This is a genomic window from Akkermansiaceae bacterium, assembly GCA_024233115.1.
Classification (GTDB): Bacteria; Verrucomicrobiota; Verrucomicrobiia; order Verrucomicrobiales; family Akkermansiaceae; genus Oceaniferula.
This window is the reverse complement of sequence record JACKQB010000005.1, coordinates 519,042-574,716: the sequence shown is the minus strand read 5'-3', so window position 1 is coordinate 574,716 and position 55,675 is coordinate 519,042. Positions and strand designations below refer to the sequence as shown.

Below are 55,675 nucleotides of genomic sequence, written 5' to 3'. Positions count from 1 at the left end.
CTCCTTCGTCGTCAGCGGCCACAACCGGGTGAGAAGCGTCAGCCTCGGCCTTTATGGCACCGGGGAGGAGTCGGACGCCCTCCTGCCGACGGGAAACGTCACGATCCCACCGAACCGCCGGGTGCCGCGAATTGGAGCCGTCGTGGAGGTCCGCTACCTCCACGCCTTCCCGGAAAGCGGCTCCATCTACCAGCCCGTCTACCTCCACGAGCGCAACGACATCCCCGCCGCCGACTGCACCACCGAGCAGTTGAAATACAAACCCGGGACAGCGCCCGCCTGACCCAAACGGCGGACAAGGGACAAACGCAAAAACACACCGCCACGGAACCCGGAAACGGGTTCCGTGGCGGTATTTTTTACCCGGTTCACAAACGGGGCATTCCATCAGCCAAAACCCCGCTCATCCCCGGTGGGCGACAAGAGCGGCCTCAATGCGCTCAAGTATGTGGCGCAAATCTTCCGCCTCCATTTTCCGCATACCGGCAAGCATGTGCAGCTCCACTCCGGGAGCGATCCCGATCCTGTTCCATCTCTCTTCCACGCCGGGGGCCGCCGCCCCGTTTTCATGCCACATCGGTTGGATGCCGCCCGCATCACCGGACCTCGCCACCATTTCCACACCTCCCCGAAGCATCTCCTCCAACTCACCCGTGCCGCGCCCGGCCATCAGCCCGGCTATCCGTTCGGATGGAACCCGTTCCAACAGGAGCCTGCGCACGAGCACCGCCTGGACGAGGTGGCGAAAGTGATAGCATGCCTGACGCCCCTTCTTCTGCGGCGGGTCAATGCAGCCAAGCGTCTGGTAGTGGCGAAAGCTCCGCTCCGTGAACTTACGCCTCACCCGTCCCGCCCCCGGTCCCGGGGCACCGTGCAGGGGGGGAAGAGCATCAGTCACACGGTTGACGCGGTCGAGCACCTCGGTCATCGGAACCCCACCCCGCCAGTCGGCGTTTTTAGCTTTCTCGAACTCGCCCATCTTTGTGACGGCAAGCCTAGTGAACAAACCGGTCTCGTCCATGCGAATAATATTACATTGTTATTTGCAACTTTGCAATATTACTTGCATTAGTCGTCCGCCGGGTGTATGGTGCGAGTGTCCCGGGATTTGATGGAATCCCTGGGCCTCAACCATATCACAAAGGAAAAATGACCCAGAAAAAGAACACCACACCGCAGAAGACGAAGACGAAAACGAAACAAGCCAGGAATACGTCGGCGACCCAAGCGGAGCAAATCGAAGCTGCATTAGAGCTTTTGAAGCCGCAAATTAACTTTCACAAAGCCCTGGAGGACGCCAGTCAGCACGATGTTAGAATGCTCTGGGACGTGAGAGTCGTCCAGGGGAAGGATACACCATTCAGCCACGTGCATGGCTCGACCAGTTTCCCGGCAATGCTCGCACCCAACATGCTGGCCACGGCGCCAGAAAAAATTCAGCAGGCGGTCATCGAAAAAATCGTCCTGCCGCTTACAGCAGTCGTTATGGCAGCGTCGGATAAAGCAACCTTTGAGGGCATTGCAAGACGTGAGGCGGCCAAAGGCCATACAAGCGAGGAGGAATGCTACGCTGCGGCGGACGGTGAGACCCCCTGATCGGGCACCCCATGTGCGGAGAGCGGTCACCAGCATTACCGGACGGCGGCGCGGAGCTCTCCCGCCTCCTCGGCGCTTTCCGGGTGGACAGCCTGGGCGACGGCGACAGCGTCGCCGGCGTCAATCAACTGGCCTCCATGGCGATCGCGCTGGCGGATCTGGCGCGTCCCGGGAGTGGCATCGTCACCCCACAGCAACGGAGGCTTAAAATCGGCTGCAGCATACTCGCCGCGGGACCGGGCACTGCGAGCGGAATCCTCGACGAGGTGCTGCCGCCTGTCCGCAAGTGCCAGGACAACTTGCTCGCCCAACTGAACCGCCTGATCAAAAACGACAAGGAGGAGGAAAGCCGGACGAATGGCCGCCGATGGGTCTTAAACGTCAACCCAAGACCGTGCGCCGGGGAGACCGCCCTGTTTGACATTACGACAGGCGACCCGGAACTCGGGCCCCTGTTCGGAACACGGGCGGACCAGTGGGTGGAGGTCGTGGCGGCATACCCGACAGAAGGCATGGCGGATCTTGCGAGTAGGTCGAGGGTCTTCATCGCCGCCGCCACTCCCAGGCTATTGGAGCAACAACTGCCCGAGGCACACCTCGGCAGTCCACTCGTGGCGGCCAGCCTCAACCACGCGCCGGACGCCTCGAAATTTTCCACACTGTGCCCGGCGCTCATGGACGGCCTCATACCTGCGGGGCCATCGGGGGAAACCGTCACCGGCAGGCTGATTGTCACCGATGCGCGGGGGCTGCTTCGGGAGGTGGCCACGTCGGGTGACGACAAGACCGCGTGGCTGGGACGTCTGCTGTGGCTTGTGGAGGGCGGTGCGGGTCCGGTGCCGCCGCCTGAATGTGACTCCGCCGTCGGCATTGCCAACCTCGCTCCACGGTTCGAGCTTGCCGTCCAGAGAGCGTTCGCCGGCAGGCTGGACAACCACAAGCCCGCTCCGGTTCTCTACAAACATGATTTGGCCAAAATCCAGTCGCGGTGGATGCGATTTCTAAGTGACGTGGAGAAAAGTTGCCCCGGGATCACCCTGGTCGCGCGCAGGTTGCCCGCCACCCTCACCTACGGGCTGCGGCGGCTTGTCACGGCGGATGGCATTCCGGAAGGCTTCCGCTACACGAACGAAGGTGTTGAGGCCCTCGCCCGTCTGCTTGTCCAACGCATGGCCAACCACCGGGCCGCACTTCTTTTTTCCGCCGCCGACGGGCGCAGGCAGGAGGACAAGCTGAGGATTTTCAACAAGCTGGTCGAGGGTGCCGCCGACACCCGTTCGATATACCACCCTCTCCATCTTCCGGCCGACTACTGCAGGGAGCTGCTGCACGAGTTGGCCTCCGAAAACTTCGTGGAACGTAACGGCCGCCTCTGGAGTTGTGTCGAGGGCAGGGAGGTCACGGCGGGTTCCAGCCACCGACTGCAGTTGGATGTTTGATCGAGGGCTGGTGTGAGGTCTGTACAGGACAGGAAGTCCGGACAAAGGGGGGGAGTGTTTGTGTAAGCCCCGGAATATGCCCGCCATACGTGCGCGAGGGACACACCGGGCCGCTGATCAAAAAACGCTTGTGACAAGGGCGACAGCAGTGCAACCGGGCGACACGCTGCGATACTGTCGCGACTTGTCGCTGAAAAGAGGGACAACCGGGACAACTGGGACGTGAAGGACACGCTAAAAAAACAGTATGAGGACTCCACCCAGCCCATTACGCCACAAGTTGCGATTGTAGTTCATTCTTCCGTCGTCGTCCGAAACATCAGCCAGGTCCTCGTGCATCCGGTCTCTCCGAGCGATTGACAAGCCGACCTCATTACCAAATGGGGGCAGTGGCTAACCCGCTTCATGCATACGCTATACCAAGTTAAAAATCTGCATTACCTTCCGAAATTTCCCGCAGTGTCGCAGCCACGTCTCGGTCGATGTCGACGGGCAGCATAGTCGCCCCCCGAGTAACCACATCCTTGTCAATAACGACCAATTCCTCGTCGCTGCCGTCACTGCTCGCCTGCCTGTTGGCCATATCACCGCCCCCCGTCTCCCGATCTTCCCATTCAGGAGTCAGACGGACGTGACGAAACTTGCCCTTTCTGGAGCCAGATGTATCGGTAATCTGGCCTTCCAACTTTTTAAACGCCCAGTTGAGATCGCGTGGAGTCAGGTGGTAGAGCTCCGCAATATGAGGCGGAACGAAAAACTCTTTCTTACCTGAAGAACGTCGTGCTGTGAAGATGGCCAATATCGCTCTCGCCTTCCTGTCACCAAATTCCTTGAGTGCATCTCTCTCAACCACCCACGAACCGGAAGAGGGTTTTCGCTTGCTTTTCTGGCTAGTAGTATGGGTATGTTTTACCTTAGACATTAATAAGTTATAGAAGAGAAGGGGAATGACCATATGTGAGATTCTGAATCCCACATATGGTCTAACGCAGCTAGCCAGTGATTGGGGCACGACCAATAATGGGTGCCACGAGTTCCCAGAATTTGGCACCACGCTTATCCATGTAGTTCTGGCCTGGCATGACAAGTTCTACGTCAGTGGGGATCTCGATGCTAGGTGCCACAGCGGCGGCAGCACGAGACATCAACTGGCGAACTTCAGCCAGTTCTTCCTCCCAGCCATCCTCGTCCAGCTCCACCAGCACGGCATCGTGGACAGGAGCCACGACCCGGTGACCGGCTTCTTCCAGCGCGATGATTGCCACGCGTAGAATTTCGGCACCCGTGGCCTGCACTGGGAAGTTCGCAATAGAGGTTCCTGAGTCCTTGGATCGACCCTTACGTTGCCAGCCGAAGGATGTGGAGACGCTTCCTCCGCAGATGACGGTATCTATGACAGCCTGCCGCCAGCACCAGTAAGCAGGGTAGGAAGCCTGATGCTGTGTGATCAGTCGACGAGCAGCCGAGATCGAGATCCCGAGTTTCTTTGCCAGCGACTCCTCCCGCATACCGTATTGGACTGCGAGAGCAGCTACTTTGTAGGTGGCCCTCTCATTAGGGTGTGTTTCTTTGGTTGCACCATCGGGTACTGCTCCTGCACGGACAGCGAACGCCATATAGGGGTCCCCGCTGCGGTAATCATCCATCATAGCTGTATCGCTTGAGAGATAACCCGCTATTGCCGGCTCTTGCGCTGAGTAATCAACATAAGCGAGAACCTTACCCGCAGGTGCCGCGACCACTGAACGCAGCCACGCGCTGGCACCAAAGATGAACTTTGAGTTGGAAGGTTGATTCCGACCGGTATCGGAGCCAAAGGGGGCCAACATGCAGCGAAGTCTCCCATCTTCACCCACCGGGAACTCATGTTCCCGGACCTGGCCTCTCAACTTTTTGGCATAAGCCATCGTCTGAACTTCAGGGTAACGTGTTCCCATTTCTTTGAAAGTGTCCGCATCCAGTTTTGCCTGTCCCGAGGGCAATAGAGGCCATGGGATGTTGGCGCCACTGCACCACTCAAGCCAACCGGCATTCACGAAGTTGCCCGCTTCGTTAATAACGCCAGGATAAGCTTCGCGAGCATGTGCCCATATGGTTTCCTTTATTTCATCGGTCGACACCTGAAGCTTCCTGACCAGGTCAGTGTCAGCAGGGATGCCACGACTTTCGACCCGAGCGAGCGCCTTGAGATACCGCCCCCTGAGGATGGCTTCAGGCATGTTCATCTGCGGACTTAGACATTCCCAGATGGCCAAGCAGGCCTTCACATCGTCGAGACAGTATTCCATGAGTTCTTCACGCTTGTCGGGAGGAACCTCATCCAGCATAGCGAGGGTCCTCATGTCGTCCTTGTGTTCACAACACATCGTCTGCGCACCGCACATTTGGGCTACCGGCAGCAAGCCCCACCCCCCGCCGGGAGGTTTGACTTGTCCACGAATTCCTCGGGCCTCCGCAAGGGTATCGATGACCTCATCGGGTAATGGCCAGCCTAATGTGAGGAAGCAGGCAAGCTCGGCCATGGCGTAGTGGGCAACCATACGAAACTTCTCCGGAAACGGGCTTGGCGCGTTATGTCCAGCCAGCCAGAGCTTTCCAGACTCGCCAGTGTCCACATTATGCCAAGCTACACACTTGGGGCGAGGCTGTTCTCCTGGCGGGTGATCGTATTCAAAATCACCAATTATGGTATTCATAATCTATGGAAAACAGGTCCACCCACACGAAGCGGGTGGACCTGTAATGAGGTTGAATTAGTCGAGACCCAAATGGTGTTTAATGACAGGATGGTCCATGCTGTTGATAATCTCGAAAGCACCCGACTTGGAAGCGAAACGTAGCATTTCGCTCGCATTGGAGATTTCCTGAGGCCAAACTGGCTCATTACCCGCAGTGCGACGGCGGAAGACCTCCCAGTCCCCGCTGCCCCAAGAGATCCGAACCCATTCTTTCATCGCTTGCTCTGCGGCCGCGAAGGCCGAAACATACGAGTGGTGTGACTGTCGTGTCGTTGGCACCGGGACTGGCCACAAAAACGGAACCCCCGCATAATTCACTGCCAGCATTAACTGTACGTGCCGTACCATATCCCTGAGGGGTTCGATGAACTCGGGCAATACAAGGTAGTATTCGCGAGCGTCTTTGTTCTCGTAGATGTTAATGCTGGTTACGAGTTCCGGATGGCAGCGCACCCACTCATCCCCTTTGGGCTTCCTCATAGGGAGCGAGGTCAGCAATTTCTCCGACGGCACGACCTCATCGAGCGAGCGACCAAGGGCCGTCAAATCATCGAAGATATCTCCACCTTTAGGGGTGACTTCTGTCGGGTTTTTGCTAGTATCTTCGGTGGAAAGAGGCTCGGTATTGTCGCTTGGGCTCCCTTCCTCAGACTGCATCGTTAGCTCGGTGCAGTCGTCTTTTTCTGCATCGCCTGGTGGCTTGGTATAATCATTGTCCATAGGTTCTTTTGGGTTCGTATTGTTTTGGTCATGTTCTCCGTCCGGCGGAGTGGGCTTGTTATTATTGGGGTTCACTTTACTATCTGGGTTGGTGTTGTTGGTGTCGGGGGTTTCTTTTTTGGGTTCCTCCTCTGGAGGATTAATTGTAGTCATGGTATTTGTATTGTTCGTTTTATGGGACTTAGGCGGCTGCCCGGGTGCCCAGAGATTCCCGGCCAGAAATTTGCACATGTATCTTCAGTCTTCTCCCTCAAGAGCGAGTGCCACCGCATCGAGATCAAAGCGGACACACTTCTTTCCTAGGCGCAGGCTGGGGATAGTTCCCGCAGCAGCGAGCTGGAGAATGTAACGCGAAGTGACGCCGTAGAGCCGGGCTACGTCGGATGCTCTGACGTATGCGCTCTCTTCGAGTTGAATTTTCGGAATATGATGTTTATGCTTCACAGCCCTCCTTTTACCTCGGAGGGCGCGGGCGTCAGTAGCATGACCTGCTACTTAAAAAATACTTAGCGTCAGAGTTTAGGCTTGACCGTAGCAAGTTGGAAACCCGGTGAGTTGGGGGCTCTATGCCTAATGGTTTACCAGAGTTTCGAACCCTTCTTGGAGGAATTTTTTAACTCCTGCACGTGCAGATTCTGCGCTAGCTATACGTTTCGAGATTCCCTCAGGCCATTTGTAGTTAGCGAACTTACCTTCACATTTTGAGGCGACCAAACAAAATGCGGCCTCAACCCAGAGAACCATATTTGATTCTGTTAATGGCTCAAGTAATGCGGCTTTTCTAATCCAAATGTTTTCCAAGTTCCACGGCGCAGCTGGGGTAAGTCTTGGAGCTGCGTATTTAGGGTGTTCCGCTAAATCTATTAGCTTAGAGATAGGGTAGGGGTCTTCTTTCGCGTCGCCGTCTCTCAACTCCTCTAGATGTTTCTGCGATCTTGGTTTTGTTCTCTCGTGCTCCAAGATCCGAAAAATTTCTAAGCAGATGGGTAAGGGCGTAGTGTTCCCTCTAGGAGATTTACTCAGGCAAGCTGCGATGGAGCCTCCAAGATTTATAGGAGGCATAATCTCTTGTAGCTTTCTGTTGCGCTGGTAGTCCGTAGCTGAAGCAGATATGGGCCAATACCATGAGTAATTTATAAACTTCTTTACCTTAGGGGCTATTCGGTTTGTTAGTTTTTGCTGGATCAGACTATCGGCTATTTCCGTGATCAGACGAACTCGATCTGTTGGAGGGCGCCCGTCATTCTCGACCAATATGCGAAAGGGGAACGAAAATTTTGAAGGAGGCAGTTCTCCAAAGGCGGGGCCTATTGCCTGTTTTATGGTGTTCACAGGAACCGTGGCTAAAGCGCTAACAGCGTCTTCAAGCTCCTCTCTCCACGAATTAGCCTGCGGCGAATCGGTCGTTACAGATTCAGCTGGCGGATGTCCGTTGTGCTGCTGCGCGCTAACAGCTTCCTGAGCTAAAAACATAGCAATCTGATTCCCGAGAAATGCCAACTCCTTAACAGCTTTCTCGTAGCCGAGCCCAGCACAGAGCATTAGATCCTCTACCCATTCTCGTGCGGATTGGAGGGAGCGCGTTAGATCTAATTCCGATTCTTCTTCAATCGGTTTTCTAAGGTGCTCTATCGGTGCCGCCTTAACGGATGCTTTTAGTTTTATGCACGCAGCTAGTATCTCGTCATTATTCATGGTTTAGCCTGATGTTTGTAGGTTGCCAGTCAGGAGTTTGGGTCCAATGGACGTAGAGTAAAAAATTCTTTGGCCTGAGCTTTAGTAGCTCTGCCAAGGTAGTGTTTCCTGAGGGTCTCCACACCGCCTACATGCCCGAACTCGAAAAGCATCGATTCAAGCGAAACCCCTGATGCAATGGCATAACTTGCATGGGTATGCCGAAGCGCGTTCTGTGGCCACTTGCCGCGTGTAGGCTCTGGTGGAGACCCTAGGAGAGGGGACGACACATCCCAGCCCGCCAGCCTTCGGACGGCACAGTCGATTTGACGCCAGTTTGGACAGTGCTTGAACGGATACACTGAGAGCCAGGATCGGAGCGTATCACTTAAAGCGATATGCCTCCTGCGACCTTTTTTAGTAATCTCACCGGGTAGATCGATGCCCTCGTCATTGACGTGTTTTTCTTCCAAGCGGTGTAACTCCTCGGCCCGTACGCCGGCGAATAAAGCAACAGCGTACATGGGGACAGCAAGAGGATAGGCTTCTTCTGCTACTTGCAGTAGAGTGGCGGCTTCTTCGGGAGAGAGATACTCGATCTCCTTATCAGAACCCTTGCGTGGAGATTCTACATTGGAAAATACATTCTTGTCGCACCAGTCGTGCTTGTCACACCAGTTCCAGAATGCGCGAGCATTTCTTCTATGCAGTGCGTAGGTAGCAGAGCTTATTCCGGTGGTCTTAATAGCACCGGTTATCTCTTCAGCGGTGATAGTAGAAAGCAGTCTTCCAGGCATCGCGGCCATCATACGAGTTAAGGTCAGCCGGTAACTTTTGATGCTACGAGGGCGAAGGCCATCTAAGCTCTTAAACCACGCTTCGTAGGCATCCTCTATGGCTACGCTAGCCTCTTGCAGTTTAAGCTCTTTGGCTACTCGCTGGGCCGCTTCCGTTAGCGATAGACCCCAAGGCTTCAATATGGCTGAGGCCTTGGCCGCGTCTTCAGCTAGTGCGGGTCGGATAGCTGAAGCGCCAGCTCCGTGTTTGTTGAACTCATCCCTGAGCTTGATGGTATGCTCCTTGGCTAGATCGCGTGTCTTATGAAAATGACGCTCACGTTTCCCGGATTCAGTCATCGACGCCGGGACGTTAACCATCCATCCTGATGGCGTCTTCTGGATCTGGAATTTAGGGGTCCGAGGCATAATCTGTCGGTGTAATATTACTGCCCGTATTGCCTCTAAAAGTCGAGAATATACCGAACATGGGTGTTGTTGAAGAATATTAAGAACTAAGCATCAAAGGGTTACGAAAACACCGTCCGACTGTAAATCTGCTCTCGTATGAGTACGCTGGTTCGAATCCAGCCCTGCCCACCACTTTATAATGAAGGAGTTACGAGAAATCGTAGCTCCTTTTTTGATGCTAGAGAATTCCGTGATGGGCAGATGATGGGCAGTTTCATTAGCCCTGATATGTCGCCATCCGTCCTTATTTGGCATTCACAAAAAACGTGTATTTCCGTGATTGAATTTACTACGGCAATTCTAATCAAATGCCATTGACCACGATTTGATCGATATCGTGTTCACGAAAACGAACGGTGTCCCTCAAATAGACCTTCTTCAAAATGCCTTCCTTAGCCAGCCTGTCGACCGTGCGAGTGGAGACAGATAGACGCTTCGCCACCATTTGTTTGGTGATAAGCCTCTCGCTGCTTGTCTGTGGAAGTTCGTGCATCGTCACTATGGGGTTGTTCCCTGATGAAAAGAGTCCAATCCCTTCGATTTTAAACCGTAAATCTTCCCTAAATCGTTTTACCCGCAAGGGCGAGCTTGTTTTCCTTTCCAAGTCGTTGCCTAGCGGTTTCCCTGAATATCAGATTCCAACCTCGCAAAGCGATTAGATAAGCGCCAAACTAACACCGCAGATATCCAAGAAGTAGCAATCGCCTATCTTTATGTAGGTAGAGATTTCACATCGTATTTATATTCAAACAACACGAGCCAAAGAAAAAAGAAAAAAACCATCCCTACCCAGCAATAATTACGAGGTAGATGGTGGAGGTATGATGCCTCGAAGATTTAGACCGACGATTTATGAAGGAAAATACGATTGATGATGAGGATATAAGAATCCTCTTAATGGAGGATGATCCAGGCATTCACCAAAGCGCATTATTAATGCTCTATGATCGAATAGCCGAACCCGTGATCGGCTTTTTAAGAAAAAAATTCATTGTTTTCAGTGACCACGATTTGGAGGAAGTTTTTGGGAATACTATTATTGAGCTTTCTGAGGGGATTAAAGCAGGCCTAGTCGATCTGGAAAAACCGTTAAAAAACCTGGTAATAAAAATAGCCTGTAGACGAGGCATAGATCTTCTTAGGAAAAAAAACCCTAAGCGCAAAGTTGATCCAGACTATCATGGAGATATAGCAAGTATCTTAATATCATCTGGGGTATCGTCTGACTGGGCGGTGCTAGCTTCCCAAGGCGTGGCAGCAGATATCATTGAGGAATTTAGAACTTTAATTCCAACTCTGCCACGAATGCAGCGCATTGTTGCAGATGCCATGGAAGGGGCCTTTCCAATTAGCCTCTCCGTGGACGAATTATGTCAGGAAATCGAGAAAAACACAGGAGAGCGCCCTACATTGGCAAGTGCAAAAGCCGCAAGGTTGGCTCTTCGCAAAAAATTCAGCGATGTGCTATATTGTAAGAACTGAAATCGAAGCAACTCAAATTATACCAAATAATGATGAATCCAAAATATGATGATAAGGCACTGGATGCTCTCATTGCAGCATCTCTTCTTCCCGTCAGGGATGAACCCACTGATATGGATGTGGAGACGTGTTTTCAGGACGCTTCAAATGAGAACCGGGGAGATGACAGCAAACTCATACTCTCAATCAGAGAGAGTTTAGTTTCAAAACTATCTGGAGAATATACGCCCCAATCTGACGAAATTGAAGTAGCAGAATCGCAATATGAAATAGCAGCTATGAATCGTGACAATGCTGATGATGATTTTGACGAGGATACCCGCTCTTCGATTGAGGAAGTAAGAAATAAAATATTGGAGGAGCTACGTAACAAGCGCAAAGAGCAGGATGATCAGTAAAAATGAAACACTCGCTGACGAGGTGCTTGACGCTCATGAAATAGAGCAAGCACCTGTTGATGTCTTTGGTATTGCCACAAGAGAAAACATTAGCCTTTGCCCAGTCACGAAATGTAGTTCTGATTTTTTTGGGCGCATTGAGTATCATACTGAAGTAAATCGGTTTCTCTTGTATTACCCTGACAATTTAGATGCGGCAGAAACGCGTGTTAGATTTTCAGTCGCTCACGAACTTGGGCATTTTTTTATCCCAGAACATCGCGAAGTTCTCATGAGTGGGAAAACTCATAATTCTCAGCCCGGTTTTTTTTGTGATGAACCCATGGAACGTGAAGCTGATGCATTTGCTGCTGCGCTGTTGATTCCCTCGATCCTTCTAGAAAAGAAAATGGCGAGAGACTCCGTGCTCACCCTTGAGCAAGTTTTAGCCGTTGCCAAGGAATGTAATGCTTCTAGAGAATGCTCAGCCATTCGTTACACCAAATTTACAGAAGAGCCCTGTGTGGTAGTAATTTCAGAGAATGGCGTGGTGAAATACGGGATTCCATCGGATGAAGCGAATGCAATGGGTTACTGGATTTCCAAAGGATCGAAAATTCCCACCTGTTCAGCGGCATCGTCTACAGATTCTACTACAAACATCACGGAGAAAAAGTTTTGTTCGAAGACATGGTTTCCTACTTCATTCAGAGAAATTGATATGTGGGAGGAGTCAATATCTTTAGGTTATGGAGGATTGATTCTGACTATGCTCTCATGGGACGCGGTCGATTAACTGATTAAAATAGTCAGTTTTTTTTAACAAGAACCATCCCTCCTGCCAAGTTCTTACGAGGTATTTAATGAAGGCAAGCGCCTCATTAATTCAACTCGCAAGAATATGAAGACAAACACAAACGGCACTAAGGCCGAATCAAAAACAGTAGAGGTTACCATTGATGGTAAAAAGTATCAGATCAAACCTGGAAAGTATCCAGTTGCTCGTATCAAAAATAAACCCGATCCAAAGATCCCTCAAGAGGACACTCTTTGCATGCTTATTGATGGTCGCGTGACCTCAGTAGAAGACAAAGGCCATATTGAGATCGTTGGAGGAGAAGTTTTTGCAAGCAACTGCCCAAGTGGCGGAGCATCATAAGCAGATGATAAACCACGAGGAAATTGAGGCATTGCGTAGTATATGCCCTGAGTTATCTCTAGGTGAAGAGTCTGGGACTGAATACATTCTTATTGGCAAACTGATACTGCCAGAAGGCTGTACCCCTGAGTGTGTCGATGGGTTACTTTGCCCGACGCCACGCGATGGATACAGTTCCAGGCTTTTTCTCTCATCAGAGGTTGCGCATCACGGGCAAGGCAAAAATTGGAACGCTAAGGGCGTATTAATATTGGGAAAGCGATGGTGGGCTGTTTCTTGGAAAACACCCGAAGAGCAGACACTACTCCAAATGTTTCAGAACCACTTAATTGCATTTAGAAAATGAAACCCTTACTGAAAATTTCTGATGCCTTGTTAACGCAAGTCCTTGATGATCTTGATCGACCTCACGATCATGCATATGAACGACTAGGATTTCTTTCTTTCAAAGTCATATCCAATGGAGAGCAGCCGTTGTTACTTTGTCATGATTATCATATAATACCTGACGAACATTACATAGAAGATATGTCGTGCGGGGCCAGAATGTCAGAGGAGGCAATTCATGCGGCTATGCAACGCTCCATAGATTCTGGATCTGGACAATTATGGGTTCATACTCATGGGCGAGACTACTCTACGATCCCAAGCCCGACAGATCTGGAAGAAGGGCCTAAGGTTGCCCGAAGTATATCTAATATTAGTCCGGGTCAGTTACATGGCTGGGCGGTGCTGTCGGAAAGATCTCTATCAGGTCAGATTCTTGCTCTCGATAGAACTATTAGCCCGCTGCAAAAGATGACAGTAGTAGGGTGGCCCATGACTCTGTATAAAGGACGTGATGCTCTATTTTACGAAAACCATACTTCACAAGATGATCGTTATGATCGTCAAAGCTTTCTTGGTAATGATGCTGCGGGTGTAATAGCAGGAGCAAAAATTGGCATTATTGGATTGGGTGGGGGAGGAAGTCATATCAACCAACAGCTGGCTCACATTGGCTTTCAAAATACAGTTCTCTGCGATTACGACACAATTACCAACACCAACTTGAATCGACTTGTTGGAGGAACGAAAGGCTGTGTCGAGGATGAGTTAGACAAGACGATTGTCGCAGAGGTTTTATATAGAGGCTTACAGCCTGATGCTCTGATTGACTCACGACCTCTACGTTGGGAAGAGAAAATAGAAGCCCTGAACGATTGTGATGTAATTATCGGCTGCGTTGATAGTTTCTCGGCTCGCCGCGATATTGAGTATTTTTGTCGAGCCCGAATGATTCCGATGATTGATATTGGGATGATTGTGGTGAACGACTTAGAGAGCCCTCCAAGGATGCATGGCCAGGCAGCGATATCAATACCTGGAGAAATCTGCCTTCATTGTTTAAGGGTTATTACTGAGGAAAATCTTGCTGAAGAGGCCCAAGATTATGGAGCAGGACCACAGCCTCAAGTTGTGTGGCCCAATGGGGTGCTTGCTTCTACTGCTATTGGATACTTGATGCACCTAGTAACCGGATGGAGCAGACATGGAGCCATGCCAGCTAGAATGGATTATAATGGCATTGAGCAAACATTAAAGCCATCCGGATTATTGTCTCTTTTGTCCGGCATCAAGTGCCCACATTATTCCCAAAAAGACTTGGGAGACCCTGTCATAAAACCACTCTGATACCGCTATCTATACCCCGTTAAGGTGAAGGGTCTAAGCCCTGCGGATTCATGCTCTATACGTGCCGCAATCGTCTACATTCCCAGATCGAGGTCGTTTTTTTGCTCAAGGCGTTGTTTCTCAGCAATTAGGCGCAGCCTTTCAGCTTCTCTGACCTGTTGTTGAGCAAGTTCCTGCTCGGAAGTAGGAAGCGCGGCCTCCAGTAACTTGTGTTCGGCGAGTGCTTGCTGATAGAGTTCAGCGATTTCTGGCTCGTTCTCCACACGATCCATGACCTCGTTATACTGCTCCGAATCAGCTTCACCAGTGATGGCAAGCTCGATCAGGAAGCCGATTTCTAATTCTTCGGGATTGTCCATGATGTTAGTGGGGAAAGAGTTCGTTGGCTAAGTCGGGGTCGACTTGATAGAGGGCTTTTCTTAATTCTCCTGTAAGAGTGTTCGAGACGATTTTCTTGATGGTTTTCCAGGCATTTTGAGCTGAGCAACCCAGCTCCGAGCCGATTTGCTCGTATGTCCATTTCTCGACGTAGTATTTTTGCAACAGATCACGCTCGAGGACGGAAAGGTTGGCATAAGCGGATTGGAAGGACTCCTTTAAAACAGGCTCTTGATAGATGTCATCCTCATCAGGGGTTTCAGGAAGATGTTCCGGCATTTCTACCTCGTTTCGGCGGGTGCGCTCGCGAAACCGTTTGTTGGCGTTGTTCCGGACAATGGTGAAGGCGTAGGCTTTGGGGCTTCGAATGGAGTCAGGCTTCTTTTCGAGAGTTCGCACCAGCGCAATCAACGCATCCTGAACAGCATCCTCAGCATCGTGACTTGATAATCCCACCGAGAGCGCAAAACGGGTCAGAGGGCCTTCCAGCTCATTGATCCAGTCCTCAGTATTATTTGGTTCTTGCGCAGATTCCATCGTCTCATGGGGGATGCCCCATATGAAGAGAGTAACGAAAATGAGGATTTAAACCAGAAATATGGGAAAAGATGAAATTTCTTTATATTATCCATGGCGAAACGCTCATGGATAGCAGAGCGTCAGTATTCGTTTGGCAGCAGAATCGTCGTCACGGATCGATCCGCTTCGGTGATGACCCAGAATTTGGTGCCAGTGAGGAAAATGTAGTGGGAAAGGTTAACCGCTGGTTGCTATAATTTATCCGTTATTGTCCTTTTTGTTACCATGTTTGGAGAGGGCGGTGACCCTCTCCATTTTTTACTACCGATGCCAAAACACGTGAGTTTCGCCATTATGGTCAATGGTGAAGATGTCGTTGATCTCCATGTCTCTGGCGTACGCCTCATAATCAAAGTAGAAGCGTAGATTTTCAGGGATGGAATCAAGCTGTCCAGTTTCTTCGAGAAAATCCTGACACCAGCTAACCAGATCAATCGAAGATCCTGCGTAGCAGTCTTCGTAAGCATCTATTTCCTCAGGTTTTAGATCCTTGCCCATATGGCCGCAGAACTCACAGAACAGCTCCCAGTCTATCGTAAAGGCTTCCGTCAACTTGAAAGCATCTTCAATCTCGCTGAGGGTATCCATTCTAGCATATTCACTGAGATTTCCGCAGGACTCGTGATCATGCACGGCATACTCCTCGGCATCATCTACGGGAGAGGCCTCAAGCATCGATTTGATGGCATCCCCAATATCCACAGATCCGTCCAAGGTGATCCATTCACCGTGGAGAATACCAGCGTTATAGCTAGCTAGACAAGCGACGTATATTCTAGGTTCGTAAGTCATATTATTTTCCTTTTTTAAATTAAGCATAGGCTTCATGCCCGCTCATGAAACCTTGCCTCCTGGCGAAGGTGGGGGGTGTGAGGTCAAGGGGAGGGGAATCACCCAGCTTGCACAAACGAATGCAATGAAGAGCGGAAAGTTGGGGAAACCCCTTTACCTCAGAGGGGGGCAACGCCCCCCTAATTTTTAAACCCGGCGCACGGTCATGGTTCGCGCAGCGAGGCCATGACGGTGAACGGAAACCGGGGGTGGTGCAGAACTGGCGTTGGTCGGAACAAAGAGAGGAGACGTTAGCAGGGCGAGTCTCCGTCTTTGTGCAGAGCCAACGCGAGTGAGCACGAGGCGCGGAGCAAAACAAGTCGGTCAGTCCGTTTGAAAAATCACGGCGTAAGCCGACATCTCAGAGGGTTTGGGAGGGTGCCTCCCAGGAGAAGGGGTAGCGGTGCATGCAGTAGCCGCGAGGGGAAGGCTTTCCCCACTCAAATCAAACAAACATGGAAATGATAATTTTCGTTAGGTCAGACTATTCCTCTGGAATCCTGAGTGATTCCAGCTACTTACATCCATAGTATTTTAATTCTATGCACCTTTAGGGGGATGATTATTCACCGAATTCATTTGGCACCATGACGGTGGTAATGATCCGGTTCGGCTGTGTGATGATGAGAAAACGTTCGCCGCTGCTGGGATCGATGTAGGCCGACAGAATCCATCCACCAGACCGCAAAGCCTGCTCGTTGCATTTCTTCTCACGATCATCTAACAATCCCCAGTCGCCACACTGGTGCCGACGCAAGGCATCGGTGATCTGGTCGTCGGCCAAGGTGGTCGCCGCTCCCGGCGTGATCATCACGCGGCCAAGGTGGAACTTGAGTGGTTTGGGTAACGGCATCCGGTGATGACCAGATGCCGCGTTGCGATTACCCACGGCTATTCCTCACTCTCTTTAGCATCAGCTTCTGCAGCCTTTAACTTCTGAATCGAAGTATGTGCATCGGCAGCGATCTTCGACAGAGTTGGCAAGTCCTGCTCTCGGAATGAATCCGTTTGTTTCCATTCCTCGTCCTGGCGGAAATGCCGGGTAAAGGTCGTGTTCAGGAAATCGCCCTTCTCACCTTTGTTGCGCCAAATGGCGGCCTCAACAGCCCCATAACGCAAGTTGTGTTCCGGTCTTTTTGCTTGTTGTTCTGCTCCCATGATTGTTCTCCAAATTGGGTAAAATGAGCAACAAGCGTATCATAAAACATCGTTCTAGTCGCAAGAACCGAGCGACCGCTCTAGAAAAAGTATTTAAAAGCCATCAATTTAGCTTATGACAGGAAAATAGCTCATTAGCGATGGGTTAAATACTGCGGTAATTTCGTTAGGAATTAGATGTTATTTGGAATTATCATCACCCTTGTTCGTTGATTGGGAATCTTGATCCTTGGTTGGTTTCTCAGCTTCCTTGGCCTTTGTCTGTTCTTGAGCTTTGGACTTATCTCCATTTTTTTCAGGATCGGCTTTATCTTCATCATCCAGATCTATGATGGGAGCAGGTGCTTGCTTTTCATCATTAGCGCATTTCTCCAGGAACGTTTTGGTAGCACTTTTAGCCTGACCAGCTTTCTTTTTGAGCCAATTGAATTCAATCGGAGTTTCTTTGGCTGGATCGCTTTCCGGAGCTGAACCAGCTGATTGAGGTAGCTTATTGAGGTAACTGCCACGTAGGGTTTCCCTGAAAGGTTTTTTCTCCTCATCCGTGCTGCGAAGGGCTTTTAACCATTTGTCCCAGCAGCGCAGGAAAAACAAATCGAGGAAAAAGAACCAGCCTCTTTTGAGCAACATGAAAAGTGCAAATACTAGACCCAACATGGGATACCCAAACATGGCTGGATAAAAAGCCCATGTTTTCCAAAACCAGAGCCGCTGCAACTCACCGACATACAATGCCAGGAGTCCAAGTAAGTATGCTGTAAGCGTGGAATCCCCAACCACAAGTCTTGAGCTAAGCCTGAAGGCTGGAGTTTCATCTTCATCGAAGCCGTCCTCGAGACGACGGAGACAGTCAATGACACCTAGAATGGGAACAAGTATCGCGATAACTATCAGGAAATGGGCTTGGAAACTAATCACCAGCAGCAAGAACACATGGAACATAAGAGGCCTGCGTATCCGCTGATAGGCCTCGAGTGCTTTGACAGCATCCTCAAGATGTTCCCTGTAGTCCTCGGGGGATTGGAAGCTGCTTTTTTTCTGCAAGTGGTTCATGATTCTATAGTTAAGCGGAGCTGCCAGCTGATTGTGGTAACTTACGAAGGCGAACGCCTCGGAGGTATTTTCTGAATCCGGTTTTCGTCTTCGACCCTTCAATTCCTACAAGCCAATCATCCCAGCATTTCAAGAAGAACAGATCCATAAAGAAAGAAAAACCGCCTAGGAAGAGATTAATGAGTCCGAGTAAACCAGTCACTACTGCTGGATAAAAAAGCCAGGTTCTCCAAAACCACTCCCACTTGAGCTCTTTGAAATAGTCGTCAACCGGAGGGATAAAGACCTCTTTGATAGCGCTGCCAGTGAAACGAAATTTCATCTTTAATGTGAATATGGGCTTGTCAGTTTCTTCTTCCAGAAATCCATCTTCGAGATGGCGAATGCAATTAATCAAACCAAGCAATGGTAATATAATCAGAAGATCGAAGGCGATTAATACCAATTTCCAGAGCATCCATGGTATGCTGTAATCAAAATCGATTCCCGTAAATATCCAGTACGTGATATGATGACTCCAGTCAAAACTTACCCAAGGTTTGAAAATTACTAATACCAGAAAAATATGGAACATCAGCGGTCGACGAATTTTCTGGTATCTTTCCAGAGCCCGGCAGGCATCCTTTGCATACTCACGGTAGTTCTCAGGTGACTGGAAACTACTTTCTGGATTGTCGTTACGCATTTAACCTAAGTCGTCTCCCGTTATTGTCCGCGGCATCTCTGAATCGGAGCTGTTAATCGGTTCTAAAAAGCTTGTGCCTAACACCTGTTCAAGTCTAGCTCTGATGCCTTCCGGCATTTGTGGCTTGATGATCGATATCTGTTTAAGGCCAGCGATGCCAAGGCGGTTGAAGTCATCCTCATCCCAATCAGTAAGACGCGTATGCCGTGCATCCAGTGGCATTTCGTTGGGGAAATCAGAATTTTCTCCAGGCACACGATTGTAGGTTCCCTCATCGGTGAACAAATGTTTGCCGAGTATGTTGCTCTGATAAAAATGGCTATTGATACGAAAGACCCCTTGGCATCCATCTTCGAGGCTCACCTTCGGTATATCGCTGCTGAACTGGGCTGGCAACCAGAGGGCTTCTGATTTGGTCATGTGAGTTTTTGATTCACTGCGGCTGTACTGTTGCCCAAAGGTTTCGCTCTCTGAATTTTGAGTTTCGAGGAACTCATGTTGTCCTAACACTTCAGATGCCCATTTCTGAGTATCAGGTTCAGTGCTGTTGATATGTAGGATTCCCATGTTAGAGCAATTGCCGATAATCTCACGTGACTTTTCTTTACCGTAAACTTCATCGACACCGAATATGTCTTGAAAACCCAAGACCAAGCATGAGCCTTTGCTTCGACCTAGGCCAGCAAGGTCGGACATACTGTCAATTTTTCCAAGCTCTCTAAATTCATCGAGGAAGAAGAAGTTTTGTTCGTCCCTTTCGCCTGGTCGCGATAGCACCTGCTTGGTGATAAAGGACATCAAAATGTTGTTGAGCACCGCTAAAGGAGCTTTTTGCTTCGGGCTGTTGCCAAGAATGAGAACGCTTTGACTATCGAGCCAATTGGCCAAACTGATCACCCTACCCTCTTTTCGAGATTTATGCCATGAAGATGCTACTGCGGATAATTTATCGAGGCCTTCAGTGAGTGTGCTTCTGACATTATTGAAGGTGTTTTGAGGCTCAAAATGTTCCAGAAGGCTCTCAGTGGCAGAAGTGCTAGCAAGAAGGAAGGCGAGGCGTTCCACCGTCTTGGTAGCCAGAATCAAATCCCGTAATTCCCATTGTTGTGGGCAGTGTTGCTGGAATACCTCAATGAGTCCCCTCAGAATTCCTCGTGCTGCTTCTGGAAAGTAAGGCTGCTTTGAACCTCGCGGCAGTGGAATCAGAATGGATGCCAAATCCTGAGCTTCGGCAGGAGACACAACATCGTTGCAAATATCCCAAGCATAAGACCTGGCATCGAGTGGATTCATGATCTTAATGCGATCCGGACTCACGCTCATTGATGCAATTTTTGATGTGAGGTCGCTTTTGGAATCATAGACTACGGCTCGCACCTGGCTTCCTTCTTCCATGATGCGAGGTATCACCGTTTTCATCAGTAACAAGATTTGCACGGTTTTTCCTGAACCTGGAGAGCCGACAAGAACAATACTTTTGCGTAGCTCGGAAAAAGAATGAAACAACTGACCAAAGAGGTAGGGGTGCTCGGGATCAGGGACAAGCTGCCCTCGCATTTTTGGATTAAGTTGATTGCCCCTCATGAAAGTTCTTCGATATCTATCACCTTTGAATAAGAACCAAAACCCAATCGCTAGACAAGCAGTAAATCCGATTATGCAAATGACAGTAATTGTATCTTCCAATTTTCCTTCCTTAAATACCTAACACTTTCGTTGTCGTCCTGCTCTCAGCAGTCCGCTTCCTTTCCTGTTCCTCTTTCAGTTTTGCCAAGGCAAGCTCCTTGATGTTGTCGCGCTCCATACGACGGACTAAATCTGTTAGCCTATCTCCAGCCTCGTCGCGAGTGGTGAATATCTGGGTGCGTTGTTTTGCTCGGCTCATCTGGACATAACTGATCTGCCGATCCATCATGGTTTCGTTGGTGAGCACAAAGGCATTCTTTACGGTAGCCCCCTGGGATTTGTGGGTGGTCACCGCATAACCAAGACGGATATCGGCATAATCCTTCACTGAAAATGTGCGCACCTGAGCGCGCTTCTTTTCCTCGTGATCGATTTCGATGGAAATGGTTCCCAAGTGTTCGTTAAAACGCCGCACGGTACCGAATGTGCCGTTTTTTACATCCAGTGACTTGTTGTTACGGGTGAACACCACCCGGTCATTTTCATGGAAATCGTAAATACCCACCTTCAACGACTTGGTGGATAGTTTCTCCCTAGCCAGCCTTTCAGCCTGAGCCTGCTCATTCAGTTCGAACACATCTAGGTTGGTAGCAGCAAGCATCAGATTCTCGGCTGGGCGCTCGCAGCCTTTGGCCGCCCACTCCGTAACGAGATCTGAGAGGGCCATGTCCCGGTCGTCTCCGACCTTCAAATCCCCTGCTTTGGCATAGCGAGTGAGAGCTTCCCTAACGTTACCTTCAGCCATGGCTTGCACCGTTTTCTTAGCTTCCTCGCATTCCTGCCTAAATACCTCGGTTAGCCGCTCTTGTCCGATTTCCTCGGTAATCGCCTGAAACGCACCACCCTGAGTGATCGCCTGCAACTGCTTGCTGTCACCAATGCAAACCAGCTTGGCTCCACTTTCCTTCACGTGATTGACGATCTTGGCAAAGCTCCGTGTATCCACCATCGCAGCCTCGTCAACAACCAGCACCGTGTTATCATCCATGCCCTCTTGCTGCTTCATTTCCAGAAAACGTTTTTTTGCGGTGTCTTTGTTCCATGTTGGATTGAATGCCATCGCCTTGAGTGGGTTGAGTGTCGATTTTTTGTATTCAACCCAATTCTTAAAATCCTCCTTCGCCTTCTGTTCATCCCACTTGTGCATGACCTTATCTTGATACCACAAGAATCTTGCAATGGTTTGTGACTCAATGGCCGCACCCTCTTCAAGTCCCTGGGCTGCTTTCCCCGCCAAAGCGAGACCCCTTACCTGATAACCCGATGCCTCCAGGGCTTCACGAACCGGCTTTAGGATCGTCGTTTTTCCAGTACCTGCATCACCCGTAATCGCGGTGATCTTACCATCACCAGAAAGAATATGCCGCACGGCTTTTTCTTGCTGTGGGGTAAGTGGTTTGCCCTCATTTTCTGATTTTGTAATCGCACGGTCAATGGCCTTGGCCTTCACCTTCATGTTGTCGGACTGCGCGAGATCGTGCACATCCGATATCATGGTTTGCTCGATCTGTAGGTGTTCTTGGGTGGTGTAGTAATGCTCTCCCCCAGTCATGCCCAGCCGGACTAACTGATCGCACTCCAGTACCTCGCGAACGGCATCGATTGTCTGCTCCGCTGAGATTCCCCGTCCCTGAGCATTTTCACAGGCGTAACGAATCGCTTCTTTTTCGGTGAAGCAGGCTTGGGAACACATCATGACTTCAACAGACTCCCAAGCTGAAAGCTTGGCGAGATTATCCTGAATAGATTCCCGCTGGGGTCGGGTCACCCCAAGCAAATTGGCCAACTGATCGGTACTCCAGCCATACGATATTCCGGTTTGCTTCCATGACTTGATGAGGTCGGAACGGCTGATCTGTTGTTTGGTCGTTCTTGTTGTTAGCGTGGCAATAGAGCTGGCCACGGCTCCGCTGACTCCTTTCTCTGCCAGCGCCTGTTCGATTTCCTTACGCCTTGCGGAAAAATGATCACAAAGCTCATCCTGAACCCCGGCCACTTTGAAAGAAAAATCATCCCTGATGATATCCAGCCCAAGACGTTGCTGTAATTGCGCGGCAAGCTCGGCACGATAGATGGCTCCTGCTGTCATCTTGTGCTGATAGAGTTTTTCAGTTTTCAGGGTTCCAGTGGTTCCATCCTGACGAACGCAGGTGTTGATCAACAGGGCATGGGTATGGAGTTGAGGTTGCTCGGCTCGGCTGGTTCCGTGCTCAAAGGTAGAAAAGATACACTTGGCCTTTTCAACGATGCGACCGCCCTTGCCTCTTCGAGTATAGCCACACTGTTCTTCGAGATATTCGAGAGCCGTCTCCACGGCCTCCTGCTGGGCTTCTCGGATTGCCTGTGCCGTGGCAGCATCGGACTGGCTCCACGCCACTGACACCGATTTGGGCGCTGAGAAGGTCAGATCCCAGCCAGCGCAGCGGGTTGATTCGGATTGTTGTACCAACCGTTTGCCTCGCAGCTCTCCCGCAAACAGATCTGAAAACTCCTTGCTTCGGATTTCACCAGAGAGGTTTAGGGCGGTGGCTCCCTGACCTAACCATTTTCCCGGAGGCTCGCCCCCTTCGAGGTAATAATCCTCCTTGGCAAGCTCGTCATAATAAGCGTGCTGTCCAACGGACATTTTGCCAATCGAAAGCATCAATGCAGCCTCCTCGTTGATAGGTTGTTTTCAACCCAGGATGTTGCCTCGGATTTCGATAATTCGGCCTTGCTGCCCACCAGGATCAAAAGAGCCTTGGTCGCGGCGATCTGATCGCGCCGCAGGGCCACCAATTCGTCCAGAATTTGGGAGACGCTGTTGCCGTCGAGTTTCTCTAGGATGGCCTCCAGAATGAACTGGGTGGACGTGATGCCATCACGTTCAACAGCGAGTTCCACCTGCTGCCAGATTTCAGGATGTACCCGGAATGATTTGAGAATTTTAGACATGGGAATGGCTCTCCTTTTTATAACAGCGTTCTAGTATACGCGATAAGACCCCGTGGTTTCAACGGTTTCGGGCTTTTGTAGAATGACCATGTCATACGGATCGTATGACGGCGTTTTAGAGGCATATGAGCTGACTGATCAGCATTCCAGCGGCCAATCTCGCACCAGCGTATGACATTCAGGTGCATCAGGTGTGATAATTTCCTACTCATTACCCTTTGGAGTCCACCAAAGGGTAATTTTCATCCAGAGATTTCAACTTTCTGAAATAGCTATGGATGATTGTTAGCCATCCGAATAGACGTTCGGATGGCTCGGATCGACAGGCTACTCTCTAGCCAATCGATCCTTCAGGTGACTGATCATCGTCCAGTAGATCACGTCACCTCCAGCTTTCGGGAATCGTTTTTTGGCCACTTTATTGAGTGAGTCTTGTTCGTCTTGGGGAAGCGATTTGAACACGGCCTCGGCTTGGTTGCGAAGCTCTTCCTCTGCTGCTTTCTCAGCCTCAATTTTTGCATGTTCAGCTTGCTCCAGTTTTGCCCGTTTAAGCGCTCGCTTCTGATTCAGTTTTTCTTGCTTCAAGCGGTCAGCTAGAGGTAGGTAATTGGGTGGCGGAGGAATATCTCGGCGGATCGATTCCGCCAGTAATCCGGCAGGATTCGACTTGGCATCGCGGTAGGGAAACTGATCGATTTTATCCTCCAGATACTCATTTGAATGTTGTGCCACAAACTTCTTCGCTTCAGACGGAATGATCCCAAGTTGGATGAGTTTATCTTCCACGGGAGCATGAGACGGCTGCAAGGGAACGACGTTCTTTTTTCGAGAGTCTTGAGAGGCTCGCGTGAAGTGAACTTTCCAATGTCCCCGGCGAACTTTTTCATAGCGATCTTCAGGTAGTGCCTCATGCAGAAACCCGACAGTTTCAAGTTCGTGAATCGCGGGCTTGAGAACACGTTTGATCTGTGCGGCATCCTTGTATTTTCGAGAGATACCAATCTTCTCAAAAGCCAGCACATGGAGGTCACAGCTATAGCGAGGAATACCAGTTCCGAAGCGTTTATCGAGAAAGCGATAGAGCCGCTTGGCGATGGAACTCCGCAGGCTTACAAAACGGTTAAAATCGAGCCCCTTCAAATTCCCCGCCTCCAGGCTGCGGTGGAAATCGTCCGACCATGTCACCTCACACAATCCCGACTTAGTGGGTTTATCGGCCTCGTGAACTTTGAGTGACTGAATATAGGAAAAGACCAGACTCGGAATCCATTCCTGGTTGGCCTTATCGCGCCATCCATAACGGTAGTTATACTTCGTGGTGCTGAGGCGATGCAGTGCCTGATAGATACGGCGATAACTCGCTCCACCGACTGACCACTGCAGAAGTTTGCAAAGTTGATAACGGGTGAAGCAGATTCGTTTTGGCCACCCTGCCAGATGGCAAAGCTGCAAGAGGCCAATCATCACATCGTCATCCTGGGCTGCCGGAAGCCCCCACTCCTCGGTTCCATGCACCGTGACTCTTCGCTCAACTGCTGCTCCGGTGGATCGGTCAGTGATCGTGTCGGAGAACTCAAGTGTGAGCTGCCCGGGCTGTGCCGATTCCGCCACGACCGCAATGGGAAATTCGGCGAGGTTCATCTCGTCTTTACCCTTCTCGAAAGATTCAAGGTCACTGTCCCTGAGGTGCAGAGATAGCGATTCCAGCTTTTGTCCTGCCTGATCATTCCCCATTAAAAACTCCCAAAAAATAACAACAAACCAAGCAGCCGAATCCCTTTGGAGAAAACTGAGCGGTGTTGTTGTTTTGTTTATACATAGTTTAATGTTTAGCACCGCGAATCCCGAAGAATCCCGCGCACTTGGCGCGATGAACCTGCCCCATTTAACAATAAAACCTGCACCATTTAACAAGTCACCCTGCATGGCTTAACAAGCCTAACCTGCACCATGCACCAATAAGGCATCCCTTTCCTGTATGAATTACCAATGTTTGGGCAATCACGCAAGGGGTGCGGCCACTATGGCTGCGCTCATCCCTCTCCCCTTTGTTAAACCGTGCAGGAAACAGTCAGTGATCTAACCAAACAATGAAATGCTTGCAAAACAGCATGCTGCTATGGAGGCATAAAAGCAGGTCGATATGCTGGCATGGCATGATTCAAGTATAGCTGCAAACTGACAAAACAGGATGCCGGCAAAGAAGTATACTGTTAGTCGAGTATGCTGGAACACTGCACCCCTTGCCTGCTTTTTTGAAAGCATGTAAGCTAGCTATTATGATTATCGCAACAGTCAATCAAAAGGGTGGAGTGGGGAAGTCCACCATCGCTGTTCATCTTGTGGCCTGGCTTCGCGAGCAAGGTATTGAGACAGCGCTCGTTGATGCCGATGTGCAAGGGTCGTCGAGTGAGTGGACAAAAGAAATAGAAACAAACACGCCAGTCTATCGTTTTCAATCTGCTGACGAAATTTTGGACGAAGTCAAATTGCTGGAGGAAAAAATGATTGTCATTGATGGGCCAGCTGGGCTCGGGGAGGTGACACGGGCAACTCTTCTGGTGTCGGATGTTGCTCTCATTCCATGCGGGCCATCTGTGCTTGATGTTCGGGCAGCCAGTGATGCTGTCAAAGCTCTTGATCAAGTCCACGCTATTAGGGGAGATCTTCCGAAGGGGGTATTTGTGCCAAACAAGCTCCAGAAAAATTACCGTTTATCGGACGAGTTACTCGTCACGGCAAAAACATTAGGACTTGAGATAGCACCGGGCCTCGGTCTGAGGCAGGCTTTTGCTGATTCAGCTGGGCAACGATCAGCGGTTTGGAGAATGGGGCATCAGGCAAAACCTGCGGCAAACGAAGCTCTCGCCCTGTTTGAATACCTTTTCCCAAATGAGATGGAGCAGTAATGGCAGCAAAAAACAAACGACATTCCATGACCGAGGCCTTGAAAGACAGGGAAGAAGTGAGGGCGTTTCTCGAAGCTGGAAAAATTAACAATCCAACACCTACAAAGTCTCCTGTTGCCCCGTTGACCAAAGCTGTAGAGCCACGTATTGCTGTTACTCTTAGACTGCCAGAAAAAACAGCGCACGCTCTCATTGATGAGTCAGCTGAGCGACGAAAAAACCGAAAGGGAAATTGGAGTCAGCAGGATATAGTGACAGAGGCAGTGTCAAAATTACTTGGAAAGTGATAACGAGCGACACGCTTCCGTTGAGGTCGCGGCTCTCGGTTGAATGGGCAATGAAGGTGTCAGCTGGGCGACCGCGATCAATGGCAACTATCAATATCTCCAAATCTCTTCTTGATCGCTAGGAGATGTTCATCGAGTTCTTTGCGAGTCGGATTAGATTCCATTGAAAACGGCCTCTCATATCGGTGAAAATCCAATTCTATCTCCAGAAGTTCGGCGACCTGTGAATCGGTGAGAGCGTGTTCCCATTTCAGTCGTCCGACCCGTTGTTGGATCTCCTCTTTGTGTCGGATCGCTGAGGTTCTTACACAAGTTCCCACCATCGCGACGAGTATCACGCAGACAGCACCAAAAATTTGAAATTTTTCCCACAGCGTTAGCATCGCTGGAGAAGGCTTTGTATCCTGAGGCTGTTTTTTGGCGTCCCCCTGGACTGTCCCGAACCGTCTGTTTTTCTTGCTCATTTTTTTACTGGCCGAAAAACACGCCGCATCTGGTGATGATGCGACAATGATTAGCGGTTAGTTTTTTTGTTCAATTTCATTAGGGGCATTATTCGGTTTTACTTGGCCCTTTTCGATTCCAATACTAAGAAGAGTTAAAAGGATTGCTCCAATTATTATTATCAGACCAGTCTTCCAATTCTTTTTAAAGAAGCTGACGATCCATCTCTTCCGTCGTATGCTTTTTAGACTCATGAATTGTGGAGGTATATGATTTAAGATAAACGTAGAGATTGGTAATTAATCAAGCGGGAATCAAGCAAGCCATCAGTCTGGCTAACTGATGTCGGTGTGGGCTTGCCGTTCAGCTGTGATTGCAGAGAGAAGGTGGCTTTCGAGATTTTTAAGGTCTCGCATAATGGGAACGAGCTGGTCGGGAGCGAGATGAGTGCTGTCGATGAGTCTCTTCAAATCGGCACGAAGTTTGACGAGGTCATCCACTGCCTTGCTCATGCCTTCGTTGTCGGGAACTTTTTTAAGCTGTGTGGTTAGCGTATTCACACTATGAACGATTGCTCCAACCTCCAGAATGTTGGTGTCTATTTTTAGAGGTGCCAGCCTACCATTGCCGACACCGTTCAGGTGAAGCATGATTTTCTTCATAGGGCTTACAAACTTTGATATTAGGATGAGATTGAGCATACTCCACACAATCACTCCAATGAAAACTGTTGGGATGATGTGGTGAATTACTGTTTCTCTGGTGTCAAATTCACCGGAAGTAGCATACTCAAAAAAGGTGTAGGCGGACATTCCGATAATGACGGCAATAAGGGAGGCTTTGGTCAGTGTCCAATTTAGAGTTTTAGTGGGAGGCGTGGTATGTTTGCTCTTGATCTGGTTATTTGAAGTTTTCATTTCGTTCGAGGATGGCTTGATTTGAGGTGGTTTGGATAATCGCATGACTATTCTAAAGAAGGTTTACTTGCGTATTCGGAAACTGTTTCTGCTCCTAGTTTAACTTTGACGGAGTAGCCGTAATATTCCTGACCAGATGCCGGGACGGTGACGGTTTTTCTTCTTTTATTTTTGCCACGTCCTGTGCTCGTGGTTTTTTTATGTTTTCTCACTCCTTTGATAGTTACGGTAGGAGTGGTTTGGGTATCTCGCTCGCCACCTTTCAGGTTGTAGGTCAGAGTGCCGGATTTGATGAGAATGAGTTTGTGGCTCTTCCTTTCGTGCCCGTAGATTTTCCAGGTGGCCGTTATTTTTTTGAAGGGTCTTTGCCTGAGCGAGAGACTTCGATCTCAAGTTGTCGAGTTTGCGTAATGGCATCTCCTTTATACTGAGCTTTTCCTATGGGTTTGGTCTTGAGGCTGAACTGGCGGTTTTCAGGGGTCGCATCATTGTTAGTAACACAGATTAAAACAAAAGTGAGGAATGTGAGAATAGGTTTCATGGTTGATGGTGTGTTCGTGTGTAGGAGGGAGAAGTTGTTTATTTACTCCGTAAAAGTCGTAAGGCATTTGCGATGACGATCAGAGTCGCACCTGTATCGGCGAGGATGGCAAGCCAGAGGCTGGTATGCCCAGTGAAGGCGAGCACGAGGAAGACCGCTTTGATGAGCAGGGCGAAAATGATGTTGAATTTGATGATGCCGAGGGCGCGGCGACCGAGGTGGATGGCTTCACTAATCTTGCCAAGATCATCGGTCATGAGTGCCATGTCAGCGGTTTCGATGGCGGTATCTGTTCCCGCTGCTCCCATCGCGATCCCAAGACTCGCAGATGCCATGGCGGGAGCATCATTGACCCCATCACCGACCATGCCGACATACTCGTATTTTTCCAGGAGTCGGCGGACGTTTTCAATTTTTTGATCAGGGAGAAGATCTCCTTTTGCCTCGTCGATTCTAGCTTGCTTCGCTATGGCATTGACGGTGGTTTGGTTGTCTCCACTGAGCATGACGACTTGCTCGATGCCAACAGCATGGAGAGATGCGATCGCGGTCTTCGCATCTTCACGGATGGTATCGCCAACGGCTATGATGCCGAGGACGTCGCCGGGGCAATTATCGTGAGGTTTGTGGCCTACGACAACGACGGAAAGGCCTTTGCTTTCGACTTCATGCAGGCGGGATTCTATTTCCTCATTACATACTCCGAGTTCATGAGTATAGCGGTGATTTCCTACGAAGTAATGGTGACCACCTAGAGTGCCATCAGCTCCGCGTCCGGTCTGAGATTGGTAGTCGGTAGCGGAAGAGAATACGATATTTTGCGCTTTGGCATAGTCCGTGATGGCGATAGCGATAGGGTGGTCTGAATGAGTGTCGATGGCAGATGCGATTTTAACAATCTCTTCACTGCTTTGATTTGTTAGTGATATAACTTCGGTGACTTCAGGAAGCCCACGCGTGATGGTGCCGGTTTTATCGACGGCAAGAGCACGGAGTTTTCCTACGATTTCGAGGTAGGCTCCACCTTTGATGAGGACACCGCGGCGAGCCATGGCTGTCAGTCCGGAGACAACAGAGACGGGGGTGGAAATGACCAGAGCGCAGGGGCAGGCAATGACAAGGAGAACGAGGGCGCGGTAAAACCAAGTGGACCAATCACCGGTGACTGCTCCAGGGACGAGGCATACTAGCACTGCCAGCACCATGATGATGGGGGTGTAGTATTTTGCAAAGGTGTCGACAAAGCGCTCGGATGGAGCCTTTTGTGATTGGGCGTCTTCGATGAGACGGATCATGCTGGCGAGGGTAGTTTCACCGGCCTTGCCAGTTACGGTGACCTCTAACGATCCTTCGCCATTGATGGTTCCGGCAAACACCTGATCGCCGTTTTTCTTTTCTACGGGGAGTGACTCTCCAGTGATGGGTGCTTGATTGATGGATGATGATCCTGATGCCACAATTCCATCTAGGGGAACCTTTGCTCCAGATTTGATGATGATGGTTTCATCTGTTGCCACGTCTGATAGCTCTACTTCGGTGACCTCTCCATTGCGCTTCACGAGGGCGGTGAGTGGGGTGAGTTCCATGAGTGATTCGATGGCTCGGCGGGCGCGTGAAACGCTGTAGCTTTCCAAGAGTTCGGAAAGAGCGAAGAGAAATGTGACGGCAGCAGCTTCTTCCCACTCACCGATGATGACGGCTCCGATGACAGCCACGGTCATGAGCACGTTCATATCAAAGCGCTTTTGCTTCAATGTGCGGTATGCCTTGGGCGCGATAAACCAAGCTCCTGCGATGATGGCGAGACTGAAAATGACTTCAGTTAGAAAAGGTGGGGGCGTATCAATGATCCAACCAACAAGCAGGCCGATGCCTGTTAGGGTTCCAGAGGCAATGACGCTGATAAGTTTGTATTTTTTGCTGCTTTCAGCAGGCTTGGTATCGTCGCCCTCTGCGCGAGCTGTGAGTCCGGCAGACTTGAGTGCTCCGATAAGATCGGTTTCGGAGAGTTCGCCATCATGTTGGATCGTGGTCTTGCCACTCAAGATACTCACGTTGACCTCGCGGACGTGACCTGTTTCTTTGAGTGCGGATTCGATGGCTGCGACTTCTTCAGAACAATCGACTCCGGCAACGTGAAGAATTGTCTGGGCAGATGCTTCGACCCCCGAGTCGAGAACCTTGGATGACGTAGGTTGCTTATCCGCGCCACGAGCGTGGTTATCATCGTCGTTGTGAGAGTGATTGTGCTTCATTGTTTTTAAAGCGAGGGAGGGTGCTTCTTTTGCACCCTCCCGGCTAGTATTCGGGCGTTTTTGCTAATGGTCGTGACCTTTGTGATCATCACCATGGTCACAGCTGCAGTGGTACTCTGCGTAGGGACATGTCGGGCACTTGTTCATGTTGAGATTAAACTTCTCGCGCACGGTCTTGGCATCTGGAGATACTTTAATGGAGACGACTGTTGGAAAATCGTTACCAGCAGGGAGCACGTTTGAGGAGATGAGCTTTCCATTCTTGGTTTCCATTTTCATAACTGTGGGCTTAGTGCGGTCACCACAGACTATGGTGACTTTTTGTTTTCCAACGGGAACTATCTTTCCGTGGTCATCGACAAAGGTGATTTGAACTTTGCGATCCTTGGTCACGAAGAATTCCGCGTGGGGTTCGACCTTCATAATCATCTTTCCATTGTTGGGTCCTTTAACGGCATGCTCGTCATGATCATGGTCGTGGTCATGTTCGTCTGCGAAGGCGGCAGAAGGAGCCATTACTCCGCAGAGTGCGACGGCGAGTAGTGTTTTTACTTTCAGTGTCATTTTATTTTTTGGTTTTGGTTTTGGTTTCTGTGTTGATGCAGCCAGGCATTAGGCTGAGGCCGCAGAGTTTATCTCCAGTGAACGGAGTGCCGGTTTACGGCAAAAGGCGTAGAATAGAGCTGGGGTGACGGCTAGACCGAGGAAGGTGGAACTCACTAGGCCTCCAACAATCACGATAGCCACTGGATTGAGGATTTCTTTACCCGGCTCATCCGCAGCGAGAACGAGAGGGATGAGCGCAAAACCAGCGGACAGAGCAGTCATGAGGATTGGTACAAGACGCTCTTCGGTTCCGCGAATGATCATCTTCTTGGTAAAGCCTTCGCCTTCATGCTTCATAAGGTGAAGGTAGTGGGAGACGAGCATGATGTTGTTTCTCGCCGCAATACCACCGACCGCGATAAATCCTACCAGCGTAGCGATACTGATATTGTTCAGCGTCATCTGCGTGTAGAAAATGGCACCGACCAGTGAGACTGGGATAATGGTGAGCACCAATGCCACGAATGAGAAACTGCGGAAAAAAGAGTAGAGCAGGAAGATTACCACCAGCATAATCACGCTGGACATAATGGCGATGGTGCGGGCGGCTTCCTTCTGCGCCAGATACTCACCTTCATAGGAGATGGTGTACCCCTCAGGCAGATCGATGTTTTTTTCGATGGACGCTTTCAACGCATCCACTGCGGATACGAGGTCTGGAACAGTCGGGTTGATGGAAACAACGAAACGACGGCGTGAATTTTCTCGCAGGATGTTGTTAGGTCCCGTAGCTTGGCGGAACTTCGCAACTGACCCAAGTGGCACTAATTGGTCGTTTTGGGTATCAATGAATATATATTCCAAACATTCCGGATTTTCGCGCCACTCAGGAGAGAGTTTGACGACCAAATCATAGACGCGAACGCCTTCGTAGATTTCGGCTACTTCCGCGCCGCCCATGAGGCCGGACATTTCCTCGGTCAAGTCACCGGGGGTGACACCATAAGCAGCGGCCCGTTCACGATCTGGCTCGATACGCAGCTGAGGCACAGGTGCCTGCTGCTCGGTCCTTGCTTCTTCGAGACCGGGGATTTCGCGAGCCAAGGCTGTAATCTTATCGCCGATCTTTCTCAGTTCGTCCAGATCTGGGCCATAGATTTTTATAGCAACTTTTGCCGAGACACCACTGAGCATGTGGCCAACACGATCCGCAAGAGGCCCACTCATGGCACTGAAGGTGCCGGGGATCTCCTTCATCGTTTTCCGTATGTCAGCGATAATTTCTTCATGGCTTCGACCTGCGGATTCATCAAACTCGACATCAAACTCCACGGTAGAAACGGGCACCACGTGGTCGCCTCGTTCGGCTCTTCCGGCACGGTATCCAACGGTTTTGACGCCGGGGATTTTCAGAAGCTGTTCAATGCCCATGTCGGCTAGTTCGGAAGTGGTCTTGAGTGACGTTCCAGGACTAGACGTAGTAGCAACGAGGGCAGTTGGTTCTTTGAATGCGGGAAGGAAATTCCGGCCCATATCCGTGTAAGCGAGATAACTCATTACAACGAGTATGCCCGTGATGACCATGACTACCATCGGTTGAGCCAGAGCGAATCGCGTCCAGGTGGCACTGAAGGCTGATTTCAGCCAGCGGACAAAAATCACGTCCTTGTGTTCTTTCCCTGCTTTAGGATTCAAAATCAGTGAACTCAGCACCGGGATTACTGTTAGAGAGACAAGGAACGAGGCAGCCATGCTGACGATCGTCGCGATGGCAATCGGCGTGAAAAGCCTGCCTTCGACACCGCTCAGAGCCATGAGTGGGAGGAAGACAAGGATGATCAATATCGTTGCATAGAGAATGGACGAACGAACTTCACTGGATGCTCTGGCAATGACCTCAAGCTTTGGCTGTGGATTCGTGAGAGAGGCATTTTCTCGAAGTCGTCGGTAGACATTTTCCACATCGACGATGGCATCATCCACAACCATGCCGACCGCGACGGCTAGTCCTCCGAGGGTCATAGAATTTACGCTGAGCCCCATTATGTCAAAAACAAGAATAGTGATTCCCAATGACAGTGGAATAGCGGTTAGGGTGATCAGAGTGATGCGCACATTGAGCAGGAAGAGGAATAAAATGACGGCCACCATGATAGCTCCGTCTCGAAGTGCTTCCTTCAGGTTGTCGATGGACAGATTGATGAATTCGCTCTGTCGGTATAGAGGGACGAGTTCAGCACCTTCAGGAAGCGATTTACCAAGTTCCTCCAATGCTTTTTCAACTTCCTCAGTGAGAGCCAGACTGTCGAAACCAGGGGATTTTCGGATACTAAGAATGACACCACGAGTGCCGAGGTTTCCATCGGCATCGGGTTTGCGACCCGCGATGCCTAAAGCAGCATCGCCACGCATGGGTTCGATGGCCCAGACAACATTGGCAACGTCGTGAAGGTGGATAGGACGATCATTGCGGTAGCCCACCACAGTAGAGGCAATTTCATCAAGGTCGGTGGTCATTGCCAAATTACGAACCATGATTTCCCTAGCTCGTTCGGTGAGGAACCCTCCTGTGGTGTTTTGAACCGACTTTGCTGCGGCTTCTTTGATCTGTTCAAAGGTGACCTGGTGTAGAAGCATTTTTTGCGGATCTGGCTGAACCTGAACCTGTTTCACACCGCCTCCCATAGAGAGCACTTCAGCAATCCCCGGGATGGATTGGAGCCGCCGCGCGACGGTCCAATCCGCGAGGACACGAAGATCCCGCGGTGAGGTTGCTCCTGTGGGGTCACGCAATCCCACAAGCATGATATCGCCCATCAGAGATGTGACCGGAGTCATGTAGGGGACAATGCCTTCGGGGAGGGATTCACCGGCACTTCCGATACGTTCCTGTACGAACTGGCGTGCTTTATAAATATCCACATCCCAGTCAAACTCCACAAAGATGAGTGAGAGCCCGATGTCATTGGTGCTGCGCACACGGTTCACCCCAGTGACACCCATGAGGGCATTTTCCAAAGGGATGGTAATAAGCGTTTCAACTTCCTCCGGCGCATAGCCTGGTGCTTCAATGAGAAGTGTGACAGTTGGTTTGGTGAGGTCGGGGAGAACTTCCACAGGAAGCTCCATGGTTTTCTTTACGCCGAAGATCATGAGGACCACGGCGATAACGAGTATCAAACCTCGCTGGGCGAGGGAGAATCGTATGAGATGATTGAGCATGGTTTGGGAAGTGGTTAGGCTTTTTGATTTTTGCGCTTGTTGTTCCATAGCTGCTGTACGAGCAGTAGCGCAACTAGGGAGACTCCTATTGAATAGTAAATGAGCCATTTCGGAGCTCCTCCGCCTTCACTTGCGTGATCATGACCATCTTCGGCTTCAGCGCCTTTTTTGTCGGCTTCAGTTAATTCTGACCCGTCCTCCGCATGCTCGTGACCGTGCGCGGCATCAAGTGCTTCTTTCAGGGACATGCCTCCGCCGCCGCCAACGAATCCGAGGGAATAGGATCCGCGTGTGACAACTTCATCACCGGGAAAGAGGCCGTTGGTTACCTCAACCCATCCGCCGCTTTTCTGCCCAATGACGACCGGTGAACGCACGAAAGCGTTTTCCAAATCAAAGTCCTTAACATATACAACCCGGTTTGCCGGATCACCCTGAAGAGCTTCTTCTGGAATGGCGTACACGCTAGGGCGTTTGGAAACAATAATGTTACACTCTGCCCGCATACCAGGTAGTAACTTGCGGTCTGTGTTGTCTATCTCAAAGATGCCTCTGAGCGTGCCAGCATCTTTGTCTGCTGTGACGCCGAAGCGCAGTAATTTGGCAATAATCGGTTCGTTTTTCAGTGCAGGGAAACTGATTCTAGCCTCAGTGCCGGGACCAATGCCTGCGGCTAACTGTTCTGGAATCATAGCTGAGATCCACATTTTTGAACGATCTGAAATATCGAAAAGATCTTGATTGGGTTCGACCGGTTTACCGCGGAGGATGTGAGTTTTTACGATTAACCCGCTGTGCGGTGCTTTCATTTCAATTTTCGGTGGGGGATTGCCTGGTTGACGACTTTCGACAATAGCGAGAACCTGACCCTCAGTTACTAAATCTCCTACAAACGCATTCACAGTGATGGCGCGACCGGAGATGCGTGATGATACAGAGTATTGATGGCTAGGAATTTCTTCGACTTTGCCAACGGCAAAAACTGTGGTTTCAAAATCGCGCTCTTCCACCTCGATGGTTTTAAGACGGAGATTTTGTACACCCGCCTCAGTCAAGATGACCGTATTGGCGGCGCGATCAGATTTTTCAGCGCTGATTACCGAGCATGTAGTGTAAGTCAACAGGAGGGCTGCTTGTAAATAATTTGAGTTAAATAGTTTTTTCATGAAAATTTATATGTTAGATTTATAGGCCGAGAGATGATTCATATGCGGCCCGTGCTTTGTGGAAATTCTTTAGCGCAGTGATGCGGGAAGATTGTAATTTCAGCTTTTGCTCACGGCTGCGAAGAACAGTTTGAATGTCGCTCAAGCCTTCGAGGTATGCTTTTTCTGCAAGTTTGAGCTGCTTGGCGGCTTCGGGAATTAGAGTTCCGTCGATCTCTTTAACGAGCTTGGACCACACTCTCATTTCCTCGTTGCTCGCTTTACTTTTGTGACGAATCGCCTGTTCTAATGCGGTGAGTTCGAGTTTTTTTCGACTTACTCGAGCCTTCGCCGATTCGATATTCCCTTCGTTTTTGTTCCATAACGGAAGAGGAATAGTAATGCCGATGCCGGCGATTGTTTCGTTTTCAAATCCATTGGGAGCGTCTTCGGATCGTTCGATAGAAGCAGAACCCGAGATGGCGATGTCATCGTAGCGGCGTGCTTTTTCTAATTCTACTTCTCGGATCGCACTGTTAATAGAATACTTCGCCGCTCTTATGTCGCCCCTTCGATTAAGATCGATAGGTAGAGTCGTAGCTCTCATTGTTTCTATGTCCCCTCCGATGATAAGAGGTTCAGTGAGTTTCATGCCGAGCAATGGTTTGATAATCCCATAGAGAGCTTTTTCTTCGGCATCTAATTCGCGAAGTTCCGTCGTAACTTGCAAATTCAGGAGGCGCGCCTGCCCAGCATCGATGATGGAAACTTCGCCTTTTGCAGCAAGGGTTTTTAAAGCGGCACTGAACTCAGAAGATACTTTAATTTGATCTTTAAGAAGGCGACGACGTTGGGCAAGAGCCAGAAATTCTATCAGAGCCTGCCTAGATTGGGCGACGAGCTTACGCTCCATGTTAGCGACCTCGGCTGTGGCAGTTTTAACCTTAATTTTCCCGATAGTTTTCTCCAGCCGAAGCCGGTTAGTCATAGGGAATTTCTGCGAGAAGCCGATTGTGAGCGCGCGTTCCTGAAAACTTGCATCGTGCGCCGTTCCTACACTAAGTTCGGGATTTGCGAGTCTCCCGGCTTGGTGCATCCGTCCAACTGCTTCGTTTATCAAATAACGGGCTGCTGCGAGATCAGGATTAGATTTCCTGATCCGGTCAGGAAGGGTTCGGTAAGTGATGATGGGCGCAGGAGCTGCGGCGCTGAAGAGGGTCGAGGCTGCTATGCAACACACGACATTAAAGAGTGGTTTATTGGTCATTGAGATAAATCTGGTGATAACTGTCCCAAGTGGGAACAGAGTTAAGGTAAGTCAAAAAACGGACTAGAAGTTAAGACTCCTAGGTCGGATACGGTGGGGCCAGCTCAAGAAAACGAGCTGACGGACTTACACCAGATTGGGGCCTCTTACGGAAACCGCAGAGGTGGTCACAATACGTGACATTACTAAAACATCGACCCTCTCAGGGGGGTCCGCTCCTCGGTATTCCTCTAGGTATGAGAGGCGCTCAATACGAAGCAGTAGGTCATTCCAGTTTTTGTCAAGATCGACAAATAAAGGGAATGGAATAGTGAGATCTAGGGAGCTTTGGGTGAATCCAGATTTTACTAAATCACAGTTAGAACAATCAGGTTCTGGGGTTTCACTGCCCTCGTCGTGATCCTTATCACTACTTTCATGCTCATGATCATCATGAACGTGTTCAGCTGGTTCACAGCATGCGAATATAGTCCCTTCTAAAAATCCGCTGGAATCTGCCCAGCACCTCGTAAACGAAGTGATGAAAAGTAGAAGCAGGAAAATGGCGCGGAATTGTCTCACAAGATGATCTGTTACAAATATCCTCATTACAGGAATAGTCAAATTTTATTTCATTGGGATGGAGTGGTTTCGAGTGTTGATGCATTATTCCGTTTACGATTCACCATTAGATAAAGAATGGGTAGCACAACGAGAGTGAGGGCGGTGGAGGTGATGACTCCGCCGATGACAACTGTAGCCAAAGGCTTCTGGACTTCCGAACCTACGCCAGTCGAGATGGCCATGGGGAGGAAACCAATGGCATCGGTGATGGCAGTTGCCAATACGGGACGCAGACGTTGAGTTGCCGCTTGTCTTACGGCGGAGACGGAATCGGTCGCGTCCTGTAGATTGGAGCGGATAGCCTCGATCAGGATCTGGCCATTGAGTACGGCGATTCCGAAGAGAGCGATGAATCCGATGGCAGCACTGACGCTGAATGGGATGTCACGCAGCCACAAGGAGAGGACACCGCCGACAAGGGCGAAGGGAATCCCGAGATAAATCAGGGCGACATCCTTGAGGTTCCGTAGACTGAGATAGAGCAGCACGAAGACGAGGATCATAGTCAGTGGAACGACCAGGGAAAGCCGGGTATGGGCGCGTTCCAGGTTTTCAAATTGGCCACCCCACTCGATGACATATCCTTCAGGAAGATCGATCTTTTCAGCGATTTTGCGTTTGGCTTCCTCGACGAACGAAACCACATCTCGGCCATCGACATTGCTCTGGACTCGGATCAGGCGGCGACCCCATTCGCGGTTAATTGTTGCAGCACCGGGAGCTTCGATGATGTTTGCGACCTCGGAGAGAGGAACCCGAATTCCGGAGTCGGTGGGTATGACCAAGTTTCTAACAGAGTCAATGTTTGTTCGATATTTTTCTGGCAAAACAATGGCGAGGGGGAATTGGCGTTGACCTTCGTAGATTTCGCCGACGCGAAGCACTCCTATTGCCTCAATGTAGGGTAAAATTTCAGAAGCGGAAATTCCAAGACGAGCCATTTTTTCAGGTTGCAGCTCGATCCGAAGTCCGGGCTGGCCGCTGATCTGGTCGGTGGAAACGTCGGCTTGTCCGTCGATATCCACGAGCACTTTCTGGATTTCATCGCTTAGGCGGGTAAGTGTTTCAAAGCTATCGCCGTAAATCAGAATGCCCACATCTGAGCGCACGCCAGATTCCATTTCGTTCAAGCGCATTTCGATGGGCTGGGTGAAAAGGATGTTCACGCCCGGCAGGGTTGAAACGGTTTCCTGCATCTTGGCAACGAGTTCGTCTTGGGTTTGGGCGCGAGTCCATTGATCGCGGGGTTTCAGGGAAAGGAAGATGTCGGTGAGTTCGGTGCCCATCGGATCAGTGGCAATCTCCGCGGTGCCGATGCGGCTCCAGACGTGGCGAACTTCATCAGGGAATTTCTCCTTGAGCAGCTTTTCAATACGGGTGTTGTAATCAGTAGAGGTATCGATGGAGGTTCCGGCCAAACGAATCGTGTTAGCAACGACAGCACCTTCACTGAGGCGCGGGATGAACTCACCGCCAAGACGGGTGGAGACGTAGCCAGTGATGACAAGCAGCGCGAGGACGACGGCGAGGACAATCCAGCGGACTTTCAGAACCATGCCAAGGATGGCCGAATAGCCCCCGGTGAGCTTGCGTGAGAACCAGCCTTCCTTGTTTTTGAACTTACGGGGTAGAAACAGGTGACCAAGGACGGGAGAAATGACGATGGCGATGATCAGCGCACCAAGAAGGGCGAGGATGAAGGTGATGGCCATGGGGCGGAACATTTTCCCTTCGGTACCTTCAAGGGTGAGGATGGGCAGGAAAACGACGGCAATAATACCCATGCCGAAAAGAATTGGGCGGGCGACCGAGCGACTGGACTCGAAGATGCAATTTAAGCGCTCCGAGATCGTGAGCTTTCGCCCAGCTTGACGGGTGCGATCAGCGAGGCCGCGCAAGTTGGCTTCCGTCATGACCACAGATCCATCGACGATCAGGCCGAAGTCGATAGCTCCCAAACTGAGAAGGCTGGCGGTGATAGCGAAATAGTTCATGCCAAGCACAGCGAAGAGCATGGCGAGGGGAATACAAATGGCGACCAATAGACCAGCACGGACGTTACCAAGTAGAACTAAAAGTGTTAGGGTGACGAGCAACGCTCCACCGACAAGGTTGTGGGTCACGGTATCGAGCACCGAATCAGTCAGCTCGGTGCGGTCGTAAACAACTTGGACTTCAACGCCATCGGGTAGAGACGGGCGAATTTCTTCTAAGCGAACTTTGAGTGCCTGAGTAACTTCTTGGGCGTTTTCGCCCATCAGCATGAATGCCAGCCCGAGGACGACCTCGCCCTGACCGTCAGCGGTGACTGCGCCACGACGTAGCTCGCTACCGATACGTACTTCCGCGATGTCTGAAACGCGAACGGGAGTGCCTTCGCTGGAAGCGACTTCAATCCGTTCGATTTCCGCAATGGAGCTGACTCGTCCTACACCATGAACCAGTAAATCCTGACCGCTAACAGTTACCCGGCCTCCGCCCACGTTGCGGTTGTTTTTTTCCAAAGCTTCGACGACATTAGAGAGGGATAAGTCGAATTTCACCAGTAGCTCTGGATCGACTACAACGTGATATTGTTTTTCGAGGCCTCCCCATGAGTTTACTTCTGCTACGCCGGGGACTTTGCGAAGCTCGGGCTTGATAATCCAGTCATGGATGGTTCGCAGTTGTTCAAGACTGCGGCTGCCATCGTTACTGCGAATCACGTAGTGGAAAATTTCACCGAGGCCGGTCGAGATTGGTCCCATTTGCGGCGTGCCGACTCCATCGGGAAGTTCGACAGTGAGGAGTCTTTCGGAAATGTACTGTCGGGCGGTGGTGATTTCCGTGTCGTCATCAAAGGTGGCGACAACCTGGGAGAGCCCGAATTTGGAGACTGAGCGAACACTGACGAGTCCGGGAAGACCGGAGATTTCCAGTTCAACGGGTAGCGTGATCTGTTGTTCAATTTCTTCGCCATTGAGAGACGGGGCGACGGTATTGATTTGAACCTGGATCGGAGTTGTATCCGGGAAGGCATCAACGGGTACACGCGATCCCGCCCAGATCCCAGCGACTGCGATCAGAGCGGTGAAAAGAAATACCAACAGGCGGTTGGCCAGACAGAAACGAATGAGAGGTGTGAACATGGATGCGGAATAGATTGAAAAATAGAAAGAGCAGGATGCGGTTGGTGTGGCGGCTATCAATCATCGACGCAGCCGGCACCGAGAAGTGACTTGAGAAATTCCGAACGCAGGATGTAGCTGCCTTGGCTGACGATTTTGTCGCCGGGCGCGAGCCCGCTGCGAATCGCGGTTAGTTCTCCAGAAGCCGCTCCGGATGTGAGTTCGACGCGGGTTGCTGCATAGAGGGCGGGTTCTTGACGGACGAAGACGAAAGGCACCCCCTCAATGGTCTGGATGGCGCTGGTGGGAACCGCGAGCGAAGGGCTAGTCTTGCCAAGGTAGATGCGTGCTTCCCCATACAGGCCTTTTCGCAAAGCAGCTGGAGGTGCACTGACCAAGGCGCGTGCCTGGATGCGTCGGGATTTTTTATCTACCGCACTCGCGACCCATACAAGTTTACCAGTGATGACGGTATCCGGTATGTCCGTGAAAGTTGCGCTTACTTCCATTCCTAGTGTTAGGCCTGCGGCATCGCGGGCGGGAATGGAAAGCTCAAGCCACATGGTCGAGAGATCGGCCAGAACGAAAATTGCTTCGCCAGGTTCGATCCGCTCTCCGATGGAGACGTCGCGGTCAACGATGGTCCCTGTGAATGGCGCTTTCAGAGTGAGCAAAGAAGTTGGACGACCGTCGGAGGCCAGCAGATTGATTTCGCTCTCGCTCAACCCGAGATTGAGCAAACGCTGGCGTGCTGCGGACAAATCAACATCGGCGACTTTTGCTGCAGCTTCGGCGGCTTCGAGATCGGCGGCGGCGGAGATCTTTTTGTTCGCCAGCTTGCGTTCGCGACTTTCCTGCAGGTCAGCAAGTTTCTTTGCGGCATTGGCAGAGAGAAAACGGCTTTTCATTTCCGCGAAGTCTGGCGAATTTACTGTGCCGAGAATTTCACCGGCGGCAACCTTCTGACCGGGGATCACTGCGATTCTCTGGACGATGCCCTCGACCAGAGGAGTGATTTTCGCAACTTTATTCTGATTGTAATCAACTGTTGCGTAAGCTGCCACGGCAGGCTGGGCAGTGGTTGTTTCTGGATTGGAAACTTTGACTCCTACCTTTTCCATGGACTCGGCAGATGCGACGCGGATCTTGAGGCTTTCACCCGCCTTGAGGCTGGTTGCGAGCTGAGGTTGGCAGATGGCGCATTCCTTTTCCGGGACACCGTGCTCGTTGCACATCAGGACGTTGGCGGGTGCTGACGAGGCGGCGGCTCCGGCTTTGTTATCCTTTACTTCTGGATGGCAAAGATAGCATTCGTCTTCATAAACGCCGTGCTCGGTGCAATACAATCGCTTGGGGTCTTTGATGTCCGGGTGACATAGAAAACAACGATCTTCGTATCGGTCATGCTCCTTGCACCAGAGTCGCTTGGCATCTCGTTTTGAAGCATCGCAGATGAAGCAGCCTTCACCCGTGGGGCAGGCCGCTACGGCGTGGACTTCGATTTCACCACCGGAGGATTCCTCGCTGGCTTCAGCTGATTCGGAGTTGTTAGTCGTCTTGTTTTTTTCGGAGCCGCACGCGGCCAGAAAAATAGATAGGATACCGAGGCATATTACTCGGCTTAGTTTTGGTATTGATTTCATAGTGGTAGTTTTAGTTGTTAGTCATTGTTTTTAGTGAATTGTGGGCACGGAGAAGGTCGGCCTGGGCGCGGGTCTGACCGCGCTCGACCTTGAAAAGGGTTTTGCGGGCATCAAGCACTTCGAGCAAAGAGGCTTTGCCTGCGTTGTATGCTTCGAGGGTGTCTTTCAGTCCTTGACGGGCCGCATCGACCGTTCGTGAGTCGAATTCGCTGGCACGGCTGCGGGCGGCACGGAGATCAGAGGTGAGTTTCGTAATCCGGGATCGAAGTTCGCTTTCGGTGGCTCGGCCATTGGCCCGGGCGCTGTCGAGGCGTTCCTTGGCGGCTTGGATATTGCCCTGGTTACGGTCGAAAATCGGGAGAGGAATACGGACGCCGACAACAGCAGCTGTTTCATTAGCATCTCGCGACTCACGGACTCCGCCGCCTACCTCAATATCGGAAAAACGTTTTGCTTTTTCGAGGTTGTATGTGGCTTGCGCACGGGCGAAACGAAGTGCAGCGGCTCGCATCGCCGGATGGCGCGAGACCGCGGATTCGGGGTTTGACGAGACAGAGCCTTGCGGCGCATCAAGCGATCCGGCGGCGGTGACATTGGCTGCTCCACCTCCCCATATCTGACTCAGTTCTGCGGCGGCATCGCTCTCCGCAGAACGTGCCTCGGCAAGGCTTTCCTTGGCCTCTGAGATGGCTAGCTTCGCCTTGCCGACATCGATTCGATTGCTTTTCCCTACCTCAAGTAAAGTATTCAGAGTTCTCAAGTTTTCCTCTGCACGGGTAAGGTTTCGTTTGCTTAATTCGCGTAGCTTCCGGGCTTCCAGAAGAGTGGTGAAAGCTCTGTCGGCGGCAATCCGGACATTACGTTCGTCGCTAGCAATCTCGGCCTTCAGTGCTGCGGCTTTTAGTGCTGCGACCACCGTTCGCTTGGATCGTTTGCCCCCGAGTTCCAGTTTCTGAGAGAGGGCTGCTGTGATTTCAGCACCATTGAAGCCTCTACTCCCACCGCTTCCGGCGAAGTTCTCCACGTCCAGCCCGAGTTCGGGATTAGGTCGTAGTCCGGCTTGGATTGTTTCCGCTTGTAGAGCTCGGAGTTCTGCTCGTTGAGACTGTAATCTAGGGTTATAGGTCAACGCATGTTGGATTGCACGATTGCGGGAGACGACTCCTGTTAAAAGAGGCGCTGATTGTATTCGGGTGTTGTGTCCCGAAGTTAATCTATTGGCTGATTTGCTGCTTGATCGAGACTGAGGGTCAGAGGCGCAGGAAATGAACAGGAGTGGAGAAATTATAAAAATGGGGAGCCTTAAATGCATAGGAATATAGGTTAGAAGTCACTTGGTTTGTATGGGTGCTTGGTCCAACAGTGGACTCGGCTATGGCTGGGAAACCGCAAAAAATAACAGCGGCTTCTGGGGCACAAAAAAGCGTGCGCAAAAATGAGCGCTCGCTGTCAAACCAGTGAATCAAACGAGAAACACTGAATACCTCACATGAAGAGGTACAGAGGGAATGAGTCCCACAAACGGGGGACTACCACGGATTCCATAGATGGAGCTTCTAAGTAAAAAGGCGGCGTCGATTTCCCCAAACTGTCTTGGAGATGTCATGGAGTCAGCCCCGTCCCGGCTATGGGGTTGAATGGGTACACCAACAAAACCGTCTAGCTCGATACTGAGATTTAGCGAGCAATCTTGGCATCGATTGGGGGAGGATTCATCAAGCTCAGAGGTGTCTTGTGAAGAACAATCATAAGAGCCTTCATTGCTAACACGTGAACAGGTTCCTTCGGGAATAATATCAAGGCATTCGCATTCTCCTGCGAAAACTTTTTGCATGCAAAGACAATAGCTAAGGCCTGGCTGCGAAGTGGCGACTCCCACTAACATCAACCAAAGCATAACCAGTGCTGTAAACGTACGAAACATTATTTCATTTTTGATCGAATAGTTGTAGGGCAATCGGCTTCTGTATACGACGCGAACGCTATGCGATTACGTATAACGTAAATCAACACTTGAACTAATCAAGAAACATTTTACATTTTCGCATAATGAAAGCCGATGTCACAATGCTCGATACCCCTAAGTGCCTTAATACGAGTAAAGTAGATCGCCTAAAAAAAGAATTGGCTGAGAATGCCTTCGTTGACATTGCTGTAATCTACAAGGCACTGTCGCACCCGAGCCGCTTGCAGGTGCTCTATTTACTCAGTCTGGAACCGTGCTGTGTCTGCGATTTATCTCACGTCATGGGGATTCCGGTCCCTACAGCATCACAATACCTCAGAATACTGAGGAAAGCCGGGCTTGTAGATTTCAAAAAGGATGGAAAATTTATCATCTATTCCCTGACCTTGACGGCTCAGAATTTGGGGGATCTAGGTAAACTCAATCGCGGTTGAAAGCCTCATAGTTCTATAATTGTTTGATGGTTAAAGAATATTTCAAATCCTCTCCAGCAACAAAAATGAAACTACTACTGATTGCTCTAGGAATAATTTTCACAAGTTGCAAGGAACGTGATCAGGAGGTCACCAGCGGCGATTTGCACGACTCGGAAATTTCAGAGAGAACCGCAAGTGAAGCATCAGAAGAGGTCACGTTTTTTAAAGATCGAAACAATCTGGCTGTGGCTATCGCTCATCAGATTATTGGAAACAAATTGGTAGTGACGGCAAGTGTGCTTAACAAATCCGACGAGAATATTACATTTGTCGACCACCCGGATTTTTGGAGCATTGCCATCTATGCAGTTGACCGAAATAAAGATGAAGCAATCAACGCAGGGCAGTATTTTCATTACCATAGAGCTTCCCAAGAAAATCTTGAAATTGTTAAACCACAGGCATCGGCACGGTTTGAGCGATCTTATATTATGCGGCGTAAGCCCAGGGGAGTAATAGAGGTTGAAGAGTATCCACAATTTTCAGAGCCTAAGTCTTACGTGCGAATTACTGATAGTGACCTCCAAGTAATATTTCATTACGGTGTTTATCCCAAACGCCTTCCAGAAGAGGCCGGCTCATTGTCTCGGAACTACGTAATGGTAGAGGTCGGAGCGACAAAGAGATTTGTAGCACCCGATGTTCTCCCTGAGGCCAACGACGAACAAGGGCCTGGGGATTGACCGCCTGCCGCCAAAAGACTGTGACTTATCTCTGATCTTGATGGTGTGGCTACCGTTTGAGTACGCGTGGGTTGGACCTTTGTGAAGCGCGGACGACATGTAACCCAACCAAGCGAGCGATGAGGATGGTAAGAAAAAGCTGGCCTGTGATAGCTTCGGCGCAAGACAAGACGCGAGTTGCTAGAGTCAATGGTGTGAGGTCGCCGTAGCCAAGCGTCGTGAGCGTGGCAAAACTGAAATAACAATAATCGGCTACCAAGGATGCCATTGCGTCTTCATTAGATAGTGGTAATGGGATTTCACTGTGCAGAAGAGCGCTACCCGTTATTGAGTGTAGGACGATGTAACTGTAAGCAAAGGTGATGCCGATGAGCACGTAGGCAGATGCGGCGCCGATCAGGTGGTCGATTCCGATACGTGATGAACTCAGAATGTTGTAGATTACGGAAGAAGTGACGAATGCCAGGAAGACAAAAGTTACGAAATTGATCGAGGTGAAAATCCACGCGTGGGAGTTGCCCAAATACTGGTAACAAATCAGTCCGGCAATACCAAGCAGGATGACAACCCCGCCAAAACAATACGTTGCCTTTTTAATCGTAGGTGTGTGATTGGTTGCGCGAACTGCGGCTATTAGCATCACCCAAAACACAGAGGTCCATAGAATTAACCCCATGTGCTCGAACTCAAGAACCGGGTAGAGCAGGGCGAGTATCAGCAGGGCTATTCCCAGAAAATAATATCTAGGAGCAACATGTTCTATGTCGATGGGATTATCTACTTCGAGAGGTCGCAAACTGGAATGGCCGCGAGTCATTAAACTTGTTGTTTATGGGTGAGTTCTTTTGCGGTGCAGAACAGCACGGGTACGACAAACATCGTAAGTAGCTCTACGAGCATACCTCCGAAGATCGGCACAGCCATAGGTCCCATGATGTCAGCACCTCGGCCTGTGGATGTAAGCACGGGAAGGAGGGCCAGTAGGGTCGTGGCGGTAGTCATCAGGCAGGGGCGGCAGCGGCGTTTACCAGCGGTGACTGTGGCTGCTCGAATTTCAGCGATGGTTTGTGGATTGTCCTTTTTAAACCTCTGTCGTAGGTAGGTGGAGATGACTACGCCGTCATCAGTCGCGATACCGAAGAGGGCGATGAAGCCGACCCAGACGGCTGTGGATAGATTGATGGGGTGGATCTGAAAGAGTTCCCGCAAGTTGTGACCAAAGACGGTGAAGTTCATGAACCCGGGCTGACCATAGAGCCAGAGGAGGATGAACCCTCCCGAGAAAGCAACGGTGATTCCACTGAAGATGATGAAGGTGTTGAGCACGGAGCGGTTTTCCAGATAAAGAATTAGGAAAATCGATAGTAACGCCAAAGGCATGATGATCATCATGTTTTTCTCGAACTCCAGTGCGGACTCATAGTTACCTGCAAACTCGTAACGGATGCCGCCGGCGCGTTTCAGTTTGCCTGCTTCTTCTTGTTCATCGAGGTAGGCTTGAACTTCTTCGACGACATCGACCTCCGCGAATCCCGGGTTAGCACCAAAGGTGACGTAGCCCGTGAGGAAGGTGTCTTCACTCTTGATGACTTGAGGACCTCGCACGTACTTGATTTCCACAAGTTGACCGAGTGGCACCTGTGCGCCTTCCTTGGTTTTGATAAGGATTTTTTCGATACTCTCGATGGAGTCTCGCGCTTCTCGTGCATAGCGGACCTGGACATCATATCGCTCGCGCCCTTCGACGGTTGTCGTAACAATCTCGCCACCAATAGCTGTCTGGATTGTTTTGTGAATGTCGACGACGTTCAGTCCGTAGCGTTTGGCCGCTTCCCGGTCAGGATGGATTTCGAGGTAAGGTTTCCCAACGATACGATCGGCATTGATACTGTTGACGTCAAGACCGGGAATGCCGCTTTCGCGCATGAGGCGTTCAATTTGAAGACCAAAATCTTCTAAGCTGAGAAGGGTTGGTGCTTTGACTTTGATACCCATCGGAGCACGCATGCCCGTGCGAAGCATGACGAGACGTGTTTCAATGGGTTGGAGTTTGGGTGCGCCTGTTAGTCCGGGCGACTGTGTGACTTTACTGATTTCTTGCCAGATGTCGTCGGCACTTTTGATATGAGGTCGCCACTGACGAAACGGCTTGCCGTCTTCGTCTGGGACGAGCTTACCTTTCTTGTCATAGACGTAGTCGCCATTGTCGTTCACCTCGAAGGTGAGAACGCGGCCTTTTTCATCGGATCGATATTCCGAGCGGTAGTTCACAATCGTCTCGATCATTGAAATGGGAGCAGGATCGAGTGCTGACTCGGCGCGGCCAATTTTCCCCACGACTTGAGAAACCTCTGGGATAGCAGCAATGGCAGCATCAAGAGTCCGGAGTGCCTCAGTCGCCTCCTTGATGGATGCGTGTGGACTGACAGTAGGCATGACGAGGAATGATCCTTCATCAAGTGCGGGTCTGAACTCCTTGCCCAGCCCAGGGAATTTTTTATCAAGGTCTTGATAGAGGGAGGTGTGTTGAATGCCCTCGGGGAGGCCCGATGTAAGCTTTCCAAAGCCCAACCAAATACACCCCGCCGCAGCGAGCATCATCAGGGGGAGGCTAAGAAAGAGGGCTTTGTGTTTAAGGCACCAGCTAAGGATGCGGGTATAGCCGAGCTCGAAGATCTTAAATGTGATAAGCAGCCCCCCGAGGAGGATGGCAACAAAGAGGAAGTTGGTAAAAGTGGCCGACTCAAGACCAAGAGGCATCCAGTTCTTTGCCAGTAGCCAGCCGACTATGAGCGCGGTTCCAATGTTGATGGTGAGAACGCCAACGTGCTGTAACTTGGGAGAGAGCCTTGAGTGGAAGGCGTTGAGAACGGCAAGAGCGATGAAGGCGAGGGCAAGCGTTGTAGAGAACCCCAAAGAAATGCCTGCCCCTATGCCTAGGAGAGCTGTGATGAGATAGCTGCGGCTAACGAGTTTTGCTGACAATTTCCGTTTATCGTTTTTATCCTTTTTTAACCAGCGCGGCAAAACTCCCAGTAAAAAGTGGGCTATAGGCGGGATGATCGTCAGGGCCACGATAATCGATGCAATGAGTGCAAATGATTTGGTATAGGCTAGAGGACGGTAGAGACGTCCAGCTTCACCTGTCATTGTGAAAACGGGCAGGAAACTAACAACAGTAGTCATCACTGAAGTAGTGACAGCTCCGGCTACCTCGGTGACAGCCTCATAAATAACGGTGGCTGAACTGGACCCGGGTGCGGCTTCTTTGAGGTGTTTGATGATGTTCTCGGTAAGAACAATTCCAACATCCACCACCGTTCCAATGGCAATGGCGATCCCGGATAGAGCCACGATATTGGCGTCGACACCGAACAACTTCATACCGATGAAGGTGATCAATACCGCCAGGGGCAACATGGAGGAAATGAGGATACTACTGCGGAAGTGTAGCACCATGATAACCACCACAATGATGGTAACGAGGATTTGCTGATAGAGCGCTTCGTCAAGGGTGTTGAGGGTTTCATCGATGAGTCCTGAGCGATCATAAAAAGGAACGATGGTGACCTTCGATGTGTTCATCCATTCAGGCCAGAGATCTTGTTCATGGGTGTTGGTCCACGGCAGCCATGCTTCTTGATTGAGTGTTGTGTCAGCCGGGGCTTCACTCGCAAACGCTGGTGATATGTCATGTTCGTCGGCGAAATTTTTGACAGCATCGCGGTCGGTTTTTTGCCAGTAAACAATGACTTTTACGGGTAATGCCGCTGAGACTTCTTTGACCTTGGCTTTGGTGTTTTTGATCGTTTGCAAGGGGTTGGCTCCGTATCGGGCGACGACAATTCCACCTGCGGCATCGGCTCCATTCACATCGATCACACCTCGCCTCATGTCAGGTCCGAGTTGGACGGTTGCTATTTGAGCTACGGTGATCGGAGTATTATCTCGAACCGCGACTACTGCATCGCGCAAGTCATCCAGTTCCCGGATGTATCCCGTGCCACGGAGAATGTATTCAGCTCCATTGATAGCGAGGTTTCGGGCACCTGTTTCCATGTTGCTCTTGCGCACTGCGTTGGCAACGTCGGCTAAAGTAACATCCCATGCCTGAAGTTTGATAGGGTCGACTTCGACTTGATATTGTTTAACAAACCCACCAACGGAAGCGACCTCGGCCACGCCATCGGCACCGAGCAGGGAGTAGCGCACATACCAGTCTTGCAGCGAGCGTAGTTCCTCGGGATTCCAACCGGGAACGGGGTTGCCGTCTGGATCACGTCCTTCGAGAAAGTACTGATACACTTGTCCTAATCCTGTGGCATCCGGGCCAAGGGTCGGCGTGGCACCATCAGGGAGAAGTCCAGCGGGAAGACTATTCAGCTTTTCCAAAATTCGACTACGGCTCCAGTAGTAATCAACGTCTTCCTTAAAGATGAGGTAGACGTAAGAAAACCCAAACATGGAATAGCTGCGAACTTCTTGCACACCGGGAATACCAAGCAACGAGACGGTGAGAGGGTAGCTGATCTGGTCTTCCACGTCCTGAGGTGATCGCCCCATGTATTCGGTGAAGATGATCTGCTGGTTGTCACCAAGATCGGGGATGGCATCGACCGCGACAGGATCACGGGGGATGACTTTTGTATCCCAGTCAAAGGGGGCAACACGCACACCCCAGCCAATGACGAAGGTAAGCAGAATGAGAACAACCATTTTTTGGTTGAGGCAGAAGTGAATGAGCTTGTTCATAAAGAAAGTCTGTTAGTTTTAATTGAAGTGAAATCGCTTCTAGTGACCACTGTGATCCATACCAGGTTTCATGGGCTCCATTTTTTTAGGCTTTAACTTTCCAAGTGAAAGTGTGTCGGTAACAGATCCGCAATCATACATGGCATCACCAAAGTATGGGTTTCTGACTTGAGGGTCAGCGGAGAGCCAGTCGGCTCCCTGGCCTTTGAGCGCCATCGGGCAGTGAATGACATAAACATTACCAATGTGATCGATTCCATGTTGTCGAATGAGGCGGATCAATGAGTCGCTGACGGGCTTGAAAGCCTTGCGTAATGCCTTGACCTCCTTCTCTTTTTGAAATGCGACGAGTGCTTGTTGGAGAGTCTTTTTTTCATCTCCCTCAGGGAGTGAGGATAGGGCGCTGGCGAGAGCAGGAGCGGCCTTGATCGCTTCCTCTGGTTTATCATCGGCGAGAGCCTTGCTGACTGACAGGTAAGCACTTGTTGTAGCCTTGAGTGATGTAATCCACGATTTATCTGGGGAAATGGAAGGAAGAGCTTTTGATGATAATCCAAGATAACGGCCCGTCTTATTCATTTGATCGCGGATGATGGCGAGAGTTGAACGATCCATTTTTCGTGTCTTTGAAATCGTGAGCGTGTTATCCAATCGCATGGAGAACTCTTTCCAGAGCGCGAGTTCCTTTGGCTGGAGTTGAGAATGCTGAATCCGCCTTAGTGCATGATGTAGAGCAATTAAGTGGTTGCTGGCAGCGGCTTGATCTCCCTGCTGGATACTTTGTTCAAGTTTGCCGTAGGCACGCAATACAGGTGACCATTGGCCAGTGATCTGGTCGGCGGCACGTTTGGCGGGACGCTCCTCCAGTCCGGAGTCGGGATTCATCATCGATGGACGCGCTTTGATTTGAAGCTCACTGTCGAGCTTATAGGCTCCTTTGGTAACGACTAGTTCTCCTGCGTCGAGACCACTACTGACGATGTAGTAATCGCCTGTTTTTGGACCTAATACGATTTCACGGCCTTCAAAAACAGGTTCTACTTTTTCTGGGATTCGCACATACACAATAGCGCGTTCACCTGTGCGCAACACTGCGGATGCTGGTACGAGGATCGGGTTTTCGGTAGGTTCACTTGATGCCACGAACCCAAATTTCTCTGCGGGGACGAGCGGCATGCCGCAAATATCGCACTCGCCGGGGCTGTCTTTAACAATTTCTGGATGCATCGGGCTGATCCACTTACCTGCAAGGTCAGCGCTAAGCACGCGACCGTGTAGGGCGACTTTGGACTGTGCTGCAGCGTTGGCAAACATACCAGGTTTTAGCAGCAGATCTTTATTAGCGACGTTGACACGTATTCTAACAATTCGTCGTTGTGGGTCGAGTTGCGGATCGATAAAAGCGATACGACCATGGAAGGTTTTTCCTGGGATGGCCTCGACGTTGAAGGAGACATCCTGAGCATACCGCAACCACGGAAGGTCAGACTCATAGGCTTCCATTTTCAGCCAGACAGAATCAAGTCTGGCAATACTGAAGAGCGGCTCTCCAGTTTTAAGATACTGTCCTTCCTTGGCGTTGAGCTTTACGATGATGCCATCCTGGGGGGCAGTGAGTGTGATGTGATCACTGGGTTTTTGCTGTTTCTCTATCGCGGTAATTTGCTGGTCTGTGAGTTCCAGTAAACGCAATTTTTCACGAGCAGCCGTCAGAAAGTTGGTGCGTATCTTGCGAACATTAGGTGTCGTGGATGTGGTGAGAGATTGAACCGCTTGAATGAGTTCCTGTTGGGCCATGTAGATTTCCGGGCTGTAAATTTCAGCGATGGCATCACCTTTACTCACAGTCGTGCCGGTGAAGTCGGCAAAGAGTCGATCAATTCTTCCGCTCATGCGCGCAGTAGTGGTGACAATGCTGCGCTCATCGTAGTCGATTTTTCCGAACATTTTTACATCAACTTGGGCAGGTGCGCGCAACACAGGACTTACACGGAGGTCTAGTAATGCGGCGGCTTCTGCACTGACAGCGATTTCGCGTAAACCGCCATCACTGTTGCCAGCTTCTAGAGGGATGAGATCCATGTTGCAGATTGGGCAAAGTCCGAAATTGGGCTGACGGATTTGTGGGTGCATAGAGCAGGTCCACTCTTGACTGCTTTCTGAAGCTGATGCTCCTTCAGAATTATCTTGTTTTGCAGGTAAGCCTAACCACCAACCTGCGAAAAAGAGGGTGATAGGAAGTAAGATCGTTATTGGTTTTTTGACCAAAGCGATGAGGGGCTTGAGAATATTGATAATTTTCATGGTGAGATATGGGTTAGTGATTTTAACGGATAGCAGCTGCGCTTTTGAGAGATGCAGAGGCTTTTCCTAATGAGGCACGATTGCCTTCCTGTTGGAGTTGAAACTTGAGGAGCAGTCGCCATGTATCGAGCACATCGACGAATGATTGTTTGCCCGCACTGTAGGATTGAAGTGCAAGTTCATGAGCTTGTTGTGCGTCAGGAAGGAGGCGATTATCGAACAGGGTAATCATTTCCCGTGATGACTTGGCTCGGAACCATGCGTCCTCGACACGCTGGCGAAGTTCGGCTCGCGAGCTGGCAACACCTGCCTGCATTTCTGCGATGCCAGCATTGGCCTCGGCAACTCTGGCTTTACGCGGTTTTTGCCAAAGCGGAATGGTCATCCCCAGTGTGAACATGGTTTGATCACGGCCATCGGCGACGGGCGATAGGCCTGAATCGGAAACCCACGAGTGCTGAGCACCAATCAGAAAATCAGGGTAGGCATCGAGCTTTGCATTGCGAAGCCGATGTTGGAAGGCCGTGAGGCGCGCTTGACCTGCCTTGACGCTGGGATGAGCTGACTCAGCTCTTGCGATGAGGCTGTTAAGATTGCCGGACGACGGAACGGAGGAGCGTTTAGGGTATGGTAAGCTAGAATGGCTAGGACGATTAAGTAAGGCGTTCAGCGTGGCCTTGGCGCTGCTCGTTTGCTGCCTCGCAGCAATGAGTTGTTGATCAACCTTGCTAATCTCTGTGGAAATTCTGAGTAGGTCGGCTTGAGTTCCTTGGTTGGCTTTGACCCGCGCCTGGACGATCTCTTGTATGGTTTGTAGCACCTCTTTACTCTCTCGGCTTATACGTTGGTTTTGATGGGCAAGATAGTAATCCCAGAATGCAAAACGAACGCGCTCTGCGACACGGAGTTTTAGATTTTCTAATTCAGCTTTGGCTGCATCAGCTTCTTTTTGAGCCGCGTTTGCTTTGGCTCGTCGTTTACCGGGAAAAGGGATGGCTTGTTCGACGCCGGCAACGGCATCTACTTGGCCTGCGGCGGTTTGAGCTAAACTGCCTGCACTGATTCTAGCCTTGGGATCGGGTAATGCCTGAGCTTGCGGGATCTTGGCTTGGAGTCGTATGATTTTCTGTCGAGCTGCGGCAAGCGATGGATGGTGTTTCAGAGCTTGAGAGACGAGTTGCTCGACTCCTGCACTGGACGCAATGCCGTAGTTGGTGGCTTGTGTGCGAGTCAGCGGCAAATCGTTGGAACGCGAAGACCCGTTGCTGACAGAGCTAGACGTCTGGCACCCTGACAGGGCGATGATGATGATGCTTGAAGATAGAGCGAAGAGTCTCATGAATTTAGTAGATTAGAGGTTTGCAGTATCCGAAGAGTTTGCTCCCCGGATACTGCGTTGTGGGTTTAGTGGTTATGTCCACTGTGATCGGTATGATCGTGACCATCAGTGCTGGTTTTCCCTTTCTTGAGTAGGGCTAGGTATTTGGCCGGGTTCTTGTCGAACTTGGGCACGCACTTGTCGCAGAACATTTTAATTTCCTGTCCTTCATGGACAAAAACATGAGGCTCACCCATCGACCCAAGCTCCTCGCCGGAGACAATGCAGGTATCAAGTGGATAGGGTTTGACCTCAGTGTTTTCGGTAGTGGCTGTGCCTGTATTTTCATCGGCTTTTTTCTCCCCACATGACGCGAGGATGAGTGGTGCAGAAATAAGGACTGCGCCTATCTGAATGTATTTTTTTAGTTTCATGGAATTAGTATTTGGTTGGATATTATATTGGGAATGAGTGCCCGTTTTTTTTAATAATGCAGAGACGCGGGCACGAAGGCGCTAGACTGCAACTTAGTTAGCCTGTTTTGTGTGGACATACTTGTCCTGAGGCTCACGTGGATGGCTGACGCAAGTGGGCACAATATGCCACTTTGACGTTAATGAGATACATTGACGAGCAGATTGCTCATCAGTCATCCATAGATCCGCAGAGATGCCTGTTCACATAGAGGCATGCGGATAAGTTCCGTGTATCAAAGACGGAAAACCGAATAAAGGATGCGGAGCGAAACTCCGGGAGGGTCGTGTGTTGCCCGTGGTAGGTTTACTGCACGTGTGGGCACAAACGGATCGACTGGTAATGTCACCACCGAGGGCTCGGGAAGGAGAGCAAAGACTGGGTTGTGAAGATTGATTTTTCCCTGCTCAGTGTAATCCTTATTGATCGAACACTTGCATGTGTGATCGTCAGCGGGAGATTCTTTATCACCATCTTGATCTTCAGATGATTCAGAACAGCATGAGCGAACAGGCACTTCCTCTGCCTTATCAGTCGAACAACCTCCATTCAAAGCGCAGCAACAGGCTGGATTAACCAGTAGCAGAGCTAGAAAAGCAGTGATGATGTTCTTTGCGAGAGTCATGATACAGTCACATCAGTGCGTGCGACGATACTCCTAAGAGGATTAGACCTCAAGTCTATTCCGAATAAATTCACAATACGTAGACTTCAACCTCAAGATTAGATGGGGTGTTTAACTCAAGAGCAATGCCAAAATTTTTAGGCACTCAACCGAATCCCAATAGAAGGGACAACTTTGTTTTTCTTATCAAGATAAACCGCAGCGGTGATTTGAATATTCGAGTGACGCAGGTAGCGTGATGCGGCAAAAATACCCTGTTCCGCGGCGACTAAGGAGCCGACTTCTTTACGAAGTGTGTGAATGGGCTTCTGAGCTTTCACTCCTTTACTGCGAAGCCACTCTATCAGCTTATTGAAATGCTTTTGACAGCGGTATTTGGAGCTGGAAAAAACTGTATCGTTTTCCCCAACGACAATCACAAAATCGTCGTCGGCGGCACTCACACAATTTTTTAGATGCTCGCACATCTCATCACTTAAATCCAGGATGCCTTCTGAATCCTCGCTTTTGAGAGTGTGGTATTTGGTGCTGCGAACATGGAGTAATCCCTGATCCAGGTCGATGGAGTCCCATAACAGATGGTCTATTTCAGAAACCCGCATGCCACAGACAAAGGCGAGCAGGAAAACGGTGTATGCCTGGGGATGCTCGGTTTTGAGTTCCAGATGGGCTGCCCTCATCAGCTTGGGAGCGTCAATTTTACTGTGATATCGAATTGATCCTGTTTTTTCTGATTGCACTCCTTCAAATGGCAGGGGAGTAGGGAGGATTAGCTCCTCAT

General features: G+C 50.3%; 48 protein-coding genes and 1 tRNA gene (1 of these 49 running past the window's edge). 13 read left to right on the top strand and 36 right to left on the bottom strand.

Going from position 1 to position 55,675, the window contains the following annotated elements; translation table 11 throughout:
* On the top strand, positions 1 to 283 hold a 283-nt coding region (locus tag H7A51_16140), incomplete at its 5' end, for a hypothetical protein (protein ID MCP5537750.1).
* A gap of 120 nt (positions 284 to 403) precedes the next feature.
* Here H7A51_16140 and H7A51_16135 read toward each other — a convergent pair.
* On the bottom strand, positions 404 to 1,021 hold the full coding sequence (locus H7A51_16135; GenBank protein ID MCP5537749.1) for a hypothetical protein: 618 nt from the start codon (positions 1,019 to 1,021) through the stop codon (positions 404 to 406).
* Between the two features lie 128 nt (positions 1,022 to 1,149).
* On the opposite strand from H7A51_16135, the gene H7A51_16130 reads away from it, so the two are divergent.
* On the top strand, positions 1,150 to 1,596 hold the full coding sequence (locus H7A51_16130; GenBank protein MCP5537748.1) for a hypothetical protein: 447 nt from the start codon (positions 1,150 to 1,152) through the stop codon (positions 1,594 to 1,596).
* A gap of 11 nt (positions 1,597 to 1,607) precedes the next feature.
* Positions 1,608 to 3,035, top strand: a complete 1,428-nt coding sequence (locus H7A51_16125) for a hypothetical protein (protein ID MCP5537747.1) — start codon at positions 1,608 to 1,610, stop codon at positions 3,033 to 3,035.
* Positions 3,036 to 3,459: 424 nt separating this feature from the next.
* On the opposite strand, the gene H7A51_16120 is transcribed toward H7A51_16125, so the two are convergent.
* The 6 genes from H7A51_16120 to H7A51_16095 all read right to left on the bottom strand — a co-directional run bounded on the left by H7A51_16120 (position 3,460) and on the right by H7A51_16095 (position 9,372).
* Positions 3,460 to 3,990, bottom strand: a complete 531-nt coding sequence (locus H7A51_16120) for a hypothetical protein (GenBank protein MCP5537746.1) — start codon at positions 3,988 to 3,990, stop codon at positions 3,460 to 3,462.
* Positions 3,991 to 4,027: 37 nt separating this feature from the next.
* A complete protein-coding gene (locus tag H7A51_16115) occupies positions 4,028 to 5,731 on the bottom strand; it encodes a DNA polymerase I (protein ID MCP5537745.1) in 1,704 nt (567 codons plus the stop codon).
* A 57-nt stretch (positions 5,732 to 5,788) separates the two neighbouring features.
* Positions 5,789 to 6,646 (bottom strand): hypothetical protein, encoded by an 858-nt coding sequence (locus H7A51_16110; protein MCP5537744.1) that lies wholly within the window; start codon positions 6,644 to 6,646, stop codon positions 5,789 to 5,791.
* Between the two features lie 84 nt (positions 6,647 to 6,730).
* Positions 6,731 to 6,937 carry a hypothetical protein gene (locus H7A51_16105; GenBank protein ID MCP5537743.1) on the bottom strand — a complete coding sequence of 69 codons (207 nt, stop codon included), beginning with the start codon at positions 6,935 to 6,937 and terminating at the stop codon, positions 6,731 to 6,733.
* Between the two features lie 126 nt (positions 6,938 to 7,063).
* Positions 7,064 to 8,188 carry a hypothetical protein gene (locus tag H7A51_16100; protein MCP5537742.1) on the bottom strand — a complete coding sequence of 375 codons (1,125 nt, stop codon included), beginning with the start codon at positions 8,186 to 8,188 and terminating at the stop codon, positions 7,064 to 7,066.
* A gap of 29 nt (positions 8,189 to 8,217) precedes the next feature.
* Positions 8,218 to 9,372, bottom strand: coding sequence for a hypothetical protein (locus H7A51_16095; protein MCP5537741.1), 1,155 nt, complete (start codon positions 9,370 to 9,372; stop codon positions 8,218 to 8,220).
* A 61-nt stretch (positions 9,373 to 9,433) separates the two neighbouring features.
* On the opposite strand from H7A51_16095, the gene H7A51_16090 reads away from it, so the two are divergent.
* Positions 9,434 to 9,546: transfer RNA gene (locus H7A51_16090), tRNA-Tyr, on the top strand.
* 172 nt (positions 9,547 to 9,718) lie between these two features.
* On the opposite strand, the gene H7A51_16085 is transcribed toward H7A51_16090, so the two are convergent.
* Positions 9,719 to 9,907: a hypothetical protein gene (locus H7A51_16085; protein MCP5537740.1), complete on the bottom strand. Its 189-nt coding sequence runs from the start codon at positions 9,905 to 9,907 to the stop codon at positions 9,719 to 9,721.
* A gap of 359 nt (positions 9,908 to 10,266) precedes the next feature.
* Here H7A51_16085 and H7A51_16080 point away from each other — a divergent pair, with 359 nt between their 5' ends.
* From H7A51_16080 to H7A51_16060, 5 genes are all read left to right on the top strand, one after another.
* Positions 10,267 to 10,896, top strand: a complete 630-nt coding sequence (locus tag H7A51_16080) for a sigma-70 family RNA polymerase sigma factor (protein ID MCP5537739.1) — start codon at positions 10,267 to 10,269, stop codon at positions 10,894 to 10,896.
* A 29-nt stretch (positions 10,897 to 10,925) separates the two neighbouring features.
* Positions 10,926 to 11,294 carry a hypothetical protein gene (locus H7A51_16075; protein MCP5537738.1) on the top strand — a complete coding sequence of 123 codons (369 nt, stop codon included), beginning with the start codon at positions 10,926 to 10,928 and terminating at the stop codon, positions 11,292 to 11,294.
* Positions 11,284 to 12,069 carry an ImmA/IrrE family metallo-endopeptidase gene (locus H7A51_16070; GenBank protein MCP5537737.1) on the top strand — a complete coding sequence of 262 codons (786 nt, stop codon included), beginning with the start codon at positions 11,284 to 11,286 and terminating at the stop codon, positions 12,067 to 12,069. The genes H7A51_16075 and H7A51_16070 overlap by 11 nt, the downstream gene beginning before the upstream one ends.
* A gap of 105 nt (positions 12,070 to 12,174) precedes the next feature.
* Positions 12,175 to 12,432 carry a hypothetical protein gene (locus H7A51_16065; protein ID MCP5537736.1) on the top strand — a complete coding sequence of 86 codons (258 nt, stop codon included), beginning with the start codon at positions 12,175 to 12,177 and terminating at the stop codon, positions 12,430 to 12,432.
* 342 nt (positions 12,433 to 12,774) lie between these two features.
* The gene (locus H7A51_16060; GenBank protein ID MCP5537735.1) at positions 12,775 to 14,106 is read left to right on the top strand and encodes a ThiF family adenylyltransferase; all 1,332 of its coding nucleotides are present in this window, start codon (positions 12,775 to 12,777) and stop codon (positions 14,104 to 14,106) included.
* 74 nt (positions 14,107 to 14,180) lie between these two features.
* On the opposite strand, the gene H7A51_16055 is transcribed toward H7A51_16060, so the two are convergent.
* The 11 genes from H7A51_16055 to H7A51_16005 all read right to left on the bottom strand — a co-directional run bounded on the left by H7A51_16055 (position 14,181) and on the right by H7A51_16005 (position 25,336).
* Positions 14,181 to 14,465, bottom strand: a complete 285-nt coding sequence (locus tag H7A51_16055) for a hypothetical protein (GenBank protein ID MCP5537734.1) — start codon at positions 14,463 to 14,465, stop codon at positions 14,181 to 14,183.
* A gap of 4 nt (positions 14,466 to 14,469) precedes the next feature.
* A complete protein-coding gene (locus tag H7A51_16050) occupies positions 14,470 to 15,021 on the bottom strand; it encodes an RNA polymerase sigma factor (protein ID MCP5537733.1) in 552 nt (183 codons plus the stop codon).
* A gap of 303 nt (positions 15,022 to 15,324) precedes the next feature.
* Positions 15,325 to 15,855 (bottom strand): antirestriction protein ArdA, encoded by a 531-nt coding sequence (locus H7A51_16045; protein ID MCP5537732.1) that lies wholly within the window; start codon positions 15,853 to 15,855, stop codon positions 15,325 to 15,327.
* A gap of 601 nt (positions 15,856 to 16,456) precedes the next feature.
* A complete protein-coding gene (locus H7A51_16040; protein MCP5537731.1) occupies positions 16,457 to 16,747 on the bottom strand; it encodes a hypothetical protein in 291 nt (96 codons plus the stop codon).
* Between the two features lie 38 nt (positions 16,748 to 16,785).
* On the bottom strand, positions 16,786 to 17,052 hold the full coding sequence (locus H7A51_16035; GenBank protein ID MCP5537730.1) for a hypothetical protein: 267 nt from the start codon (positions 17,050 to 17,052) through the stop codon (positions 16,786 to 16,788).
* Between the two features lie 180 nt (positions 17,053 to 17,232).
* Entirely contained in the window at positions 17,233 to 18,105 is an 873-nt protein-coding gene (locus H7A51_16030; protein ID MCP5537729.1) for a hypothetical protein, read from the bottom strand.
* A 10-nt stretch (positions 18,106 to 18,115) separates the two neighbouring features.
* The gene (locus tag H7A51_16025; GenBank protein MCP5537728.1) at positions 18,116 to 18,790 is read right to left on the bottom strand and encodes a hypothetical protein; all 675 of its coding nucleotides are present in this window, start codon (positions 18,788 to 18,790) and stop codon (positions 18,116 to 18,118) included.
* On the bottom strand, positions 18,791 to 20,374 hold the full coding sequence (locus H7A51_16020) for a type IV secretion system DNA-binding domain-containing protein (protein MCP5537727.1): 1,584 nt from the start codon (positions 20,372 to 20,374) through the stop codon (positions 18,791 to 18,793).
* Positions 20,375 to 20,486: 112 nt separating this feature from the next.
* On the bottom strand, positions 20,487 to 23,120 hold the full coding sequence (locus H7A51_16015) for a relaxase domain-containing protein (GenBank protein MCP5537726.1): 2,634 nt from the start codon (positions 23,118 to 23,120) through the stop codon (positions 20,487 to 20,489).
* Positions 23,120 to 23,410: a hypothetical protein gene (locus H7A51_16010; protein ID MCP5537725.1), complete on the bottom strand. Its 291-nt coding sequence runs from the start codon at positions 23,408 to 23,410 to the stop codon at positions 23,120 to 23,122. The genes H7A51_16015 and H7A51_16010 overlap by 1 nt, the downstream gene beginning before the upstream one ends.
* Positions 23,411 to 23,737: 327 nt before the next feature.
* A complete protein-coding gene (locus H7A51_16005; protein MCP5537724.1) occupies positions 23,738 to 25,336 on the bottom strand; it encodes a replication initiator protein A in 1,599 nt (532 codons plus the stop codon).
* Positions 25,337 to 25,689: 353 nt separating this feature from the next.
* Here H7A51_16005 and H7A51_16000 point away from each other — a divergent pair, with 353 nt between their 5' ends.
* Both H7A51_16000 and H7A51_15995 read left to right on the top strand, forming a co-directional pair.
* Positions 25,690 to 26,319: a ParA family protein gene (locus H7A51_16000; GenBank protein ID MCP5537723.1), complete on the top strand. Its 630-nt coding sequence runs from the start codon at positions 25,690 to 25,692 to the stop codon at positions 26,317 to 26,319.
* Positions 26,320 to 26,345: 26 nt separating this feature from the next.
* On the top strand, positions 26,346 to 26,606 hold the full coding sequence (locus H7A51_15995) for a hypothetical protein (protein ID MCP5537722.1): 261 nt from the start codon (positions 26,346 to 26,348) through the stop codon (positions 26,604 to 26,606).
* 77 nt (positions 26,607 to 26,683) lie between these two features.
* Here H7A51_15995 and H7A51_15990 read toward each other — a convergent pair whose 3' ends face one another.
* The 11 genes from H7A51_15990 to H7A51_15940 form a co-directional block, all read right to left on the bottom strand.
* Positions 26,684 to 27,070, bottom strand: coding sequence for a hypothetical protein (locus H7A51_15990; protein MCP5537721.1), 387 nt, complete (start codon positions 27,068 to 27,070; stop codon positions 26,684 to 26,686).
* A 315-nt stretch (positions 27,071 to 27,385) separates the two neighbouring features.
* The gene (locus tag H7A51_15985) at positions 27,386 to 27,967 is read right to left on the bottom strand and encodes a hypothetical protein (GenBank protein MCP5537720.1); all 582 of its coding nucleotides are present in this window, start codon (positions 27,965 to 27,967) and stop codon (positions 27,386 to 27,388) included.
* Positions 27,968 to 28,313: 346 nt separating this feature from the next.
* Positions 28,314 to 28,508, bottom strand: a complete 195-nt coding sequence (locus tag H7A51_15980; protein MCP5537719.1) for a hypothetical protein — start codon at positions 28,506 to 28,508, stop codon at positions 28,314 to 28,316.
* Positions 28,509 to 28,546: 38 nt separating this feature from the next.
* Positions 28,547 to 30,763: a heavy metal translocating P-type ATPase gene (locus H7A51_15975; GenBank protein MCP5537718.1), complete on the bottom strand. Its 2,217-nt coding sequence runs from the start codon at positions 30,761 to 30,763 to the stop codon at positions 28,547 to 28,549.
* Between the two features lie 63 nt (positions 30,764 to 30,826).
* Positions 30,827 to 31,327 carry a hypothetical protein gene (locus tag H7A51_15970; protein ID MCP5537717.1) on the bottom strand — a complete coding sequence of 167 codons (501 nt, stop codon included), beginning with the start codon at positions 31,325 to 31,327 and terminating at the stop codon, positions 30,827 to 30,829.
* Positions 31,328 to 31,375: 48 nt separating this feature from the next.
* Positions 31,376 to 34,531: an efflux RND transporter permease subunit gene (locus H7A51_15965; protein MCP5537716.1), complete on the bottom strand. Its 3,156-nt coding sequence runs from the start codon at positions 34,529 to 34,531 to the stop codon at positions 31,376 to 31,378.
* 14 nt (positions 34,532 to 34,545) lie between these two features.
* Positions 34,546 to 35,697, bottom strand: coding sequence for an efflux RND transporter periplasmic adaptor subunit (locus H7A51_15960; protein MCP5537715.1), 1,152 nt, complete (start codon positions 35,695 to 35,697; stop codon positions 34,546 to 34,548).
* Positions 35,698 to 35,716: 19 nt separating this feature from the next.
* Complete coding sequence (locus H7A51_15955; protein ID MCP5537714.1) at positions 35,717 to 36,943, bottom strand: TolC family protein; 1,227 nt, start codon at positions 36,941 to 36,943, stop codon at positions 35,717 to 35,719.
* A 611-nt stretch (positions 36,944 to 37,554) separates the two neighbouring features.
* Positions 37,555 to 40,674, bottom strand: a complete 3,120-nt coding sequence (locus tag H7A51_15950; GenBank protein MCP5537713.1) for an efflux RND transporter permease subunit — start codon at positions 40,672 to 40,674, stop codon at positions 37,555 to 37,557.
* A 56-nt stretch (positions 40,675 to 40,730) separates the two neighbouring features.
* A complete protein-coding gene (locus H7A51_15945) occupies positions 40,731 to 42,296 on the bottom strand; it encodes an efflux RND transporter periplasmic adaptor subunit (GenBank protein MCP5537712.1) in 1,566 nt (521 codons plus the stop codon).
* Positions 42,297 to 42,306: 10 nt separating this feature from the next.
* Positions 42,307 to 43,425, bottom strand: coding sequence for a TolC family protein (locus tag H7A51_15940; GenBank protein ID MCP5537711.1), 1,119 nt, complete (start codon positions 43,423 to 43,425; stop codon positions 42,307 to 42,309).
* Positions 43,426 to 44,345: 920 nt separating this feature from the next.
* Here H7A51_15940 and H7A51_15935 point away from each other — a divergent pair.
* A complete protein-coding gene (locus H7A51_15935) occupies positions 44,346 to 44,696 on the top strand; it encodes a winged helix-turn-helix transcriptional regulator (GenBank protein MCP5537710.1) in 351 nt (116 codons plus the stop codon).
* 65 nt (positions 44,697 to 44,761) lie between these two features.
* Positions 44,762 to 45,421 carry a hypothetical protein gene (locus tag H7A51_15930; protein ID MCP5537709.1) on the top strand — a complete coding sequence of 220 codons (660 nt, stop codon included), beginning with the start codon at positions 44,762 to 44,764 and terminating at the stop codon, positions 45,419 to 45,421.
* 49 nt (positions 45,422 to 45,470) lie between these two features.
* Here the strand turns inward: H7A51_15930 and H7A51_15925 are convergent, their stop codons facing one another.
* The 6 genes from H7A51_15925 to H7A51_15900 all read right to left on the bottom strand — a co-directional run.
* A complete protein-coding gene (locus tag H7A51_15925) occupies positions 45,471 to 46,217 on the bottom strand; it encodes a two pore domain potassium channel family protein (protein ID MCP5537708.1) in 747 nt (248 codons plus the stop codon).
* 20 nt (positions 46,218 to 46,237) lie between these two features.
* Positions 46,238 to 50,173, bottom strand: a complete 3,936-nt coding sequence (locus tag H7A51_15920) for an efflux RND transporter permease subunit (GenBank protein MCP5537707.1) — start codon at positions 50,171 to 50,173, stop codon at positions 46,238 to 46,240.
* 39 nt (positions 50,174 to 50,212) lie between these two features.
* Positions 50,213 to 52,477 (bottom strand): efflux RND transporter periplasmic adaptor subunit, encoded by a 2,265-nt coding sequence (locus H7A51_15915; GenBank protein MCP5537706.1) that lies wholly within the window; start codon positions 52,475 to 52,477, stop codon positions 50,213 to 50,215.
* 22 nt (positions 52,478 to 52,499) lie between these two features.
* Positions 52,500 to 53,816 (bottom strand): TolC family protein, encoded by a 1,317-nt coding sequence (locus H7A51_15910; GenBank protein MCP5537705.1) that lies wholly within the window; start codon positions 53,814 to 53,816, stop codon positions 52,500 to 52,502.
* A 65-nt stretch (positions 53,817 to 53,881) separates the two neighbouring features.
* Positions 53,882 to 54,229 (bottom strand): hypothetical protein, encoded by a 348-nt coding sequence (locus H7A51_15905; GenBank protein ID MCP5537704.1) that lies wholly within the window; start codon positions 54,227 to 54,229, stop codon positions 53,882 to 53,884.
* A gap of 802 nt (positions 54,230 to 55,031) precedes the next feature.
* Positions 55,032 to 55,675, bottom strand: the end of a protein-coding gene (locus tag H7A51_15900) for a tyrosine-type recombinase/integrase (GenBank protein MCP5537703.1). It continues 679 nt past the right edge of the window; 644 of the gene's 1,323 nt are visible here — the last part of the coding sequence; its start codon lies off the right edge, out of view — the gene reads right to left on this strand; it ends in the stop codon at positions 55,032 to 55,034.

Coding starts and splice junctions, on each gene's coding strand:
- H7A51_16055 (MCP5537734.1), bottom strand. CDS start 14,465: ATGGACAATCCCGAAGAATTAGAAATCGGCTTCCTGATCGAGCTTGCC.
- H7A51_15910 (MCP5537705.1), bottom strand. CDS start 53,816: ATGAGACTCTTCGCTCTATCTTCAAGCATCATCATCATCGCCCTGTCA.
- H7A51_15955 (MCP5537714.1), bottom strand. CDS start 36,943: ATGACCAATAAACCACTCTTTAATGTCGTGTGTTGCATAGCAGCCTCG.
- H7A51_16100 (MCP5537742.1), bottom strand. CDS start 8,188: ATGAATAATGACGAGATACTAGCTGCGTGCATAAAACTAAAAGCATCC.
- H7A51_15960 (MCP5537715.1), bottom strand. CDS start 35,697: ATGAAAAAACTATTTAACTCAAATTATTTACAAGCAGCCCTCCTGTTG.
- H7A51_15945 (MCP5537712.1), bottom strand. CDS start 42,296: ATGAAATCAATACCAAAACTAAGCCGAGTAATATGCCTCGGTATCCTA.
- H7A51_15915 (MCP5537706.1), bottom strand. CDS start 52,477: ATGAAAATTATCAATATTCTCAAGCCCCTCATCGCTTTGGTCAAAAAA.
- H7A51_16075 (MCP5537738.1), top strand. CDS start 10,926: ATGATGAATCCAAAATATGATGATAAGGCACTGGATGCTCTCATTGCA.
- H7A51_15995 (MCP5537722.1), top strand. CDS start 26,346: ATGACCGAGGCCTTGAAAGACAGGGAAGAAGTGAGGGCGTTTCTCGAA.
- H7A51_15965 (MCP5537716.1), bottom strand. CDS start 34,531: ATGCTCAATCATCTCATACGATTCTCCCTCGCCCAGCGAGGTTTGATA.
- H7A51_16025 (MCP5537728.1), bottom strand. CDS start 18,790: ATGCGTAACGACAATCCAGAAAGTAGTTTCCAGTCACCTGAGAACTAC.
- H7A51_15930 (MCP5537709.1), top strand. CDS start 44,762: ATGAAACTACTACTGATTGCTCTAGGAATAATTTTCACAAGTTGCAAG.
- H7A51_16130 (MCP5537748.1), top strand. CDS start 1,150: ATGACCCAGAAAAAGAACACCACACCGCAGAAGACGAAGACGAAAACG.
- H7A51_15970 (MCP5537717.1), bottom strand. CDS start 31,327: ATGACACTGAAAGTAAAAACACTACTCGCCGTCGCACTCTGCGGAGTA.
- H7A51_16050 (MCP5537733.1), bottom strand. CDS start 15,021: ATGGAATCTGCGCAAGAACCAAATAATACTGAGGACTGGATCAATGAG.
- H7A51_15935 (MCP5537710.1), top strand. CDS start 44,346: ATGAAAGCCGATGTCACAATGCTCGATACCCCTAAGTGCCTTAATACG.
- H7A51_15950 (MCP5537713.1), bottom strand. CDS start 40,674: ATGTTCACACCTCTCATTCGTTTCTGTCTGGCCAACCGCCTGTTGGTA.
- H7A51_16110 (MCP5537744.1), bottom strand. CDS start 6,646: ATGACTACAATTAATCCTCCAGAGGAGGAACCCAAAAAAGAAACCCCC.
- H7A51_16030 (MCP5537729.1), bottom strand. CDS start 18,105: ATGAACCACTTGCAGAAAAAAAGCAGCTTCCAATCCCCCGAGGACTAC.
- H7A51_16060 (MCP5537735.1), top strand. CDS start 12,775: ATGAAACCCTTACTGAAAATTTCTGATGCCTTGTTAACGCAAGTCCTT.
- H7A51_16070 (MCP5537737.1), top strand. CDS start 11,284: ATGATCAGTAAAAATGAAACACTCGCTGACGAGGTGCTTGACGCTCAT.
- H7A51_16135 (MCP5537749.1), bottom strand. CDS start 1,021: ATGGACGAGACCGGTTTGTTCACTAGGCTTGCCGTCACAAAGATGGGC.
- H7A51_16000 (MCP5537723.1), top strand. CDS start 25,690: ATGATTATCGCAACAGTCAATCAAAAGGGTGGAGTGGGGAAGTCCACC.
- H7A51_15980 (MCP5537719.1), bottom strand. CDS start 28,508: ATGAAACCTATTCTCACATTCCTCACTTTTGTTTTAATCTGTGTTACT.
- H7A51_16085 (MCP5537740.1), bottom strand. CDS start 9,907: ATGCACGAACTTCCACAGACAAGCAGCGAGAGGCTTATCACCAAACAA.
- H7A51_16040 (MCP5537731.1), bottom strand. CDS start 16,747: ATGCCGTTACCCAAACCACTCAAGTTCCACCTTGGCCGCGTGATGATC.
- H7A51_16095 (MCP5537741.1), bottom strand. CDS start 9,372: ATGCCTCGGACCCCTAAATTCCAGATCCAGAAGACGCCATCAGGATGG.
- H7A51_15985 (MCP5537720.1), bottom strand. CDS start 27,967: ATGAAAACTTCAAATAACCAGATCAAGAGCAAACATACCACGCCTCCC.
- H7A51_16010 (MCP5537725.1), bottom strand. CDS start 23,410: ATGTCTAAAATTCTCAAATCATTCCGGGTACATCCTGAAATCTGGCAG.
- H7A51_16005 (MCP5537724.1), bottom strand. CDS start 25,336: ATGCAGGGTGACTTGTTAAATGGTGCAGGTTTTATTGTTAAATGGGGC.
- H7A51_16115 (MCP5537745.1), bottom strand. CDS start 5,731: ATGAATACCATAATTGGTGATTTTGAATACGATCACCCGCCAGGAGAA.
- H7A51_16125 (MCP5537747.1), top strand. CDS start 1,608: ATGTGCGGAGAGCGGTCACCAGCATTACCGGACGGCGGCGCGGAGCTC.
- H7A51_16065 (MCP5537736.1), top strand. CDS start 12,175: ATGAAGACAAACACAAACGGCACTAAGGCCGAATCAAAAACAGTAGAG.
- H7A51_16035 (MCP5537730.1), bottom strand. CDS start 17,052: ATGGGAGCAGAACAACAAGCAAAAAGACCGGAACACAACTTGCGTTAT.
- H7A51_15975 (MCP5537718.1), bottom strand. CDS start 30,763: ATGAAGCACAATCACTCTCACAACGACGATGATAACCACGCTCGTGGC.
- H7A51_16080 (MCP5537739.1), top strand. CDS start 10,267: ATGAAGGAAAATACGATTGATGATGAGGATATAAGAATCCTCTTAATG.
- H7A51_16120 (MCP5537746.1), bottom strand. CDS start 3,990: ATGGTCATTCCCCTTCTCTTCTATAACTTATTAATGTCTAAGGTAAAA.
- H7A51_15990 (MCP5537721.1), bottom strand. CDS start 27,070: ATGAGCAAGAAAAACAGACGGTTCGGGACAGTCCAGGGGGACGCCAAA.
- H7A51_15905 (MCP5537704.1), bottom strand. CDS start 54,229: ATGAAACTAAAAAAATACATTCAGATAGGCGCAGTCCTTATTTCTGCA.
- H7A51_16015 (MCP5537726.1), bottom strand. CDS start 23,120: ATGCTTTCGATTGGCAAAATGTCCGTTGGACAGCACGCTTATTATGAC.
- H7A51_16045 (MCP5537732.1), bottom strand. CDS start 15,855: ATGACTTACGAACCTAGAATATACGTCGCTTGTCTAGCTAGCTATAAC.
- H7A51_15920 (MCP5537707.1), bottom strand. CDS start 50,173: ATGAACAAGCTCATTCACTTCTGCCTCAACCAAAAAATGGTTGTTCTC.
- H7A51_16020 (MCP5537727.1), bottom strand. CDS start 20,374: ATGAGGGGCAATCAACTTAATCCAAAAATGCGAGGGCAGCTTGTCCCT.